Genomic DNA, 43,473 nt, shown 5'->3' with positions numbered 1-43,473 from the left:
GGTCGATGAGAGCCAGCTCAACCAGGACACCGACTATATCGCCATCGGCCGCCAGGAAGGCGCCAAGCTTGCCTTCGGCGGCGAGCTTCTGAAGCGCGACACGCCCGGCTTCTACCTGCAGCCGGCGCTGTTTACCGAAGCGACGAACGCGATGCGCATTTCTCGGGAAGAGATCTTCGGGCCGGTCGCATCCGTCATCCGGGTCAAGGACTACGATGAGGCGCTCACGGTCGCCAACGACACGCCCTTCGGTCTGTCCTCGGGCATCGCCACCACCAGCCTGAAGCACGCGACCCATTTCAAGCGCAATGCCGAGGCCGGCATGGTGATGGTCAACCTGCCGACGGCGGGCGTCGATTTCCACGTGCCCTTCGGCGGCCGCAAGGGCTCGTCCCACGGCTCGCGCGAGCAGGGGCGCTACGCCGCCGAGTTCTACACCACCGTCAAGACGGCCTACACGCTCGCCTGAAGCACGCCGTCATCGGGCCCGCGTGAACGGTGCGGGCCGCATAAGGAAGGAAGAGATGAAGAAGAAAGCTGAATGGCCGCGCAAGCTGCGTTCGCAGGATTGGTTCGGCGGTACCGGCAAGAATGCCATCATGCACCGCTCCTGGATGAAGAACCAGGGCCTGCCCGCCGACACCTTCGATGGCCGGCCGATCATCGGCATCTGTAACACCTGGTCGGAGCTGACGCCGTGCAACGCGCATCTGCGTGATCTCGCAGAGCGGGTGAAGCGCGGCGTCTACGAGGCCGGTGGCTTTCCGGTCGAATTCCCGGTGTTTTCCGTTGGCGAAAGCACGCTGCGGCCCACGGCGATGATGTTCCGCAATCTCGCGGCCATGGACGTCGAAGAGGCGATCCGCGGCAATCCGGTCGATGGCGTCGTGCTGCTCGGCGGTTGCGACAAGACCACGCCGAGCCTGCTGATGGGGGCTGCCAGCGTTGACATCCCGGTCATCCTCGTTTCTGGCGGCCCGATGCTGAACGGCAAGTGGCGCGGCAAGGATGTCGGCTCGGGCACGGCGATCTGGCAGTTTTCGGAAATGGTGAAGTCCGGCGAGATGTCGCTCGCCGAATTCATGGATGCGGAGCAGGGCATGGCCCGCTCGGCCGGCAGCTGCATGACCATGGGCACGGCCTCGACCATGGCCTCGATGGCCGAAGCGCTCGGCATGACCCTGCCCGGCAATGCGGCGATCCCTGCCGTCGATGCCCGCCGACGGGTGATCTCCCAGCTCTCCGGCCGCCGCATCGTCGACATGGTCAAGGAGGATCTGAAGCCTTCGGATATCCTGACGAAGCAGGCCTTCGAGAACGCCATTCGCGTCAACGGCGCTGTCGGCGGCTCGACCAACGCCGTGCTGCACCTCTTGGCGCTTGCCGGCCGTGTCGGTGTCGACCTCAGTCTCGACGATTGGGATCGCCTCGGCCGCGACGTGCCGACGATCGTCAATCTGCAGCCGTCGGGCAAGTACCTGATGGAGGAGTTCTATTATGCCGGCGGCCTGCCGGTCGTGATCAAGGCCGTGGGCGAAATGGGCCTCCTTCACAAGGATGCTGTGACCGTCACCGGTGACACGATCTGGAACGACGTCAAGGATGTCGTTAACTACAATGACGACGTCATCGTGCCGCGCGACAAAGCGCTGACCAAGTCCGGCGGCATCGCGGTGCTGCGCGGCAATCTTGCGCCCAAGGGCTGCGTGCTGAAGCCGTCCGCCGCATCGCCGCACCTGATGCAGCACAAGGGCCGGGCGGTCGTGTTCGAGAGCATCGAGGACTACCACGCCCGCATCAATCGCGATGATCTCGACATCGACGAGACCTGCGTGATGGTGCTGAAATATTGCGGCCCGAAGGGTTACCCGGGCATGGCCGAGGTCGGCAACATGGGCCTGCCCCCGAAGGTGCTGAAAAAGGGCATTACCGACATGATCCGCATCTCCGATGCGCGCATGTCCGGCACGGCCTACGGTACGGTCATCCTGCACACGGCGCCGGAAGCGGCCGATGGCGGCCCGCTGGCACTGGTTCAAAACGGCGACATGATCGCCGTCGACGTGCCGGCCCGCACCATCCATCTCGATGTCTCCGACGAAGAACTGGCCCGTCGTCGCGCTGCCTGGGTGTCGCCGGTGATGCCGCTCAAGGGTGGTTATGCCGGCCTCTACGTCAAGAGCGTGATGCAGGCCGACACGGGCGCGGATCTCGACTTCCTCGTCGGTCCGCGCGGCGCGGAAATTCCGATGAACCGCGACAGCCACTGACGCTGTCGGCGCGAGAGCGGACAGTTCGCTCTTGTCTTTGGCGCTCAACGCAGCTTGCGTCGTAACAGACGCGCAAAGGCCGCCGTCGCACCGTAATTGCGGTGCGACGGTCCCAGGTGCCAGCGTCGAGGAGGCCGCTGCGAGCTGAGCAGGCTTGGCGCACCCGCAAGCATCGTCGCGGGACGGGACCTGTAACTTTTATGCTCGCACTGACCCGCGACCGTCTTCATCGCTGCAATCAGCCCTAGTCGGCGGGCCTGTTCATCTTCCCTTACCTCTGGGTAACCACTGACCGCGCGGTGCGTATTGGCGTCGCAGCGTCGACGTCATACTTTTCCCCCGCGACGTTGCGTGCCTGCAGGTGGGCGGCCGCGGCAGTGCTCCATTGATCGGAGACGATCGAAGGATAAATGCAGCAGCCGAACAGCCGTCAGCTATCTTGCGGCGAGAAGGAGCATGCGCCTCGGCTTGGCCGTCGGAGCGTGTCGGAACCTATGATCTACGGGAGTGAAGAAGCGTGCCGTTAACAGATCTTATCGATTCGTATTGCGCTGCCTGGTCGTCGGAGGACGCCGAGCATAGGCGGGCGTTGCTGGTGCCGATCTGGGCCGATGGCGCAACGTACACGGACCCGACGGTTCATGCCGCCGGTGCAGAAGAACTGCTCGCGCACATTGCAGGTATTCAGGCTGGGCACCCGGGCGCGCGTATTACTCGGACAAGCGAGGTGGACGTTCATCATGGGATCGCACGCTTCGCCTGGCGATTTGTGATGCCCGACGGATCATCTTTCCCCGAGGGTCTGGACATCGCATTCCTCGATCCCAACGCGACGCGCATTACGCGCATCATCGGTTTTTTCGGGCCATTGGCCAGCCTTCCAGCGTCATCAGACGTCCTTTGATCGGCTAAGAGCCTCAGAGCGATCACCGCACCACTTTCGGTGCGGCGATCCTGTTTGGGTGCCAAGGCCATCGTTTCGAAAAGACACGCCTTCGGCCGCATCTTCGCCCTGTGTTATCCACACCGGGCAAAACCCTCGCTTTTCGGCTGATCCGCTGCAACCGGCAGCAACCCTGCGACGTATCCCCATTGTCGGGGCCATTCCGACCCTGACCTTGTTAGGAGGACGATCATGCGGAGGAATGTATTTGCGTTGTCGCTCGGTCTTCTTGCGACGGTGGCGCTGTCCCAGCCGGCATTTTCACAGAGTGCGAACGGTCTTGGCGTCGGCGTGTCCGTCGGTGGCCCGAGCGGGCTGAACGCCAATGTCGGACTTGGTGGCTCGAACGGCCTTAAGGCCGATGTCGACGCATCGCTCGGCGGCGCAAACGGCGTCAATGCCAACGCAAACGCCTCGATCGGCGGTGCGCAAGGCGTCAACGCCGATGTGCAGGCGAGCGCCGGCGGCGCCAATGGCATCAACGCGGATGCCGATGTCGGCCTTGGCGGCGGAAAAGGGCTCAACACTTCGGTCAATGCCACGGTCGGTGGACGGAATGGCCTGACTGCTGGTCTCAAGGCCAATGCAGGCGGCGGCAACGGCGTCGGGCTTGGGCTCGGCGTGGGAGTTGGAACGGGATCCGGCGGCGGGAGCTCCGGGGGTGGCGGCAGCGTTGGCGGTGGCACCGGAGGCGGTTCGGGAGGCTCGGTTTCACCAGGCGCTTCGATGGCCGCGTTCAATGCACTGCCCGCCGGCGAGCGGGTCAAGCTGATCAAACGCTGTCGCGATGTCGTTGGCGGCGGTTATGACAGCGGGCTGGTTTCGCTCTGCCGCATCCTGCAGGCGAGCGCCTCGCGGTAGTCGGAACATCCGGTAGCTTCGACGGGGCGTCGCCGCCGCCCCGTCTCCGACCTACTGACTCTGATTTTGGCTCTGGCCCCGGGCCTGGCTTTGATTCTGGCTTTGGCTTTGGCTTTGCTGCTGCTGTTCGACCGTGACCGACACCTTCAGCGTCTCCTTCGCCTCGCCGTGGATCAGCCCGGAGATGGGGGCGGCGTCGCGGTAGCAGAGGCCGGAGGCGATGCGGACATAGCGATCATCTGGGCAGATCTTGTTGGCTGCATCGAAGCCGACCCAGCCGAGCCCGTTGAGATGCACCTCGGCCCAGGCATGGCTGGCCGTCTGTTCGGGGTGCCCCTCCATCATCAGGTAGCCCGAGATGTAGCGCGCCGGTAGATCGAGCGAGCGGGCCGCTGCGATCAGGATATGGGCATGGTCCTGGCAGACGCCTTGGCCGCTTTCCAGCGCATCCTCGGCCGTCGTTTCCGCATGAGTCTCGCCGGGTTTGTACGTCACCGCCTCGTGGATCGTCTCCATCAGCGCATGCATGCGGGCGAGGGCGGTGTCACCTTCGGCGGATTTTGCGAGCTCGCGGATGAGCTTTCCGGCCTTGGTAAGCGGTGTTTCGCGTGCAAAGAGCCACAGCGGCACATAAGACTGGTGCGGGCCGAAGACGCCGGCGCGGTCCTCCGTGTGGACCTCGCCGGAGGCCGTGATATGGATCGTTTCGCGGTCGCCGTCGATGCTGACGAGGTGAACACGGTTGCCGAAGTGGTCGTCGTAGTTCACTTCGATCGCAGCGCCATCGACGAGGGTCTCCCAGCCGAGCACGGTCTGGCCCACCTGGGTGAGCGGCGTCAGCCGCAAGCGCTGAAGGGCATACTGCACGGGCTCGTCATAGTGATATTCGGTCGTGTGGCTGATCTTCAGGTGCATGCCATCCTCCGATCTAGAACGCTTCCGGTCAACGGAGTTGTGAAAGCGCTCTATCTCCTTGTTTTTACGCATTCCAAACGCGAAACGGCGTCACACTTTCGCTGGAACTGCTCTAGTAGAATCGGTAGCCGTCGGAGATTTCCTGTCCCAGGCGGTTGTTGTGGCTGATGAACTCTTCGAGATACTCATGCAGCCCCTGATCCATGATGTCCTTGATCGACTGGCTGCGCAGCGACGCAAGCGTCCGGTCGGCCGTCTCGTGGGCGGCATGGCGTTCGCCATACTCCCGCTCGAGATAGCCGAGGTTGCTGGCGATCTTCTCGTAGCAATAGGCAAGCGAGCGCGGCATGCGGCCGTTGGAAATCAGGAAGTCGGCGATGTTGGCGGGGCGAAGTTCGGCGTCATAGACCCAGCCATAGGCGCGATGCGCCGAGACCGAGCGCAGAATCGATTCCCACTGCACATTGTCCATCGACGAGCCGACGGCGGCGACCGCCGGCAGAAGCACGTAGTACTTCACGTCAAGGATGCGGGCGGTGTTGTCGGCCCGTTCGATGAAGGTGCCGATGCGCGAGAAATTGAAGATCTCGTTTCGAAGCATGGTGCCGTGGAAGGCGCCACGGATGAGGCCGGCGCGGCGCTTGATCATGTCGATGATCTCCGGCATGTCCGTCGGGCGCGCCTTCTTCGACAGCATTGCCCTCATCTCGAGATAGCACTCGTTGGTGGCTTCCCAGGTTTCGCGCGTCAGCGCCGTGCGCACCATGCGGGCATTGTGGCGCCCCGCCTCGATGCAGGACATCACGCTTGAGGGATTGGCCCGGTCGCGCAGCAGGAAGTCGATCGCGTCGATGCTCGTCAGCGTTTCGTGCACCTCGTCATAAAGTTCGCGCACGCCCGCACTTTGCAGCACACCGTCCCAGTCGCCCTCCGTTGCCTCGCTGCGGGTCAGCGCCATGCGCAGGCCGGCATCGATCAGCCGGGCGCTGTTTTCGGCGCGTTCGATATAGCGGAACATCCAGTAGAGGCCGTTTGCAGTTCTTCCCAGCATCTCTCAGTCCTCCAGCACCCAGGTGTCCTTGGTCCCGCCACCCTGGCTGGAGTTCACGACGAGCGAACCGGCTTTCAGCGCCACGCGCGTCAGGCCGCCGGGGATGATCTGGACCTTGTCGGAGACGAGGACATAGGGGCGAAGGTCGACGTGCCGGGGCGCGATGCCCTTGTTGACGAGGATCGGCACGGTGGAAAGGGAAAGCGTCGGCTGGGCGATGTAATTGGTCGGGCGGGCTTTCAGCTTCTCGGCGAAGACGGCGCGTTCCTTCCTGGTCGCCGTCGGGCCTACCAGCATGCCGTAGCCGCCGGAGCCGTGGACCTCCTTGACCACCAGCTCTTCCAGATGCTCGAGCACGTATTTGAGGCTCTGCGGCTCGGAACAGCGCCAGGTCGGGACGTTTTCCAAGAGCGGCTTGCGGCCGGTATAGAACTCGACGATCTCGGGCATGTAGGAATAGATCGCCTTGTCGTCGGAAATTCCGGTGCCGGGCGCGTTGGCAATCGTGATGTTGCCGGCGCGGTACACGTCCATGATGCCGGGAATACCGAGGGCGGAATCCGGTCGGAAGGTGAGTGGGTCGAGGAAGTCGTCATCGACGCGGCGGTAGAGCACGTCGATCGCCTCGTAGCCGCGGGTGGTGCGCATCTTCACCTTGCCGTCGATCACCCGCAGGTCCGATCCTTCGACGAGCTCGACGCCCATCTGGTCGGCGAGGAACGCGTGTTCGTAGTAGGCCGAATTGTAGATGCCGGGCGTCAGCACCGCGACGCGCGGCTTGCCGCTGCAGCCGGGAGGTGCGAGCGACGAAAGGCTCTGCCTTAGCAGGTAGGGGTAGTTCTCGACCGGGCGCACGCGGTTTTGATGGAAGAGTTCCGGGAACATCTGCATCATCGTTTCGCGGTTTTCCAGCATGTAGCTGACGCCGGATGGGGTACGCGCGTTATCTTCGAGAACGTAGAACTGGTCTTCGCCGGTTCTGACGATGTCGGTGCCGACGATGTGGGTATAGACGCCGCCCGGCGGGCGGAAACCGATCATCTGCGGCAGGAAGGCTTCGTTCTTCTCGATCAGTTCGCGCGGGATGCGGCCGGCGCGGATGATTTCCTGCTTGTGGTAGATGTCGTCGAGAAAGGCGTTGAGAGCGATGACCCGCTGTTCGATGCCCTGGGCGAGCTTGCGCCATTCGCGGCCGGAGATGATGCGGGGGATGAGATCGAAGGGGATGAGCTTTTCGGAACTGTCTGCGTGTCCGTAGACCGCGAAGGTGATGCCGGTTTTCCGGAAGATGTTCTCGGCGTCCTTGGATTTCGCTATGAGCCGATTTCTGTCCTGGCTGGCATACCAATCATGATAGGTCGAATATGGCTGGCGCGGACTGCTGTCCGCATTCATCATTTCGTCAAATGCCAAAGGCGTGGTCCCCTTATTTTTGACCATTTGAGTACAAGGCTGGTTGCAATGCAAGAAGCGTGCTCAGTCGCCTGAAAAGAAAGTTGGCCACGCCAGAAGCGCCCGTTCGCGGGGAAATCTGCCCAACGACAGGGCAGCCGCATCCGGTCGCAGAAAGTGGTTGCGACCGGGTGGGCAAGAAATATGCACTTGCTCTAAATTTGGACGCGGGCGCCGAAGCTAGCCGAGACCCAGGCAGACGATCGCGAGGACCGCGAGGAGACAGAGCACCAGCAGCGACAATGTGGCGGCAGCACTTGCACGCGGCCCGCAATGGGCGAGCGCGCGGATGTCGACCTCAAGGCCGAGGGCGGCCATCGCGATGACCGTCAGCCAGGTGGAGACCGTCACGGCGTCGGTCGCGAGTGTGTCGGAGATTGCGCCGCTGTTGCGGGCGATCGCAACGGCGAGGAAACCCAGAATGAACCAGGGAACGAAATGGAGGATCGTGGCGAGGCGCGACTTCCGTTGTCCGGGCGCTTTGCATTCCGGCTCGGTATCGCGGCTGCCAATTAGCGAGAAGCAGAAGACGACGGGGCCGAGCATCAGCACGCGCACGAGCTTGACCAGCGTGCCCACCTGGACCGAGAGCGGGCTGAAGGGGCTGGCCGCGGCCAGGACCTGGGGTACGGCATAGACGGTCATGCCGGCAAAGACGCCGTAGCCCTGGGGCGTCATGCCGAGCCAACCGCCGACGAAGGGCAGCGACAGGACGACGGCGATGCCGAGGATGGCGGTAAAAGAAATTGCAGCTGCGACCTCCTCGCCGCGGGCACCGATGGCCGGTGCGACGGCGGCGATCGCCGAGTTGCCGCAGATGGCGTTGCCGCAGGCAATCAAGGTCGCCAGGCGTTTCGGCAGCCCGAGCATGCGCGCAATCAGGTAGCCGGTGGAAATCGACAGAAGAACCATGGCGACGATGGTGACGAGCAGGGTCGGCCCGCTCGCTGCGATCGCGTCGAAGCTCAGCATCGCGCCGATCAGCACGATCGCTGTCTCCAGCAGGACTTTCGCCGAGAAGTGGATGCCGGAGAGGAAGCGGGGGCCGGGTGTCCAGAGGCTGCGGACGATAGCGCCGAGAAGGATCGCGAGAACGAGCGCTTCCAGCCAGGCGCGGCCGGTCCAGCGCCGCTCGATCCATTCCAGACCGATGGCCGCAAGTGCGACGAGACAGCAGAGAAAAAGGCCCGGAAGAATGCACGTCAGGCGGGAGGCGACTGAGGAAAATTGGGAGCGAAATGGGGAATGCGATCTGGACATGGGCGCAAGCTACGCTCATCCATGAATCAGTCTAACGGATTATTCTTGTCATTCTGATCGATTTTTGCGATTGATCTTCCATGACACTCGATCAGCTTAAAATCTTCGTCGCGGTCGCCGAGCGGCTGCACATGACCAAAGCCGCCGAGGCGATGAACGTCACGCAGTCGGCCGCAAGTGCGGCCATCGCGGCGCTCGAAACCCAGCACGACATCAGATTGTTCGATCGCGTCGGCCGCGGCCTGACGCTGACCGATGCCGGCAAGATCTTCCTGCCGGAGGCAAAGGCGGTGCTCGCCCGGGCGCTCGCCGCCACTGCCTGCCTGCGCGATCTCTCGGAGCTTCGCCGCGGCGAACTGTCGATCGCCGCCAGCCAGACGGTCGCGAGCTATTGGCTGCCGTCGCGCCTTGCCCGCTTCACCCACGACTATCCCCAGGTCGATGTGAAGCTCACCGTGCGCAACACGGCCGTCGTCGCCGAGGCGGTGGAAGAGGGCACGGCGCAGCTCGGCTTCGTCGAGGGGCGCGTGGATGGCGCCAAGCTCGACCATCGCCGCGTCGCCGTCGATCGCATCGCCGTCTATGCCGCGCCCTCGCACGCGTTCGTTGGGGCTGCCGTCAATCCGGAAATGCTGCTTTCTGCGCGCTGGGTGCTGCGCGAGGAAGGCTCCGGCACGCGGGCAATGTTCCTGCAATCGATGAATGATCATGGAGCAGACGTCGATCGGCTCAGGATCGAGCTTGAGCTGCCCTCGAACGAGGCGGTGCTGACGGCGGTCGAAAGTGGTCCTTTCGTCACGGCCGTTTCCCGGCTCGCAGCACAACCTTTCGTCGATAGCGGCCGGCTGGTGGAACTGCCGTTCGAACTGGCTGAGCGCAGCTTCGAGCTTTTGACCCACCGCGAGAGGCAGTTCAGCCACGCGGCGCGGGCCTTCGTGGAACTGCTTTGAGGCAAATTCCGTTTTGCTCCAGGGCTTGCCATGCGGGAGACCCCTGGCAATCGCTGCAGGATCTCTTTTTTAAGAGGTGACCATGGTGTTCGAAATCGTCGAGAGACCCGCACAGCGCATTTCCGGATCGTTCTGGGAGGGCACCTTCGGCGAGGCGGCCGATGGTGCCGTTCGCCGGCTGATCGCCGAAATGCAGGGGCATCACCAGCATCTGCATCCAGGCGATCATGCAGCATTGGTCGGCATCTCGTGGAACGATCGCCCGGATGGATTCCGCTATCTCGTCGGCTATGTTTCCGACAAGGCAGAGACGACCGTGCACCCAGGCTTTGTCGACCTGCCGGCCATGCGCTTTGTCACGGCCCTGCATCACCCTGATAGTGGCGACGTCTTTGCCCATTACCAGAGAATGTTCGACTGGATCGCGGCCGAAGGCCACGCGGTCGATACCGCCTTGCTGCACTATCGCGAGGAGTACGATCCCGGTTTCGTCTCGCTGTCGCTATCCTCGCTCAGGCTGATGGTTCCGATTGGCTGATGCTTCCCATCAGAAAAATTGCTTTGACGATCAATACCGGCGCGGATACTTGCATGAGTGCTTAAATCGGAGGGATTTGAGCGCGAAATCAGCGGCAGATCAAAGCGTTACAACGGCCCGACGCGCTTCAGCGAAGGCGGTTCATTGCTTCCACCTGCCGCCGTCATTCCGATAGGCTCACCATGCTCGCCCGTCTGGCTCCCGCCATCTTCGTTCTGCTCTGGTCCACCGGCTGGGTGGTGGCGAAATATGCTGCGGTCTACGCAGATCCGCTGACCTTTCTCGTGTTGCGCTACACGCTGGCGATCGCGCTCTTCATCCTGTTCTGCGTCGTCACCGGCGCACGATGGCCGAAGTCCTGGAAAATGGCCGGTCATGCGATCGTGTCCGGCATGTTCCTGCACGGGCTCTATCTCGGGTCGGTCTGGTGGGCGATCGGCGAGGGCGTGCCGGCCGGCATTTCCGGCATCATCGCCGGCCTGCAGCCGCTGATGACCGCGGTTGCCGCGGCCTTCGTCATCGACGAGAGGCTGAGCACGCAGCAGAAGCTCGGGCTGGTGCTCGGCTTCTTCGGCATTGCGCTTGCCGTCCTGCCGAAGGTGCTGGCGATCGACACGGGGGCGACGCCGATCCACTTTCTGCCTGTGATCATCAACGTGCTCGGCATGGGCGCCGTCACCTATGGCACGCTCTACCAGAAGCGCCATCTGCAGAGCGGTGACATCCGCACCATCGCAGCGCTGCAATATCTCGGCGCGCTGATCGTGACGATCCCGCTGGCGCTGATGCTCGAAGACCTGCACGTCACCTGGAACCTCCAGGTGGTTCTGGCACTTGCCTGGTCGGTTCTCGGGCTCTCGATGGGCGCGATCGCGCTGCTGCTTTATCTGATCCGTCGAGGGCAGGTGTCGCGCGCAGCGTCGCTGATCTATCTCGTGCCGCCGCTTGCCGCCGTGCAGGCGTGGCTCTTCTTCGGCGAAGCGCTGACGCTGCCGATGGTCATCGGCACCATCATTGCCGTTGCTGGCGTCTATCTCACCAACCGCAAGCAGGCGTGAAGCACGACGCGCGAGAGTGTGAAGCGGTTTTGCAATAGCGGCATGCGCTTGGCCCAAAACTAAAACGGCGGGCCGAAGCGACCCGCCGTTCACATTTCAAAGTTCTACGCTGGCTTTTGCGCGCCCGGTTGACGCGCAGCGCCTCGGTCAGCCCTGGTGGCCGCGATTGCCGCCATTGCCCCGACGCTGGCCCTGGCCGCCTTCGCGACGCTCGCCACCGCCGCGGTTTTCGTTGCGGCCGCCATGGTTGCGGTCACGACGGTCGCCTTGCTTCTGGCCGGGACGTCCGTGGTGCTTCTTGCCTTCGTGGTTGCGGTTGCCTTCGCCACGGCCGTCGGTCTGCGGATGGCCGTGATCACGGCGCTCCTGGCGCTGCGGGCGACGCTCGTCGCGCAATAGGTCGTCACCGGTGAAGCCGCTGGTCGCAGCAACCGGTTCGCCGGCCGGACGCTCACGGCGCGGCGGACGGCCGCCGTTCTGGTGGTGACCGCCGCCATTGCCCTTGCGGTGGCCGGCGCCGTTGTTGCCACGGCCGCCGCGGCCCTTGGCCGGACGCGCCTGGTCGGCGGGAGCCTCGCCGCTGGCAACGGCAATGTTGATGCCCATCAGCTTCTCGATGTCGCGCAGCAGGCGGATTTCGTCCGGCGCGCAGAAGGCGATGGCGATGCCGTCGCGGCCGGCGCGCGCGGTGCGGCCGATGCGGTGAACATAGGCATCCGGCACTTCCGGCAGGTCGTAGTTGTAGACGTGAGTAACGCCGGGGATGTCGATGCCGCGGGCGGCGACGTCGGTCGCGACCAGCACGCGGATCTCGCCGTCACGGAAGGCCTTGAGCGCGCGCTCGCGCTGGCCCTGGCTCTTGTTGCCGTGGATCGAGGCGGCCTTGAAGCCGACGTGGTCGAGATGCTTCATCAGCTTCTCGGCGCCATGCTTGGTGCGGCTGAAGATCAGCGACAGGCCGTCCGGGTTCTCTGTCAGCGTCTTCTTCAGGATGGTCGTCTTCAGGTCCTTGCCGGGAACGAAGTGAACATACTGTTCGACCTTGTCGGCAGCCTTGCCCGGAGGCGTGACTTCGACCTTGACCGGGTTGGTCAGGTACTCGCCAGCAAGCTCGGCGATCTGCTTCGGCATGGTGGCCGAGAAGAGCAGCGTCTGGCGGTTCTTCGGCACCAGCTTGGAGATCTTGCGCAGGTCGTGGATGAAGCCGAGGTCGAGCATCTGGTCGGCTTCGTCGAGCACCAGGTAGCGGCCCTGCGTCAGCGTCACCGCCTTGCGGGCGACGAGGTCGAGCAGGCGGCCGGGGGTTGCGACCAGGATGTCGACACCGCGGGCGAGCTGTTCGGTCTGCTTGTTGATCGAGACGCCGCCGACGACAACGCCGATCTTCAGCGGTGACTTCTTGACGAACAGCTTGAGGTTGGCGGCGATCTGGTTGACCAGTTCGCGGGTCGGCGCCAGAACCAGGGCGCGAATGTTGCGCGGATCGGGGCGCTTGCCTTCGGCAACGAGCTTCTCGATCATCGGCAGGCCGAAGGCGGCCGTCTTGCCGGTGCCGGTCTGGGCGAGACCGATGAGATCGTTGCCCTTCAGCACCAGCGGGATCGCCTGAGCCTGGATCGGGGTCGGCTTTTCGAAGCCGTTGGCAGTCAGGGTTTCCAGAATGTGCTCGGAGAGGCCGAGATCTTTAAAGGTGGACAAATGCATATACCTTTTGGGGGCGCCAAACCCATTCGCCGGAACCGCATTGTTGCTGTTCCGGTGTCGTTCGGCGTCAAGAACCCCGCGTGAATTGGGAACTTGTGGGTTGAATTAAGTCGTCAAGCGCCTGTGCTGTACCGCCTATCGCGGTGATATGTGCGCTATCCTTCTTCACGGCTTTCGATGTCTGCCGAGGGCGCGCTCACGCGGCGGCCGGAAGGTGACGCTGGGCACCATGTCGTTGGTTTGGACGAAAAAGTCAAGGTCCATCTTTTCGCAGGTGCGAAATGAGATCTACTCAAGCGCGAGATCGAAGCCCGCTTCTGCCGCTTCCTGGCCGTTGACCAGGATGACGATGCGATGCGCGCCCGGATAATAGCGACGGGTCGTAATGGGCCGGATCGCATGGCGTTTCTCGATCTCGATCGAGGCGCCGGGGACAAGCGTCGCGGATGTCCACTTGAAGACTTTCGGCGAGGTCGCACCGTTTGCCTTGCGATGGTGCACGGCGTAGTCGATCATCACCTTCTGGCTCGTCTCGGCGTCATGGCTTACGGCGAGGCGCAGGCCGAGGCTTTCGCCAAGCACGATGTCCGAACGATCGAGCGAAAGGCGCGCATTGATGCCGGCCGGGGGAGCGAAACCGAAATTGCCGAGCGCGTCCGCGTGCCCCTGCTTCAGCAGCGTGCGCGAGGCGTGGCGCAGAAGCTGGCGGCGCTCCGGCGATGCGTCGCCGATCTGTTCGGCGACGAAAGCAGCCACCAGATCCGAATGGTCCTTGGCGATGTCGTTGAGGCTGTTGGCAACCGAGCGGCGCACATACTCCTCGGGGTCGTCGAGAAGCGCGGTCAGGATCGGCAGGATCGGCTGCGGATCGCGGATGAGCTGCGGCAGTCGCATCGCCCAGGGCAGGCGCGGGCGGGTGCCTTCGCTCGCCAGTCGCCGGACGTGATGGTTGGGATCCTTCGTCCAGTCCCGGATCGTCGCGAGGGCGCGCTCCTGGTCGCGATCGATGAAGACGCGGATGCCGAACTCGGCTGTGAAATGCGGCGTCAGCGCCCGCAACAGCGACAGCGAAAGGTCGAAGTCGTCGAGGCCGCGCAAGGCGACGTACTGGCTGAAGGGCAGCAGCGACCAGCCGCTGATACCGTCCGCGCCGTCGCGAGGAAGGCAGGCGTGGAGGTTGGCGGCCGCCTCCGGAAACGCCTGCGGCAGCGTCTCGACCAGCGCGTCGCGGATCTGCAGCGAGCGCTGCATCAGCTCCAGCGCCTCCAGCCCCTCACCCGCAAGCGCCACGAACCTCTTGCGGTCGAAACCGGCGGCGTTGCGTTCGAGCGCATCGGCGATGGCGATGACGATACCGGGGTGCAGCAGATTCTTCAGTGGTTCGGCCATCGCTCAGGCAGTCCTTTGCTCGTACAATTCCGGGTCGGTCAGATCCTCTGGCCGCCGCTAAAATGCTGCACGAGCATTACCGCGCTGATCGTCGCTGCGTAAGGTGCGAACTCCGGATCGACCCGGACGCGCTCTCCGGCCGATTGCGCAGCCTCCAGTGTCTCCCATTCGACCAGGTCTGCGAACATGCCCGAGGTCTCGCAGGAATCGACCGCGCGCCAGGAGACGAAGCCCGGATAGCGGGAAACGGCCTGCATCGCTCGCTGGCGCGTGGCTGTGGCCGCCGGCCTGTCGGTGACGATGCAGACGGCAAGTTCAAGGATGTGATCGCTGGTCATGATGAGGCTCCCTGTGAGTTGTCGCTTGATTTAACACAGGGCAACTGACAGCCTTATGGCCATTATCGACGGTGCCGTGCTTGTGGACACGCGAGGCGCGCGGTAGCCCTTTTGAACGAAGTCTTGCCGCGGGAGGCCAGGCATGAGACCCGCCGACCGGCTGTTTCGCATCATCCAGCTCCTGCGCGCGAGCGGCCGGGTGATGACGGCGCGCGAGATCGCCGAGAAGATGGAGGTCGCCCAGCGCACCATCTATCGCGACATGGAGCACCTGATCGCCTCCGGCGCGCCGATCGACGGCGAACGCGGTGTCGGCTATCTCCTGCGCGGTGCGTTCGATGCGCCGCCGCTTGCCTTTACCTTCGAGCAGCTCGAAGCGCTCGCTTTCGGCGCCCGCGCCGTGCAGATGCTCGGCGACGGCAGGCTCGCCCAGGCGGCGCGCGAGGCTATGGAGAAGATCGCCCATGGTCTGCCGCCCGACCATCGGCAGCGGCTGACAGCCGCGCCGCTTCGCGCCTTCCGCTCTTCGCTCCAGCCGGAACCGCCGGCGCTGCTCGGCGAGATCCGCCTGGCGATCGCCGGTCGCCGCAAGCTTCGCCTGGCCTATGACAGCCTCAAGGACGAACATTCCGAGCGCACCATCTGGCCGCTCGGCCTCAGCGTCTTCGGCCACTTCTGGCTGCTGACGGGCTGGTGCGAACTGAGGTCGGATTTCCGCGATTTCCGGGTCGACAGGATCAGCACGCTTCATGTCCAGCGCGAGCGTTACGAGGTGACGCCGGAACGCAGCTTCGAAGCCTATATCGCGCGGATGTGACCGGCGCATCCGGCCAAATAATCAGCATCATCGCCACCTTCCGATGGAACCGGATCGCCGCTCGCTCGTTTCCTTTACAGGGTCTTCATGACCCTTCGCGATCCACACCTTTCACTGGGAGACAATCGTGCAGAACCGGACTTGGATACTGGCCGCGGATGGCAACACCGCGCGCATCGTCAAGGGCGTGAACCTGTTGAAGGAAGAGCGCCAGCGGCCGGAGGAGGAGACCTTTCACACCGAACCGAAGCGCGTTCAGGACATCATGGCCGACAAGCCGGGCCGGTCGCATTCGTCCGTCGGACACGGCCGCTCGGCCATGGAATACAAGAGCGATCCCGTTCGCGAGGAGCAGCAGCGCTTTGTTGCGGACGTGGCCGGAAGGCTGGAGAGCTACGCCGCCAACCATGCCTTCGACAGCCTGGTGATTTGCGCAGCACCCCGGACGCTTGGCGATCTCCGCAAGCAGCTTTCCGCCCATGTCCGCGAGCGGACAGTCGCCGAGATCGACCGCAACTGCGTGGCTGCAACCACCGAGCAACTGATCGCAACGGCACGGGCCGCGGTGTTCCCTTAAGGCTCGGCCGCAGCCGGACTTCGTAACGCTTTCCGGTTTACCCAAGGCGTCCCGTCAGAAGTCGGTGGGGACGCCGCCCTCGGCCTTGCGCTTGGCGACAAAGGCATCGAGTTCCTCCTCGATCGCCGGATCGAGGGGCGGGCGCTCGTATTCGTTCAGCTTCTGTTTGAAGATCCGGTTGGCGTGATCGTATGTCGTCGGCCGCCCGGCTTCGGTCCAGGTCTCGAAGTTGCGCCAGTCCGACAGGATCGGTGAATAGAAGGCGGTCTCGTAGCGCTGCAGCGTGTGCAGCGTGCCGAAGTAATGGCCGCCTGGGCCGACGTCGCGCACGGCATCGAGGCCCAGCGCATCTTCGCTGACATCAAGCGGGGTCAGGTATTCCGCCACCATCTGCAACATGTCGACGTCGAGAATGAACTTCTCGAAGGAGGCCGTAAGCCCACCTTCGGTCCAGCCGGCGGCATGCATGACGAAATTGCCGCCCCCTTGCGTCAGCGCCCAGAGCGACATGGCGGATTCGTAGGCCGCTTGAGCGTCCAGCGTATTGGCGGCGTTGGTGTTTGAGGTGCGGTAGGGGATGTTGTAGCGGCGGGCGAGCTGGCCCCCGGCGACCACCGCCTTCATGTATTCCGGCGTGCCGAAGGCGGGCGCTCCGGTCTTCATGTCGACGTTGGAGGTGAAGCCGCCATACATCACAGGTGCGCCGCGCCTGACCATCTGGGTGAAGGCGATGCCGCAGAGCGCTTCGGCGTTCTGCTGGACGAGCGCACCGGCGATCGTCACCGGCGCCATGGCGCCGGCGAGCGTGAAGGGCGTGACCACCACCACCTGGTTGCGCGAGGACATCTCGATGATGCCCTGCAGCATCGGCCCGTCGAGCCGGAGAGGCGAAGAGGTGTTGATGATGGTGAAGAGCGACGGCTCGCGCTCCATCTGCTCCATCGTGATGCCACGGCCGATGCGGGCGATCTCGATGCCGTCGGTGTTGCGCTGCTTGCCCAGCGAATAGACGTGGAACACCTTGTCGGTAAGCTTCACCATGTCGGAGAGGCAATCGAGGTGGCGCACCGAGGCATGGATGTCGACCGGCTCGACCGGATAGCCGCCGGTCGTGTGGACGATGTCATAGGACTGCGCGAGCTTCACCAGCTTTCGGTAGTCTTCCTGGTTGCCGGTGCGGCGGCCGCCGTCCCGGTCTGCGACGAACGGCGCGCTGGCGATCTGGGCGAAGACGAGATTGTTGCCGCCGATCGCGACATTGCGGGCCGGGTTGCGGGCGTGCATGGTGAAGGCCGGAGGAACAGAGGCGATCATGTCCATGATCAGGCCGCGGTCGAAGCGCACCCGGTCGGTGCCGGGCGTCACGTCGGCGCCAGCCGCCTTCATCCGCTCGCGCGCCTCCGGCAGGATAACGTCCATGCCGATCTCTTCGAGGATCGTCAGCGATGCCTCATGCACCGATTCAAGCGCATCATCCGAAAGTACGGTGGATTTCGCCAGCATATTGACAAGATTGAGATATTTCCCGCCGGGAGACTTGCGCACACGCTCGGCGCTGCGCCCGCCCGGGCGGCGTCGGCGCTCCAGCGGCGTCGAGGTTGCGTCGCCGGTTGCTGCATCGGGAAACTGATCGTCGTTCATGAAAGACCCACCGTGTTGCCGATGGGAGTGTGTCGCAGATTCGAGACGGCGATGGCCCGCCATTTGCGACAGTTCAGTTCTCTTGTGGAGTAAAACGCTTGCGCTGACGCATTTCTGCAGTCGGGTGGCGCAACCGTTCAAGACAGGCCGCAATCGCGACGAGCGCTAGGCTCGGTCGCCCCGCAACATCTCGCGTTTGCCGGCAAAACCCTTGCGCTTCTCGACGGCAAAGCCTGCGGCCTGCAAATTGCGTCGGACGAAGCCGGCGGCGGCATAGGTGGCGAAGCTGCCGCCGGGCGTGGTCTTTTCGAAGACCAGCCGCATCAGGTCCTCCGACCACATGTCTGGATTGCGCGACGGCGCGAAGCCGTCGAGATACCAGGCTTCGAACGGGTCTTCCGCGCGGGCGACGCCGCCGAGTGCCGCGCCGCAGACGACCGTGAGGCTGACGCCGTCACCAAAGTCGATCTGGACATCACCATCAGGCTCGGCCGGCCAGCGCGAGGCCAGCGCCTGGCGCTCCGTGTCGATCTCCGGCCAATGGCTGAGGGCGCGCGAAATCTCGTCGGCCGCCATCGGAAAGCGTTCGAAGGACACGAACTGCAGCTGGTCGCCAGCGGCCGCGGTCATCTTCCACTGGCGCCACGTCTCGCAGAAATTGAGCCCGGTACCGAAGCCGAGTTCGCCGATGCGGAAGGTGCCCGCACCGACCCAACGATCGGGCAGGCCGTTGCCCGACAGGAAGACGTGGCCGCACTCCAGCCGCCCGTCGGTGCGGCAATAAAAGTGATCGCCAAACTCCCGGGAATAGGGCATATCGCCCTCGTGCCAATCAAGGTTCTGGTGCGCCGGGGGCTCGATCGGGTCTGCGGATCCTGTCATGGCCAAGGCGATAATCCGCCGGCCGGAGAAGGTCAATCGATGAGCGAGCTTTTGGTCGTCGGCGGCGGCATCATGGGGCTGTGGGCCGCCATTTGCGCCACGCGCAGGGGCATGACCGTACGGGTCGTCGAGCAACAAGCGATCGGCGCAGGCGCCAGCGGTGGCCTTTTGGGCGCGCTCATGCCGCATATGCCGGATCGCTGGAACGATAAGAAACAGTTCCAATTCGACGCGCTTGTGACGCTCGAGGAAGAGATAGCGGCGCTCGAGGCGGAGACAGGGCTTTCGACCGGCTATCGGCGGACGGGTCGTTTGATCCCGCTTGCCAAGCCTCACCTGCGCGATATCGCCCTCCGGCACGAGCAGGATGCACGGAGCCATTGGCGCGCGGCCGACAGGCAGTTCCACTGGCACGTGAAGGACGACGGGCCTGAGGGCTGGCCGGGTGCTGCCGCGGCGGCGCATGGCATGGTCTTCGACACGCTCGCCGCACGGGTTTCGCCGCGTCGCATGCTTGCTGCGCTCCGCACAGCGCTCCTGCAGGCACCGAACGCCTATTTAGACGAGGGCAGGGGCGTGCGCCGGATCGAGCCGGAACGCGGCCGGGCCGAACTCGACGATGGCACCCGGATCGATTTCGAGCATTGCATCATCGCGGCCGGCGTCGGCAGTTTTCAACTGATCGACGACGTGTCGGTGCCGCTGGCGGAAACGAGCGGCACGGCTGTCAAGGGGCAGGCGGCACTGCTGCGGGCGGAGATCGATCCGGCGCTTCCGGTGATCTTTGCCGACGGCGTCTACATTATTGCCCATGACGACGGCCATGTGGCGGTCGGCAGCACCAGCGAAAACAGTTTTGCCGATCCCCTGTCGACGGACCAGCAGCTGGATGAGCTGCTTCGGCGCGCCGTAGCGCTCGCGCCGCGCCTGGCGGGTGCCGAGGTGGTGGAGCGATGGGCAGGGTTGCGCCCGAAAGCGACGGGGCGCGAGCCGATGGCAGGCCGGCATCCGGACCATCCGAACGTCTCGGTCCTGACCGGCGGGTTCAAGGTGAGCTTCGGCATCGCACACCGCCTGGCGCGTTTCGTCGTCGAAGAGATCGCCGGTTCTCCGGCGATCGATATTCCCGATTCTTTCTTCTGCCGGAATCACATAGCCGCACTTCGCGAGAAACATCTTTAGGGCCGGACATGCGAAGGGCCCCGCCCGCGGCGGGACCCGAAAGATCGAAAGTCAGGCATTACATCCAGTAGGGCGGCACGCCGTAGTAGTCGTAGACACGGCGTCCGTTTTCCGCGTTCCAGTCGTATTCTTCGGTGCCGTGATATTTCGGCGCGTTTTCGACCTGATCGCGAGTCACATCAGTGCGATAGCCGCCGAGCTTCTCGTCATAGGTCAGCTTTGCCCAAGGCAATGGATAGTGGTCTTCGCCGAGGCCGAGAAAACCGCCGAAGCCGAGCACCGCATAGGCGACGCGCCCGCTGCGCTTCTCGATGATCACGCGCTCGATCGAGCCGATGTGTTTGTCGTCGGGGCCATAGACCCTCGTGCCTTCAACCTTGTCGCTTGCGATCAGGTCGTGGGTCTCCTTGATCCGGGCGTCCTGAAGGTTCGCATTGTGATAGGTCACGCTTCTTCTCCATCCTTGTTTTCCTACCTTTTAGGAACGGGCGATGGGCCGGATGGTTCCGAAAAACGAGGGGTGACGTTCGCACCGCTGCCGCGCTCATCCCCGGCCGACTTCGTCAATCTGTCACGCAAATCACCTAAGACGCGGCCATTGGACAAGTCGGGGTGAGGGCGGAAAACCGCAGCTATTGCTCATCCTGCGCTGACGGATACCCGGAGCCAGCCGATGCGCTATGCCATTTGTTTTACGCCGCCGATGGCCGACCCGCTTTCCGCGACCGCTGCAAGCTGGCTGGGGCGCAATGTCTATTCCGGGGACCCTGCCGAGTTGCCGTCGGTCGCGGGCTTGAGCGCCGCGGATGTCGCCTATCACACGGCGGTTCCGCGACGCTTCGGCTTTCATGCAGTGATGATGTCGCCGTTCCGCCTGCATCCGGACATGACGGAACCGAAGCTTCTGAAGGCGCTGATGCATTTTGCCGGCGCCCAGACTCCGTTCGAAATCGATCGCCTGGAGGTCGCCCGCATCGGCCGATGCTTCGGGCTGATGCCGCAGGTGCCGAGCACGGCCATGCATCTGCTTGCCGCCAACGTCGTCCAGGAGTTCGACGCCTTCCGCGCGCCGCTCAGCGAAGACGAGATCGAGCGCTCCGATCCGGACAGGCTGACCGCCCCACAGTTCTCCAACTTGCACCGTTGGGGCGATCCGCATGTGATGGACGAATACCGTTTCCACATGATGCTGACCGGTCCGCTTGCGCCAGACGCGATGCGGCGGGTCGAGGCGCCGCTCCGTGACCTGTTCGAGTCCTGCCTATCAAAACCGCTTTCGATCGGCAGCCTTGCGCTGTTTGTCGAGCAGGAGACGGGCGCACCCATGCGGGTGCATTCGCAGCACCCGCTCGGCAAGATCTCGACGAACACGCGCGCAGAGCGGGCGAAGCGGGCCGCCGCCGACCCGTCGCTGGCGCCGCAAGGCGCGGTCCAGCCGCTGCCGCTGATCGTCGCTGCGCTGATGGCGCAGCGCTAATCGGAAACGGACGCGGGCGAAGCTGCAAAGAGCAGCGCTTTCGGATAGGGCAGGCCGAGGTCCGGCATGTCCGCCGGCGCGAAGTAGCACAGCGACTTCGTTTCGCCATCGGTGATCGGCTGCTGGAACCGACGATCCGGCATCGATAGAGGGTAACCACATATTCGACGTGGTCGCCGTTCGGGTAGGTGTAGCGAAACGCTTCTCCGCCGAAGACGCCCAGTATCCGCTCGACCGAGACCGGATAGCCGGTTTCCTCCATGACCTCGCGGATGACCGCATCGACAGGCGTCTCGCCCGGCTCGATCGCGCCGGCAGGCAGGCTCCAGCCTTCGCCACTTGCTTTCTCCTGCAAGAGGACCCGGCCATCGGAATCGACAATGACGGCCGCCACTGACGGGCAGAGAAGCAGGCCGGAACCGACTTTTTCGCGGAGCGCTTGAATGTAGGATTTCATCTCGATGAGGGCCGTTGTCCTTGCCGATCCATTCAACGCTGTTTCGAAAAATCTCTCAACCTCGGGCTCAGCCGAATTTTTCTGGTAATTTCCGTCAGGGCCGTGGCGCTGCCGCTGCCCTGCCTCACGTCATTTCGGTATCGACAATCCGGTCGGCGGTGATACCGTTCCTAAAAATTCGAAGGGTGATTTGATGTCTGAGACTAAGTATCCGCGCGACCTCGTTGGCTACGGCCGCAATCCGCCGAAGGCAAACTGGCCGGGCGATGCGCGCATCGCCGTGCAGTTCGTGCTGAACTACGAAGAGGGCGGCGAAAGCTGCATTCTCGATGGCGACCCAGCGTCCGAGTGCCTGCTGTCGGAAATTGTCGGCGCGCAGCCCTGGGCTGGCCAGCGTAACCTCAACATGGAATCGATCTACGAATACGGTGCCCGTTCCGGCTTCTGGCGGCTGTGGCGCATGTTCACCAGCCGCAACGTCCCGCTGACCGTCTATGGCGTGACGCAGGCCATGGCGCGCAATCCGGAAGCGGTCGCTGCCATGAAGGAAGCCGGCTGGGAAATCGCCAGCCACGGTCTGCGCTGGCTGGAATACAAGGACGTGCCGGAAGAGGTCGAACGCGAGCATATCCGCGAAGTCGTCCGCCTGCACACGGAGCTCACCGGCGAGCGGCCGCTCGGCATCTACCAGGGCAAGCCTTCGGCCAATACGCTGAAGCTGGTGCTGGAGGAGGGCGGGTTCCTTTACTCCTGCGACAGCTACGCCGACGAACTGCCCTACTGGGTGCCGGGTCTTTCGGCCGACAAGCCGCACCTGATCATTCCCTATACGCTTGATGCCAACGATATGCGCTTTGCGACGCCGCAGGGCTTCAACAGCGGCGACCAGTTCTTCAGCTACCTCAAGGACACATTTGACGTGCTCTACGAGGAAGGTCGCCAGGGCGACGCCAAGATGATGAATATCGGCCTTCACTGCCGTCTCGTCGGCCGCCCGGGCCGCGCTGCTGCGCTCGCTCGCTTCATCGACTACGTCATGTCGCACGACAAGGTCTGGGTGCCGCGTCGCATCGACATCGCCAACCATTGGTACCAGCACCACAAGCCGGAAGGGGCGCTCTGATGACCGACCGTGATGCCTTCGTTGCCCGTTTCGGTGGCGTGTTCGAGCACTCGCCCTGGGTTGCCGAACGCGCCTACGACCGAGCCGCGGCGACCGGGCTGACGGCGGGCACGGTGCATTCGGCGCTCTGCCAGGCCTTTCGCACGGCGCTGCCGCGCGAGAAGATGCAGGTGCTGCGCGCGCACCCCGATCTTGCCGGCAAGCTGGCGATCGCCGGTAAGCTGACGGCGGACTCGACGGCGGAGCAGGCGTCTGCCGGCCTCGACCGGCTGACACCAGAGGAGCATGAGCGCTTCACCGCGCTCAACGACGCCTACACGAAAAAATTCGGCTTCCCCTTCATCATCGCGGTGAAGGGGCTGACCAAGGGGCAAATTCTTGCCTCCTTCCAAAGCCGCATTGACAATTCGCCCGAAGAGGAATTTGAAACCGCTTGCGCACAGGTCGAGAAAATCGCCCGCCTGCGCCTGCAGTCGATGATTCCTGGAGACGAAAATGCCTGACAAAACCGTTCGATGCCTGTCCCCGCTCATGAGGAGGGCCCTCGAACTGGATCGGACATCCGCAAGCGCAAAATCGTCTTGCGAGGTCTCCGCATAATGTCGCGCCTGCTCAAAATCGAACCGCTGACACGCGAGGCCTTCGCTCCCTTCGGCACCATCATCGAAGCCGATCCGGCAACGATGCGCCACATCAACGGCGGCAACACGGAACGTTTCCACGGTCTTGCGCGTGCCGATGTCGTCGGCGACGGCGCCAATGTCATCATCAACATCTTCCGCGGCCAGCCGCGGTCTTTCCCCTATTCGGTGACGATGATGGAGCGCCACCCGCTCGGCAGCCAGAGCTTTTCGCCGCTCGACGACCGCCCATGGCTCGTCGTGGTGGCGGACGACGAGGACGGGCGCCCGGGCACGCCGCGCGTTTTCCAGGCGAACGGCCGGCAGGGCGTCAACTACGGCCGCAATATCTGGCACCACCCGCTGATGTCCGTCGGCGCCGTCAGCGATTTCCTCATCGTCGACCGCGAAGGGCCGGGCAACAATCTCGAGGAGTTCTTCTATGACGAGCCTTTCGTCATAGACAGCGCTATCTAGCAGGACGTGCGCGCGGCTTCTGACAGCATCCCGCGCCAATGTGTGAGAAGAGAGAAGCCATGAGCAGTACCGGCCGCCTGACCACCCATGTTCTCGATACCGCTCTCGGCAAACCGGCCGAGGGTCTGCGCATCGACCTCTACTGGCTGGAGGGGGAAGAGCGGCAGCTGATCCGCACCGTACATACCAACAGCGACGGCCGCGTAGACGGTCCGATGGTCGAAGGCATCGGCTTCATGGCCGGCAACTACGAGCTGGTGTTCCATGCCGGCGACTATCTGCGCCGGTCCGGCGTTACACTGCCGGAGCCGGCCTTCCTCGACCGCATCCCCTTGCGCTTCGGCATCGCCGATCCGGCCAGCCATTATCACGTGCCGCTGCTTCTCTCGCCCTACGGCTATTCGACCTACCGGGGTAGTTGAGGCTTAGGAGGCTTGCGCTCGCTTCGCGTTTTGCCGGAAGGGTCACTCCAAGCTCCCTCATCCTCGCCCTTGTGGCGGGGATCCAGCGGCCCGACGTCCGTCGGGTCAAAAGACCTTTCAGCCCAAGGACTTGTGCTGGTCCCGCAGTTCCAACGGAACTGCTAGAGATTCCTGTGACAAGCACAGGAATGAGGGCGGGAGTGGCTGGTGCCGCGGCCTATTCCGCCAGAATGCTACGATCCACGTCGTTGATATCGCGCTTGCCGCAGAGGGCCATGGTGATATCCATCTCCTTGCGGATGATTTCCAGCGTCTTGGTGACGCCCTCCTTGCCCATGGCGCCGAGGCCGTAGAGGAAGGGGCGGCCGATATAGGTGCCCTTGGCGCCCATGGCGACGGCCTTCAGCACGTCCTGGCCGGAGCGGATACCGCCATCGATATGCACCTCGATCTGGTGGCCGACCGCATCGACGATGCGCGGCAGCATGCTGATCGAGGAATGGGCGCCGTCGAGCTGGCGGCCGCCGTGGTTGGAGACGATGATCGCGTCGGCACCGGTCGCCGCTGCCATCTTGGCGTCCTCGGGGTCGAGAATGCCCTTGAGGATCAGCGGTCCGCCCCAGCGTTCCTTGATCCAGGCGACATCCTTCCACGAGAGCTGCGGGTCGAACTGTTCCGCCGTCCAGGCGCCGAGCGACGAGAGGTCGGTGACGCTTTTCGCGTGGCCGACGATGTTGCGGAAGGTGCGGCGCTTAGTGCCGAGCATCTTCATGCACCAGCCGGGGCGCGTCGCCATCTGCCAGAGGTGCTTCGGCGTCATCTTCGGCGGTGCCGAGAGGCCGTTGCGAAGATCCTTGTGACGCTGGCCGAGGATCTGCAGGTCGAGCGTCAGCACCAGCGCCGAGCACTTCGCCGCCTTGGCCCGGTCGATCAGGTTCAGCACGAATTCGCGTTCGCGCATGACGTAGAGCTGGAACCAGAAGGGCTTGGTGGTGACCGAGGCGACGTCCTCGATCGAGCAGATGCTCATCGTCGAGAGCGTGAAGGGCACGCCGAAGGCTTCCGCCGCCTGGGCTGCCAGCATTTCGCCGTCGGCGTGCTGCATGCCGGTGAGGCCGGTCGGGGCGAGTGCCACCGGCATCGACACCTTCTGGCCGATCATCGTCGTTTCCAGCGACCGGTCGGTCATATCCACCAGCACGCGCTGGCGCAGCTTCACCTTGGCGAAATCCTCCTCGTTGGCGCGATAGGTGCCTTCGGTCCAGGCGCCGCTGTCGGCGTAATCGAAGAAGAGTTTCGGCACCCGGCGCTTGGCGAGCGCCTTGAGATCGCTGATTTCGAGGATTTGCGTCATGGATAAGGCCTTCGTCCAACGGAGATTGAACGAGCCATTACCATGTTTGGCAGAGGCTTGTTAATAGCCAGAACGCAGAGAGGTCAATTTTCTTGACCTCTCTGGTTTTGGTCGGTCATGCGGCGGCAAGCGCCGATTTTGCCGGCTTGCCGGCGACATAAGTTTCGACGATCGACCGGTCGTCGCCCATGGTCTGCAGCAGGAAGAGTTCGTCTGCCAGAGAGTTGACCACTTCGGCCCGAAGCGCCATCGCCGGCGTCGCCGCCATGTCGAGCACGATGAAGTCGGCGTCGGTGCCGGCTTCCAAGGTTCCGATCTTGTCGACCAGCGATAGCGCCTCGGCATTGCCGCGGGTCGTCATGAAGAAGCTGTCGAACGGGTTCAGCCGCTCGCCCTGCAGCTGCAGGATCTTGTAGGCCTCGTCGAGCGTCTTCAGCATGGAGTAGCTGGTACCGCCGCCGATGTCGGAGGCGATCGACGTGCGCACCGGCTTTTCGCGGCGGCTGAGCGCGCGCAGCGGGAAGAGGCCAGAACCGAGAAAGAGATTGGAGGTCGGGCAGAAAACGGCGACCGAGCCGGTCTCGCTCATGACATCCGCCTCGCGCTCAGACAGATGGATGCAGTGGCCGAACAGGCTCTTGGGTCCGAGCAGGCCGTAGCGGGCGTAGACGTCTGTGTAGTCCTTGGCTTCCGGATAGAGTTCGCAGGTAAAGGCGATCTCGTCGCGGTTTTCCGAAAGGTGCGTCTGGACGTGCAGGTCGGGGAATTCGTGCACCAGCGACTTCGCGACGTCCATCTGCTCCGGCGTTGAGGTGATGGCGAAGCGCGGGGTGATCGCCACATGATTGCGGCCCTTGCCGTGCCATTCGCGGATGACCGCGCGGGTTTCGTCGTAGCCCATCTGCGGCGTGTCGAGCAGGCCTTGCGGGGCGTTGCGGTCCATCATCACCTTGCCGGCGACCATGCGCATGTCGCGGCGCAGCGCCTCGGCGAAGAAGGCATCGGCCGACGCCTTGTGAACCGAGCAATAGGCGGTTGCTGTTGTCGTGCCATAGCGCACCATCTCATCGAAGAAGCGCGTCGCGATGCGCTCCGCATGGGCGGTCTCGACGAAGCGGCACTCCTCGGGGAAGGTGTAGGTGTTCAGCCATTCAAGCAAGTTGGCGGCATAGGAGGCCATGACCTGCATCTGCGGGAAATGCAGATGCGTGTCGATGAAGCCGGGCACGATCAGGTGCGGGCGATGGTCCACTTCCGCGACGCCGTCAGGCGCGCTTGCCTTGACCGCAGCATAGGAGCCGCTCGCGGTGATCTGTCCACCCTCAATCAGAAGCGCACCGTCGCTCTCGTAGCTGTAGGCGGCGCTGTCGTCGATCGACGTTGGCGCGCGGTTGAAGCTCAGCAATCGGCCGCGGATGAGGGTGGTCGTCATTGTGTCTTGCCTTCCTCGACGGCGCTTTCGAACCAGGCTGTCAGAAGCTGGCGCTCGTCCGTCGTCATGTCTGTCACGTTGCCGGGCGGCATCGCATGGCTGCGCCCGGCCTGGATATAGATTTCGCGGGCATGGGCGGCAATCTCCGCGTCGCTTTCGAGCATCACGCCCTTCGGCGCCTGGGTGATACCCTCATAAACCGGTTCTGCCGCATGGCACATGGAACAGCGTGTCGCGACCGTGTCCTTGACTGCAGGGAAGTGGGCATTGGCGGCGAAGCGGCTGAAGGCGGGCGCAACCTCGGCCTTTTCGCCGCCGGTCAGCACCTTCGGCACGGTCGAAAGCCACATGATCAGGATGAAGAGGAGGGCGGTGACGAGCCAGGTCCAGGTCGGTCGGCCCTTGCGGGCGTGGGTGGTATTGAACCAGTGGCGGATGGTGACGCCCATCAGGAAAACGAGTGCGGCGATGATCCAGTTGAACGCGGTGGCAAACGCAAGCGGATAGTGGTTCGACAGCATGAAGAAGATGACGGGCAGCGTCAGGTAGTTGTTGTGCAGCGAGCGCTGTTTGGCCTGCGCGCCGAGTTTCGGATCCGGCGTGCGGCCGGCGATCAGGTCGGCGACGACGACCTTCTGGTTGGGGATGATGATGAAGAACACATTGGCCGACATGATCGTCGCGGTGAAAGCGCCGAGATGCAGGAAGGCGGCGCGGCCGGTGAAGGCCTGCGTATAGCCCCAGGCCATGACGACCAGCGCCACATAGAGCAGTGCCATCAGCCCCCAGGTGTTCCTGCCGATCGGCGACTTGCAGAGCAGATCGTAAAACAACCAGCCGATGCCGAGCGAGGCGAGCGAAATCAGGATCGCCGTGGTCGCCGAGATGTCGAGCACGTGGCGGTCGATCAGGAACAGATCGGCGCCGCCATAGTAGACGACACAGAGCATGGCGAAGCCAGAAAGCCACGTCACGTAGGATTCCCATTTGAACCAGGTGAGATGCTCGGGCATCGAGGCCGGTGCGACCAGGTATTTCTGGATGTGATAGAAACCGCCGCCATGCACCTGCCATTCTTCGCCATAGGCGCCGACGGGCAGGTGATCGCGCTTCACGAGACCCAGGTCGAGCGCGATGAAATAGAAGGATGAGCCGATCCAGGCGATGGCGGTGATGACGTGCAACCAGCGCACGGCAAAGGCCAGCCATTCCCAGGCGATGGCGAACTCGTACATTCAGATCCCCTTTGTCTCCGTTGCCTCACTTTGCGCATAAACCGCGGAGGGGAAAAGGGGCTTGCGCGCTCCTCAAGCGCTATTTGCTTGCAGGAAGTTCGGCGCGCAAAGTTCGCCGAGGATCCAGTCGCGGAAAATCCTGATCTTGGGTGTGTTGCGGCGGGCGTGCGGATAGGCGAGCCAATAATCGCAGCCGTCGCTGCAGCGCAGCTCGAAGGGCTGGTAGAGCCGACCGAGCGCCACGTCATCGGGGTAGAATTCCGGCGTCAGGATCGCCACGCCCTGGCCGGCGATGGCGGCGCGCGCCTCGAAGGATTGCGCGCCGAGGCGGCTGTGCGGCCGTCCTTCGAGATCGGGATCCTTGACGCCAGCGGCCTTGAACCACATCGGCCACCAGGGGTCACCGGGATCGATGATGCGTAGCTTCAGCAGGTCGCGCGGCTCGTGCACGCCGCCAATGGTCTCGGCAAGCGCCGGGCTCAGCATCGGGCTGAATTCCACCCGCATCAGCGGATGCGTGTCGAGGCCGGGCCAGACGCCGGCACCCGAGCGGATGGCAAGGTCGGCCGGCTCGCGGGTAAAATCGGTGAGCGAGTCGCTGGTGGTCAGCCGAACGGCGATGTTCGGATGGGCGAGCTGGAAGCTGCCGATGTTGCGGGCAAGCCATTGCGAGGCGAAGGTCGGCGTCGAGCTGATCAGGAGCGCGCTGTCGATATCGCCACGGGCATTCGAAACCGCTTCCTGCAGCATCTCGAAGGCTTCGGTGACGCGCGGCGCCATGCGCTGGCCGACTTCCGTCAGCGAGATCTGGCGCGGGCGCCGCAGGAACAGCGGCTCGCCGACATTCTCCTCGATCAACTTGACCTGGTAGCTGACGGCCGTCTGGGTCATGCCCAACTCTTCACCGGCCTTGGTGAAGCTGCCGAGCCTTGCGACCGCCTCGAAGACCCGCAGCGCATTCAGCGGAAACTGCTTCGACATCTTCATGGATAAGTTCTCTTGATGCATCCAGACGGATGTTCGATTGGATTTCGATCCTCCTCCACGGCATCCTTCAAGTCAACTTCCCAAGACGAAACAGGTGCTGAAATGACTTGCGACACTTACGAACGTACTGAAAGAAAAGCATTTCTTTCATTCGAGCCGGTCGCCCGGCTCACAGCCGCCCTGTTCGGCGGCCTTGTTGCCCCCAAGCCGATGCTCGATGTCAACGCGCTCTCCGATCATATCAAGAGAGACATGGGTTTCATGGATGTCCATAGCCCACACCGCGACGACGAGGAGGCGATGGCCAACGCTCGCCGCCTGTTCAGCATCAATGAACTGCCGCGGATCTGAGGCAAATCGTGATGGCCGTCAGCGATTGCGCAGACGCTCGACGGCCATCAGCACACGCTCCGGTGTTGCCGGAGCATCGAGCCGCGGGCACTCGCGGTAGTCGGCGACACTCGCCACCGCCATCGACAGGGCTTCCAGAACCGAGATCGGCAGCATGAAGGGCGGCTCTCCCACCGCCTTGGAGCGGCCAATGGTCTTCTCGGCGTTGCTCGACCATTCGGCAAGCTTGACGTTGAAGATCTTCGGCCGGTCGGAGGCAAGCGGGATCTTGTAGGTGGAGGGGGCGTGCGTGCGAAGCCGTCCCTTGTCGTCCCACCAGAGCTCTTCCGTCGTCAGCCAGCCCATCCCTTGCACGAAGCCGCCCTCGATCTGACCGAGGTCGATCGCCGGATTGAGCGAACGGCCGACGTCGTGCAGCACGTCGACCCGGTCGACCATGTATTCGCCGGTCAGCGTGTCGATCGAAACCTCCGAAACCGCAGCGCCATAGGCGAAGTAATAGAAGGGTGTGCCGCGGCCGCTGGCGCGATCCCAGTGGATCTTCGGCGTCTTGTAGTAGCCGGCGGCCGAAAGCTGGATACGGCCCATATAGGCCTGCTTGATGAATTCAGGGAAGGGGATCAGCTCCTCGCCGATCTTCACGTGGTTGGCGACGAAGCTGACATTCTCGGGCGTCGTCTGCCAGCGCTCGCAGGCGAAACCGACGAGACGGTCCTTGATCTGGCGCGCGGCGTCGAAGGCGGCCATGCCGTTCAAGTCAGAGCCCGAAGAGGCGGCGGTCGCCGACGTGTTCGGCACCTTGCCGGTCGTCGTCGCCGTGATGCGAACGCGGTCGAGGTCGACCTGGAAGCTGTCGGCGATCACCTGCGCGACCTTGATGTAGAGGCCCTGGCCCATCTCGGTGCCACCGTGGTTGAGGTGGATCGAGCCGTCCTGGTAAATATGCACAAGCGCGCCCGCCTGGTTGAAGGCGGTCATGGTGAAGGAGATGCCGAACTTCACCGGCGTCAGCGCGATGCCCTTGCGGATGACGCGGCTTTCCCGATTGAACGCGAGGATCGCCTGACGGCGCGCCTGATAGTCGGCGCTTTCTTCCAGCTCCGCGACGATCTGCGCGATGATGTTGTCTTCGACCTGCTGATGGTAGGGCGTGACATCGCGGCCGGAGCCCTTGTCGCCATAGAAATTCAGCTTGCGGATTTCGAGCGGATCCTTGCCGAGCTGGTAGGCGATTTCCTCGATGATGCGCTCGCCGCCGACCATGCCTTGCGGGCCGCCGAAGCCACGATAAGCGGTGTTGGAGACGGTGTTGGTCTTCAGCGGCTGTGAGGTGAGCTTCACATGCGGATAGAAATAGGAGCTGTCCGCATGGAACAGCGCGCGGTCTGTGACCGGGCCGGAGAGGTCCGACGAGTAGCCGCAGCGCGCCGCGTAGTTGGCATGGACCGCATGGATGCGACCCTCGTCGTCGAAGCCGACGTCGTAATCGACCAGGAAGTCGTGGCGCTTGCCGGTTGCCGTCATGTCCTCGTCGCGATCCGGGCGGAACTTGACGGCGCGGTTGAGCTTCTTCGCCGCGACCGCGGCAAGGGCTGCGAACTGGTTTCCTTGCGTTTCCTTGCCGCCGAAGCCACCACCCATGCGGCGCACGTTCACGGTCACCGCATTGGAGGGCACGCCGAGCACGTGCGAGACCATGTGCTGGATCTCGCTCGGATGCTGGGTCGAGGACCAGACGGTGACCTCGTCGTCCTCGCCGGGAACGGCAAGGGCGATATGGCCTTCGAGGTAGAAATGCTCCTGTCCGCCGATGCGCATGCTGCCTTTGAGCCGCCGTGGCGCCTTTTCCAGCTCCGCCTCGGCATCGCCGCGCTGCAGGGTGAGCGGCTGGGTGACCAACTGCCCGCCATGGGCGACGGCATCGAGAATGTCGGTGAAATGCGGCAGGTCGCGATAGGTGATCTTGGCGAACCTTGCCGCCCGACGGGCGATGTCACGGGTTTCTGCAATCACGGCGAAGGCCGGCTGGCCATGAAACTGCACGAGGCCATCGGCAAGCACCGGCTCGTCATGCAGGTGGCTCGGGCTGATGTCGTTGGAATGCGGCATGTCCTTGGCGGTCAGCACCAGCATGACACCGGGCACGGCGGCGACGGCCGAAAGGTCCATGGCGGTGATATCCGCATGCGCCCGGTCGGTCATGCCAAGCGCGCCATGCAGCGTGCCCGCCGGCTCGGGCATGTCGTCGATGTAGTCGGCGGTGCCGGAGACATGCTTGTGGGCGCTGTCGTGACGCTGGGAAACATGCATCTCGCCGCGGATCGTCTTGCGTTCCTCGAAGGTGGATTTGTCCATGATTATCGGCCTCCCGCAGCAAAGCGAACCAGTTGCGCCGGCTCGCCGCCGCTTTCCAGGAAGAAACGCATCAGAAGGTTCTTCGCCGCAAGCATGCGGTAGTCGCTCGTTGCCCGCCAGTCGGTGAGCGGCTGGTAGTCGGTCTCGAAGGCGGCTTGCGCGGCGCGGACCGTTTCCTCGGTCCATGGCTTGCCGATCAGCGCCGCCTCGACGTTGCTGGCGCGCTTGGGCGTCGCGGCCATGCCGCCGAAGGCGATGCGGGCGGAGCGGACGATGCCGCCATCCACCGATAGACGGAACGCGCCAAGCAGCGCGGAGATATCTTCGTCGCGGCGCTTGGAGATCTTGTAGGCGGCAAAGAGATCGCCCGCCGGCAGGCGCGGCACGAAGATGCTTTCGACGAATTCGCCGGGTTGGCGATCCTGCTTGCCATAAGCGATGAAGAAGGATTCGAGCGGCAACGTCCGCCGACCGGCGGTCGAGCGCAGGGTCACCGTCGCGCCAAGCACGATCAGGGGCGGCGGACTGTCGCCGATCGGTGAGCCGTTAGCGATATTGCCGCCGATCGTGCCCATGTTGCGCACCTGTTCGCCGCCGATGCGGTTGATCAGCGGACCGAGCCCGAGAAACGTCTTGGCGAGGGCGGCATAGGCCATGGTGTAGCTGACGCCGGCGCCGATAATCAGACCGTCCGCGGTTTCCTCGATCTGCTGCAATTCGGTGATTCCGTTGATGAAGATCACCGGGTTGATCGTCCGCATCTGCTTCGTCACCCAGAGGCCGACATCGGTGGAGCCGGCAACGACCGTCCCCCCGGGATGGTCGGCGAGCGCTTCCGCCAGGCCACTGCCGTCGGCCGGCACGATCAGACAATTTTCGCCCTGGCGGAGTGTGATCGTTTCCGTCGGTGCCAGCGCCTTCAGCCTGATGGTGATCGTTTCCCGCTCCCTGGTGATCGGATCGAAGATGTTGGAGGGGCGCGCCTCTGCCGCCGCTTCGGCCGCGCGCACGATCGTCTCATAACCGGTGCAGCGACAGAGATTGCCCTGCAGCGCCTTTTCGATATCGGCGCGGCTGGGGCTGTCGTTGCCAAGCCACAGGCCATAGAGCGACATGACGAAGCCGGGCGTGCAGAAGCCGCATTGCGAGCCGTGAAAATCGACCATCGCCTGCTGCACCGGATGCAGCGTGCCATCCTGACCGGCGAGATGCTCGACGGTGACGACATGGGTTGCCTGCAGCGAGCCGAGGAAACGGATGCAGGCGTTGACGCTTTCATAGACGAGCCGGTCGCTGACCAGCCGCCCGACCAGCACGGTGCAGGCGCCGCAGTCGCCCTCCGCACAACCTTCCTTGGTGCCGGTCAGCCGGCGTTCCAGCCGCAGATAGTCGAGCAGCGTCGTTGTCGGTGCGATGTCGGAAAGAGCGACCTCGCGGTCGTTGAGGATGAAGCTGATTGAACCGGTCGGTTGGGGCATGCCATTCATTCCCTGCTGCTGCATACGTCCTGAAATCACTTTGATCTTAGGTGGTTATGCAGAAAAGCAAAGGGCTGGGCGGACTTTTGCACGCCATGCGGGCAGCGCGGGGGCATCCGGTCCGCGCTGCCGACCACTTGACGGATGTCGGCCGTTACTGCGCCGTCCAACCGCCGTCCATCGACACATGGGTGCCGGTGATCTGTGCCGCGTCGTCGCCGGCGAGATAGACGGCAAGGGCTGCGACCTGTTCGACGGTGATGAACTTCTTCGTCGGCTGCCCCTTCAGCATCACGTCGTTGATCACCTGCTGCTCGGTGATGCCGCGGGTGCGGGCTTGATCGGGGATCTGCTTTTCGACGAGTGGCGTCAGCACGTAGCCCGGGCAGATCGAGTTCGCGGTGATTCCGCTTTCGGCCACTTCGAGCGCCACGGTCTTCGTCAGGCCGAGCACGCCGTGCTTCGCCGCCACATAGGCCGCCTTAAAGGGCGAGGCGACGAGGCCATGGGCCGAGGCGATGTTGATGATGCGGCCCCAGCCTTTCGCCTTCATGCCGGGAATAGCGGCGCGGATCGTGTGGAAGGAGGAGGAGAGGTTGATCGCGATGATGCGGTCCCATTGCTCGATCGGGAAATCCTCGACCTTCTCGACATATTGGATACCGGCATTGTTGACGAGGATATCGACGCCGCCGAAGCGGGTCGTCGCCGTGGCGATCAGATCGGCGATCTCGGCTGGCTTCGTCATGTCGGCAGCATGATAGACGACCGTTCCTGTCGTCAGCGCGCTGACCTCGTCCGTCGCCTTCTTGATTTCGTCCGGGCTACCGAAGCCGTTCAGCACGATATTGGCGCCACCCTTGGCGAAGGCCTTGGCGATCGCAAGCCCGATGCCGCTCGTCGAACCGGTGATGACCGCTGTTTTCGTCATTGCTGCTCTCTCCCTTTGTGGCGCCGCGCACTGCTTTGTTGCGGCGCAACAGCGCCAGCCTACGCGGAAAACGCCGGCGCTGACAATTGTGTTTTTGGGTTGCGGACCGCAGAGTTGAGGAGGGGAATGGCGAAGTCGACGGTTGCGTTTTGTTTTCGTTTGACATTCGTTTTGCCATCGTATTGAAGTTTTCGAAATGAGATCCCGCCTTCAAGGCCGGGTGAACAAACATGCGTGTGGCCGGGGAGGGGCATATGGGCGGATATATTCTCGCGATCGATCAGGGTACGACCTCGAGCCGGGCGATCATCTTCGACGGTCAGCAGCAGATCGCCGGGGCCAGCCACAAGGAATTCAAGCAGTATTTTCCGAAATCCGGGTGGGTCGAACACGATCCCGAGGAAATCTGGCAGACGGTGCTTTCGACGGTTGAGGACGCTATCGCCAAGGCCGGCATCAAGGCCGGCGACCTTTCGGCGATCGGCATCACCAACCAGCGCGAGACAGTCGTCGTCTGGGATCGCGAGACCGGCAATCCCATTCACAACGCCATCGTCTGGCAGGACCGTCGCACCGCCTCCTATTGTGATCGGCTGAAGAAGCAGGGGCTGGAAAAGACCTTCACCCGGAAGACGGGCCTGCTGCTCGATCCCTATTTCTCCGGCACCAAGCTCAACTGGCTGCTGACCAACATCGACAGGGCGCAGGCCCGCGCCGCCAAGGGCGAACTCTGCTTCGGCACCATCGATACCTTCCTCATCTGGCGGCTGACCGGCGGCAAATCCTTCGTGACCGACGCGACCAACGCCTCGCGCACGCTGCTCTATAACATCGCCGAAAATGCCTGGGACGATGAGCTTCTGAAGATCCTCAAGGTGCCGCGCGCCATGCTGCCCGAGGTCAAGGATTGCGCCGCCGATTTCGGCGTTACCGATACCGCACTTTTCGGTGCGGCGATCCCGATCCTCGGCGTTGCCGGCGACCAGCAGGCGGCGACCATCGGCCAGGCCTGCTTCAAGCCGGGCATGTTGAAATCCACCTATGGCACCGGCTGCTTCGCACTGCTCAACACCGGCAAGGACATGGTGCGTTCGAAGAACCGGTTGCTCACCACCATTGCCTACAAGCTTGATGGCGAAACCACCTATGCGCTCGAAGGCTCAATCTTCGTCGCGGGTGCTGCGGTGCAATGGCTGCGCGACGGGCTGAAGGTGATCAAGGCTGCGCCCGATACCGGGACGCTTGCCGCAAGCGCCGATCCGACGCAGGACGTCTATCTCGTGCCGGCCTTCACCGGGCTCGGCGCGCCGCATTGGGATCCGGACGCGCGCGGCGCGATCTTCGGCATGACCCGCAACACCGGTCCGGCGGAGTTTGCCCGCGCGGCACTCGAAGCCGTCTGTTACCAGACGCGCGACTTGCTTGAGGCGATGCACAAGGACTGGCGCAACAACGGCAAGGAGACGGTTCTGCGCGTCGACGGCGGCATGGTTGCCTCCGACTGGACGATGCAGCGGCTTTCCGACCTGCTCGACGCGCCGGTCGATCGGCCCGTCATCCTGGAAACGACCGCGCTCGGCGTCGCCTGGCTTGCCGGCAGCCGCGCCGGCGTCTGGCCGAAGCAGGAAGACTTTGCCAAGTCCTGGGCACGCGACCGCCGCTTCGAGCCCGCCATGGACGAAAAGACGCGTAAGGCCAAGTTCAAGGGTTGGCGCAACGCGGTCAAAAGGACGCTGAGCTAAGAGCCGGGCGAGCAGCGATTTTCGCCGCGCGTCCGTTTCTCCCGACCATACTCTGCCTTCCGGGCCGCCGTCAGTCGATGACAGCGACCGCTTCCACCTCGAACAGCATGCCGTCGACCGCCAGCTTGGGCACGGGTACCAGTGTCTGCGCCGGCAGCGTCGCGCCGAACATTTCCTTGACGCTGCCGGTCAGGACCTCGAGCTTGGACATGTCGTGGTCGACCACGAAGATGGTGAGCTTGGCGACCTGGTCCGGCCTTGCGCCGAGCCCCTTGAGCGCTGCGCCCAGATTGGCATAGGCCTGCTTGACCTGAACCGCGAAGTCGGGAGACAGGCCGCCGGTGCTATCCTGGCCGCCCTGTCCTGAAATGTAGGCCACCCGTGCCCCGGCAGGCACGATCACCGCGGTGCTGTAGCCATGCGGCGTCGGGTCGTAGAGGTTCTTGGGGTTGACGACCGTCAGCTTGGCCGCCTGCTCGCTCGCTGTGGCCGCCGTGGAAACGCCCGTAGTCATGATGATGAGTCCTCCGATCATGAGATGTCTGATTGCGCGTGACATGGTGTTCTCTCGTCTCCGAGGTCTGCGCGCGATGCCGCTTGCAGGCCTGCAGGTTTGACCTTTCGCCGTCGCTCTTGCTATTGACTCGTACGGCGTACGATTCATTTACATCGTACGCCGTACGAGTCAATCGTTCAGGATCGACATGCGGCGCGTTGTCGGCGTAAATCGACACTCCAATCAGCAAGGAAGACGCATGGCGGCGAAAGTGAACGGCGGGCAGGGCAAACGCTCCCAGCGGGTAGAGTCGGCAGCCCAGGCCGGGAAGAAGCCGGGCGGCGAGCCGTCCCTGTCTCTGGAGCGCATCGTGGCGACCGCGGTCGAATTGCTGGACGCCGAGGGTATCGACGGCTTGAAGATGCGCCGTCTCGCCGACCGTCTCGGTGCGGGCGTCATGAGCCTCTATTGGCATGTCGCCAACAAGGAGGAGGTCTTCGACCTGGCGCTCGATGCGGTGTTTGCCTATCGCGCCCCCCCGCAAAGGATCGAGCCCGAGGACTGGCGCAGGGATGTGGTTCACATGCTCGAAGACTGGCGCGCAATCATGCTGCGCCATCCCTGGTCGGCGTCGCTGCTGCCGCGCCGGGCGCTCGGCGCGAATGTACTCGGCCGTCTGGAAACCATGAGCGAGGTGCTGTCGAGAGCCGGCGTTGCCGACGCGGACATGAATGTCGCGATCTGGTCGCTCTGGAACTACGTGCTCGGCGCCACCGTCACCCGGGCGAGCTTCGCGCTTTCGCACGCCGACCAGGCTGCCGGACAGAAGCGCCTCTCGGCGCTCAGCGAACGCTATCCGACGATCGAGCGCACGCGCCTGCTCCTGGACAGCGATTGGGATGGCACGTTCCGGAAGGGCCTCGATGTCCTGCTTGACGGTCTACCCAGAGGGTAAGGTCTCGTTCGTATGCATCCGGGAAACACAGCGTTTCCCGGATGCGCATTTGCTGCTCATGTGTGCGCCAACTATCTGTTGTGCAAACAGAAAAAGGACAGACCTCATGGAACTCGGGCTTTACACATTTGCGGATGTCGATCCGAACGCGGATCACAAGGGCAGGGAGGGCCAGCGTCGCCTCAAGAACCTTCTCGAGGAAATCGAGCTTGCAGATCAGGTTGGCCTCGATGTTTTCGGGCTCGGCGAACACCATCGGCCTGACTACGCGGCCTCCGCGCCGGCGGTCATCCTCGCGGCCGCAGCGGCAAAAACGAAGAATATCCGGCTGACCAGTGCCGTCACGGTGTTGAGCTCGGACGATCCCGTACGCGTCTTCCAGCAATTCTCGACCCTTGATCTGATCTCGGGCGGCCGCGCCGAGATCATGGCCGGTCGCGGGTCGTTCATCGAATCCTTCCCGCTCTTCGGCCAGTCGCTCGATGACTACGACCAGCTCTTTGCCGAAAAGCTCGACCTCCTGATGGCGCTGCGCGAAAGCGAAAAGGTCTCGTGGGCCGGCGAGATGCGGCCGGCGATCCATGATCGCGGCGTCTATCCGCGGCCGCTGCAGGAGGTGCTGCCGCTCTGGATCGCCGTTGGCGGCACGCCGCAATCGGTAGCGCGCGCCGGCGCGCTCGGCCTGCCGGTGGCGCTTGCGATCATCGGCGGCGAGCCGCGCCGGTTTGCGCCGCTCTTCGACCTCTACCGCGAGGCCGCGCGCCGCGCCGGTCAGGATCCGGCAAAGCTGAAAACCAGCATCAACGTGCACGGTTTCATCGCCGATACGACCGATCTTGCCGCCGACCAGTTCTACGGGCCGCAGGCGGAAGTGATGAACCGCATCGGCCGCGAGCGCGGCTGGGGACCGACGAACCGGGCGCATTTCGACCAGGCGCGCAGCCCCTCCGGCAACCTCTTCCTCGGTGATCCGGAAACGGTGGCCGAGAAGATCGTCGAGAACTGGAAGCTGTTCCGTAACGATCGCTTCCTGCTGCAGATGGCGATCGGTCCGATGCCGCACGACCAGATCATGCGCGGCATCGAACTCTACGGCACCAGGGTGGCGCCGCTCGTGCGCCAGGCGTTGGCCGAGGAAAGGGCAGCAGCGGCGGCCTCCGTCTGACCATTCGACGACCGGGGCTGGGGCCCGGCTCCGGTCGTCCCGCTCTACGCTGGCATAACGCGTTGCGACACGCTACATGTGAGCGCGAAAGCGAGACACGGATGACCCTCAACAACGAAGAAGATCTGCTGCGGCTGAAGGAAATCGGCCGCATCTGCGCCAATGCCCTGCAGACGATGGGCGAGGCGCTCGAGCCCGGCATTACCACTGCGGAACTCGATGCGATCGGCCGCAAGGTACTGGAAGAGGCCGGCGCACGCTCGGCGCCGGAGCTTTGCTACCAGTTTCCTGGTGCCACATGCATCAGCGTCAACGAGGAAATCGCCCACGGCATTCCCGGCAACCGCGTGATCAAGGCCGGCGATCTCGTCAACATCGACGTCTCGGCCGAAAAGGACGGCATCTTTGCCGATACCGGCGCCTCGTTCCCGGTACCGCCGGTCACCGCCGCGATCGACCGGCTTTGCCGCGATGGCAAGCGGGCGATGTGGGTCGGTCTGAAGCAGGTGCGTCCGGACCAGCCGCTGGCTGCCATCGGCAATGCGATCGGCGACTTCGCCCGCAAGAACCGCTATTCGCTTGTCACCAATCTCGCCAGCCACGGCATCGGCCGCTCGCTGCACGAGGAGCCGACCGAGATCGCCACCTGGCCGGATCCGCGCGAACGTCGCCGGATGACCGACGGCATGGTCTTCACCGTCGAACCCTTCCTGTCGATGGGCGCGCAATGGGCCGAGGGCGGCAACGACGACTGGACGCTCTACAGCGACCCGCGCGCGCCGACGGTGCAGTATGAGCACACAGTTGTCGTCACCCGCGGCGGGCCGCTGGTGGTGACACTACCGGGCTGAACCGGGAATACGGCGGCGGCCTGCAGCCTCCGTCGTCCTCCAGACGATTTTTTGCTCCATCGCCGCGATGCATGATCTGCCGCCGTGATGTGGTGCATCTCACCTTTCCGGTGATTGGTCTAAGCCATTGAAATCGGCGATCGTTCGATTTCTTCAATAGATCCTTCAATTATTGTCGTTTGTCGTGCGTCGTGTTGCGGCGCAATAAAATGATATGACCACGCTCGACCGACCGCTGCAGACCAACATCTCCGCCACGGCAACCGCCGGTGCCATCGCCATGGCTGTTGCCATGGGCTTCGGACGCTTCTCCTATACGCCGATCCTGCCGGCGATGATGGTGGATCTCGGCCTGTCGCCGGGTGATGCCGGGCTCATCGCCTCGGCCAATTTCGTCGGCTATCTCGCCGGCGCCATTCTTGCGGCCTATGGCTGGGCCCATGGGCACGAGCGGCGGATCGGGCTTTTCTCGCTCGTCGCCACGACGGCTCTGCTGGCGGCCATGGGCCTCTCGTCCTCCGTCGTCGTGCTGGCGCTGATCCGTTTCCTCGCCGGCCTTGCCAGCGCCTTTGCGATGATCTTCATCTCCGGCATCGTGCTCGGCCATGGCGTGCTTGCGCGCTCGGAACACGTGCCGGCCGTCCACTTTGGCGGCGTCGGCCTCGGCATCGCGTTTTCATCGCTTTGCGTCTGGGCGAACCCGATCGCGGGTCACGCCGGCCTGACGACCTCCATGGGCGACTGGTTTACCGGCGCGCTGGTCGGATTGGTCGGGACGATCGTGGTTGCCGCACTTCTTCCCGGCGTTCCTTCGTCCGGTTCTGGTCCGGTGCGCGAAAGGCCGCTGCGCTGGACGCGGCCGCTGACCGTAGTGACGTTCACCTATGCGCTCTTCGGGTTCGGCTACGTGATCACCGCAACCTTCCTCGTCACCATGGCGCGTGATCCGAGCGGCGGCCACAGCATCGAATTTCTCGCCTGGCTGCTGACGGGGCTTGCCGCAGCGCTCTCCGTCTATCTCTGGCGCTTTGCCGTGCCGCGCTTCGGTCTTGCCGGTGTCTACGCGATCGGCCTTCTGGTCGAGGCGGTCGGGCTGGTGCTGACGGTCAGCCTGCCTTTGCCCTACGCGCCGCTTGCCGGCGGCCTGATGCTCGGCGCAACCTTCATGATGATCACTGCCTATGGCCTGCAGATCGGCCGGAAGCTGGCGCCCGAGAGCCCGCGCAAGGCGCTTGCTTTGATGACGGCTGCTTTCGGTATTGGGCAAATCGTCGGTCCGCTGGTCGCCGGCTGGCTTGCGGAGCACACCGGCAGCTTCGCCGCACCAACCTTGATCGCGGCTGCCGTACTTTTCCTGTGCGGTGGGGTCATTGTCGTCGAGTTGAAGCGGATTTCACAGGCTTTGAGGACCTGAGCGGCGGCGAAAAAAGACCCTCCGGCACCGGCGCTCGCCTGGATGAAATAACAGTAACGTTTACATTACCCGATTGTTGACGACGGCGCTTTGCCCTAGTTTCGGCGCTTCGGGAGGCGAGTTGTTCGTCTCCACCGAAACGAGAGTGCCGCACTTGTTCCTATCCTTCTTTCCGAAGCCGAAGCTCTTCTTCATTTCCTTTGTCGTCTGGTCGCTGGTTGCCATCGCCTTCTGGTATGGGGAAGGCGAGCAACTGGGCGCAGTCTTCGGCATGCCGCCTTTGCCGTCCGACGCGCCGCCGATCGTCGGCATTTCCGCCTTCTGGTCTCCGGCCTTCCTCTGGTTCTACATCTATTTCGCGCTGGTCACGGGGATATTTGCGGCGTTCTGGTACGTCTACTCACCGCATCGCTGGCAGAATTGGTCGATCCTCGGATCCGCCCTCATTCTGTTCGTCACCTATTTTCAGGTGCAGGTCAGCGTCGCCATCAACAACTGGTATGGGCCGTTCTGGGACCTGATCCAGGCGGCGGTTTCCAAGTCAAAGGTCGTCACAGCGGAAGAGTTCTACGGCGAAATCGCCACCTTCCTCGCGATCGCGCTCGTCGCCGTGGCCGTGGCCGTCATGACGCGCTTCTTCGTTAGCCACTATATCTTCCGGTGGCGCACCGCGATGAACGAGTACTACATGGCCCATTGGGGCAAGCTGCGCCATATCGAAGGCGCCTCGCAGCGTGTGCAGGAAGACACGATGCGCTTTTCCACGACCGTGGAAGGTCTCGGCGTCAGCCTGATTGACAGCGTGATGACGCTGATCGCGTTTACGCCGGTGTTGATCCGGCTGTCCGCAAACGTCACCGAACTGCCGATCGTCGGCGCCATTCCCTATCCGCTGGTCACCGCCGCGGTGCTCTGGTCGCTGTTCGGCACCGTGTTCCTGGCTGTCGTCGGTATCAAATTGCCGGGGCTTGAGTTCCGCAACCAGCGCGTCGAGGCGGCCTACCGCAAGGAACTGGTCTATGGCGAAGATCACGCCGATCGCGCCCAGCCGCCGACCGTTGCCGACCTTTTCGAGAACGTGCGCCGCAACTATTTCCGGCTGTACTTCCACTATCTCTATTTCAACATCGCCCGCATCTTCTACCTGCAGATCAACAACATCTTTTCGCTGCTGATCCTGGCGCCGTCGATTATCGCCGGTAAGATCACGCTTGGCGCGCTGAACCAAATCTCCGGCGCCTTCGGCCAGGTCACCTCGTCGTTCCAGTATCTGGTTTCTTCCTGGCCGACGATCGTCGAGCTCCTGTCGATCTACAAGCGCCTGCGCGCGTTCGAGGCGACGATCGACGAAGAGCCGCTGCCGCATATCGATCAGAAGTTCATCGAGGTCGGTGGTGAAGAGGAACTGGCCTGAGCTTGGCCGAACGCATAGCAATCAGAAGGCGGTTCGACCCGCCTTCTTTTTTGCCTGCTCGATCAGCGGCAGCGCCTGGGCGTAGCTGACGCAGGCGACGTCCGCCTTGCCGCAGACTTCGCTCAGCAGGCGGTCAAGCGCGCGCCAATAGGCGCCGCCGTTCATTTCGACGAAATGGAAGCCGAGCTGCAGGGGGATGCGGTCGCCCGCATATTCGCGGTCGAAGGCTTTTTTGTAGGCCTCGTACGTGCGCTCCTCGAAACGGGCGCTGTCCTTCTTGTTCTCGACGCCCATCGAATGGCGGACGAAGAGATTGTAGTCCATGCCGATGACGGGGCGCTGCGATGGTCCTTCGGGGATCAGCGGCAGGCCGAAGCGGGGCATCCCGTCCTTTTCCGTCGGCCAGCCCGGGCCCTTGGTCACCAGGCTTGCGTCATAGGTGAAGTTGTCCGCCTTGAGTGCCGGCAGCAGGCCGTCGCTCAAGGACAGATAGGGGGCGCGGAATCCCTTGATCCCGGTCGCGGCGAATTCGGCCCAGCCTGCCGGCTCGGCCTCGGGCTTGTCCGCCTTCTTCCAGGCGTCCTTGAGCGCCGCGTTGAAGGTCGAAAACTCGCTTTGCCAGTCGGCTTTGCTCCAGCCCTTGCCGTCGAAGTGGCCGCAGGCGTGGCTGGCGATGTCGTGGCCGTCGAGATGGGCCTGCCAGATGTGGCCGGCGCGGGCCGCGATCTCTTCACGGCTCTGCGCGAATCCGACATTCGAGCGGCCTGCCTTCTGGCCTGGCGGCTTGTAGAGCGTCTTGCCGTCCGCCCGGGTCATCAGAAAGGTGCAGGAGAGGAAATAGGTGAAATGCGCACCGGTGCGCTTGGCCATCGCCAGGCTTTTTTCCCAAAGCGCGTTGTCATGCGCGCC

Annotated in this window: 42 protein-coding genes and 1 pseudogene; 22 read left to right on the top strand and 21 right to left on the bottom strand. The window is 63.6% G+C overall.

What is annotated here, in order from left to right; genetic code table 11:
* The 4 genes from ASE71_RS37000 to ASE71_RS18660 form a co-directional block, all read left to right on the top strand.
* Window positions 1-469 (top strand): aldehyde dehydrogenase family protein (locus tag ASE71_RS37000; RefSeq protein WP_244497375.1); only part of this gene is annotated, 469 nt, incomplete at its 5' end.
* 55 nt (window positions 470-524) lie between these two features.
* A complete protein-coding gene (araD, locus tag ASE71_RS18670; protein ID WP_034803454.1) occupies window positions 525-2,270 on the top strand; it encodes an L-arabinonate dehydratase in 1,746 nt (581 codons plus the stop codon).
* 517 nt (window positions 2,271-2,787) lie between these two features.
* Window positions 2,788-3,174 (top strand): hypothetical protein, encoded by a 387-nt coding sequence (locus tag ASE71_RS18665; protein WP_060518842.1) that lies wholly within the window; start codon window positions 2,788-2,790, stop codon window positions 3,172-3,174.
* 231 nt (window positions 3,175-3,405) lie between these two features.
* The gene (locus ASE71_RS18660) at window positions 3,406-4,074 is read left to right on the top strand and encodes a hypothetical protein (protein WP_060518841.1); all 669 of its coding nucleotides are present in this window, start codon (window positions 3,406-3,408) and stop codon (window positions 4,072-4,074) included.
* A gap of 51 nt (window positions 4,075-4,125) precedes the next feature.
* Here ASE71_RS18660 and ASE71_RS18655 read toward each other — a convergent pair whose 3' ends face one another.
* The 4 genes from ASE71_RS18655 to ASE71_RS18640 form a co-directional block, all read right to left on the bottom strand.
* Window positions 4,126-4,989 carry a transglutaminase family protein gene (locus ASE71_RS18655; protein WP_060518839.1) on the bottom strand — a complete coding sequence of 288 codons (864 nt, stop codon included), beginning with the start codon at window positions 4,987-4,989 and terminating at the stop codon, window positions 4,126-4,128.
* Between the two features lie 112 nt (window positions 4,990-5,101).
* Complete coding sequence (locus ASE71_RS18650; protein WP_034803460.1) at window positions 5,102-6,040, bottom strand: alpha-E domain-containing protein; 939 nt, start codon at window positions 6,038-6,040, stop codon at window positions 5,102-5,104.
* 3 nt (window positions 6,041-6,043) lie between these two features.
* The gene (locus tag ASE71_RS18645; RefSeq protein ID WP_034803477.1) at window positions 6,044-7,438 is read right to left on the bottom strand and encodes a circularly permuted type 2 ATP-grasp protein; all 1,395 of its coding nucleotides are present in this window, start codon (window positions 7,436-7,438) and stop codon (window positions 6,044-6,046) included.
* 234 nt (window positions 7,439-7,672) lie between these two features.
* Window positions 7,673-8,752, bottom strand: coding sequence for a YeiH family protein (locus ASE71_RS18640; RefSeq protein WP_082566322.1), 1,080 nt, complete (start codon window positions 8,750-8,752; stop codon window positions 7,673-7,675).
* Between the two features lie 80 nt (window positions 8,753-8,832).
* Here ASE71_RS18640 and ASE71_RS18635 point away from each other — a divergent pair, with 80 nt between their 5' ends.
* The 3 genes from ASE71_RS18635 (at window position 8,833) to ASE71_RS18625 (ending at window position 11,298) form a co-directional block, all read left to right on the top strand.
* Window positions 8,833-9,702 (top strand): LysR family transcriptional regulator, encoded by an 870-nt coding sequence (locus tag ASE71_RS18635; RefSeq protein ID WP_060518833.1) that lies wholly within the window; start codon window positions 8,833-8,835, stop codon window positions 9,700-9,702.
* Window positions 9,703-9,784: 82 nt separating this feature from the next.
* A complete protein-coding gene (locus tag ASE71_RS18630) occupies window positions 9,785-10,240 on the top strand; it encodes a GyrI-like domain-containing protein (protein ID WP_034803463.1) in 456 nt (151 codons plus the stop codon).
* Window positions 10,241-10,422: 182 nt separating this feature from the next.
* Window positions 10,423-11,298, top strand: coding sequence for a DMT family transporter (locus tag ASE71_RS18625; protein ID WP_034803471.1), 876 nt, complete (start codon window positions 10,423-10,425; stop codon window positions 11,296-11,298).
* Between the two features lie 147 nt (window positions 11,299-11,445).
* Here the strand turns inward: ASE71_RS18625 and ASE71_RS18620 are convergent, their stop codons facing one another.
* The 3 genes from ASE71_RS18620 to ASE71_RS18610 form a co-directional block, all read right to left on the bottom strand.
* Window positions 11,446-12,996, bottom strand: a complete 1,551-nt coding sequence (locus ASE71_RS18620; RefSeq protein WP_060518966.1) for a DEAD/DEAH box helicase — start codon at window positions 12,994-12,996, stop codon at window positions 11,446-11,448.
* Between the two features lie 294 nt (window positions 12,997-13,290).
* Window positions 13,291-14,391 (bottom strand): DNA alkylation repair protein, encoded by a 1,101-nt coding sequence (locus ASE71_RS18615; RefSeq protein ID WP_060518831.1) that lies wholly within the window; start codon window positions 14,389-14,391, stop codon window positions 13,291-13,293.
* Between the two features lie 38 nt (window positions 14,392-14,429).
* Window positions 14,430-14,729, bottom strand: coding sequence for a hypothetical protein (locus ASE71_RS18610; RefSeq protein WP_034789021.1), 300 nt, complete (start codon window positions 14,727-14,729; stop codon window positions 14,430-14,432).
* A 142-nt stretch (window positions 14,730-14,871) separates the two neighbouring features.
* Here ASE71_RS18610 and ASE71_RS18605 point away from each other — a divergent pair, with 142 nt between their 5' ends.
* A complete protein-coding gene (locus tag ASE71_RS18605) occupies window positions 14,872-15,546 on the top strand; it encodes a helix-turn-helix transcriptional regulator (RefSeq protein ID WP_060518829.1) in 675 nt (224 codons plus the stop codon).
* Between the two features lie 127 nt (window positions 15,547-15,673).
* Window positions 15,674-16,123: a host attachment protein gene (locus tag ASE71_RS18600; protein ID WP_034789016.1), complete on the top strand. Its 450-nt coding sequence runs from the start codon at window positions 15,674-15,676 to the stop codon at window positions 16,121-16,123.
* A gap of 54 nt (window positions 16,124-16,177) precedes the next feature.
* Here the strand turns inward: ASE71_RS18600 and ASE71_RS18595 are convergent, their stop codons facing one another.
* Entirely contained in the window at window positions 16,178-17,764 is a 1,587-nt protein-coding gene (locus tag ASE71_RS18595) for a trimethylamine methyltransferase family protein (RefSeq protein WP_060518827.1), read from the bottom strand.
* Window positions 17,765-17,929: 165 nt separating this feature from the next.
* Window positions 17,930-18,646: a tRNA (5-methylaminomethyl-2-thiouridine)(34)-methyltransferase MnmD gene (gene mnmD / locus ASE71_RS18590; protein WP_060518964.1), complete on the bottom strand. Its 717-nt coding sequence runs from the start codon at window positions 18,644-18,646 to the stop codon at window positions 17,930-17,932.
* A gap of 39 nt (window positions 18,647-18,685) precedes the next feature.
* Here mnmD and ASE71_RS18585 point away from each other — a divergent pair, with 39 nt between their 5' ends.
* On the top strand, window positions 18,686-19,828 hold the full coding sequence (locus ASE71_RS18585; protein ID WP_060518825.1) for an NAD(P)/FAD-dependent oxidoreductase: 1,143 nt from the start codon (window positions 18,686-18,688) through the stop codon (window positions 19,826-19,828).
* 58 nt (window positions 19,829-19,886) lie between these two features.
* On the opposite strand, the gene ASE71_RS18580 is transcribed toward ASE71_RS18585, so the two are convergent.
* Window positions 19,887-20,276 carry a PRC-barrel domain-containing protein gene (locus tag ASE71_RS18580; RefSeq protein ID WP_034789006.1) on the bottom strand — a complete coding sequence of 130 codons (390 nt, stop codon included), beginning with the start codon at window positions 20,274-20,276 and terminating at the stop codon, window positions 19,887-19,889.
* Between the two features lie 225 nt (window positions 20,277-20,501).
* On the opposite strand from ASE71_RS18580, the gene ASE71_RS18575 reads away from it, so the two are divergent.
* On the top strand, window positions 20,502-21,305 hold the full coding sequence (locus ASE71_RS18575) for a DUF1045 domain-containing protein (RefSeq protein ID WP_060518823.1): 804 nt from the start codon (window positions 20,502-20,504) through the stop codon (window positions 21,303-21,305).
* Here the strand turns inward: ASE71_RS18575 and ASE71_RS36995 are convergent.
* Both ASE71_RS36995 and ASE71_RS36990 read right to left on the bottom strand, forming a co-directional pair.
* A complete protein-coding gene (locus ASE71_RS36995) occupies window positions 21,302-21,448 on the bottom strand; it encodes a hypothetical protein (protein ID WP_244496850.1) in 147 nt (48 codons plus the stop codon). The two genes, ASE71_RS18575 and ASE71_RS36995, sit on opposite strands and share 4 nt — an antisense overlap.
* Before the next feature lie 68 nt (window positions 21,449-21,516).
* Window positions 21,517-21,762, bottom strand: a pseudogene (locus ASE71_RS36990) (NUDIX domain-containing protein); the annotation flags it as partial.
* Between the two features lie 193 nt (window positions 21,763-21,955).
* Between ASE71_RS36990 and puuE the strand changes: the two are divergent.
* The 4 genes from puuE (at window position 21,956) to uraH (ending at window position 24,404) form a co-directional block, all read left to right on the top strand.
* Window positions 21,956-22,885 (top strand): allantoinase PuuE, encoded by a 930-nt coding sequence (gene puuE / locus ASE71_RS18565; RefSeq protein ID WP_034789000.1) that lies wholly within the window; start codon window positions 21,956-21,958, stop codon window positions 22,883-22,885.
* On the top strand, window positions 22,885-23,388 hold the full coding sequence (gene uraD / locus ASE71_RS18560) for a 2-oxo-4-hydroxy-4-carboxy-5-ureidoimidazoline decarboxylase (protein WP_060518819.1): 504 nt from the start codon (window positions 22,885-22,887) through the stop codon (window positions 23,386-23,388). Before puuE ends, uraD begins: the two co-directional genes overlap by 1 nt.
* Before the next feature lie 96 nt (window positions 23,389-23,484).
* A complete protein-coding gene (locus ASE71_RS18555; protein ID WP_060518816.1) occupies window positions 23,485-23,982 on the top strand; it encodes an ureidoglycolate lyase in 498 nt (165 codons plus the stop codon).
* Window positions 23,983-24,041: 59 nt separating this feature from the next.
* Complete coding sequence (gene uraH / locus ASE71_RS18550; protein WP_043623670.1) at window positions 24,042-24,404, top strand: hydroxyisourate hydrolase; 363 nt, start codon at window positions 24,042-24,044, stop codon at window positions 24,402-24,404.
* A 217-nt stretch (window positions 24,405-24,621) separates the two neighbouring features.
* Here the strand turns inward: uraH and ASE71_RS18545 are convergent, their stop codons facing one another.
* The 4 genes from ASE71_RS18545 to ASE71_RS18530 all read right to left on the bottom strand — a co-directional run bounded on the left by ASE71_RS18545 (window position 24,622) and on the right by ASE71_RS18530 (window position 29,412).
* Window positions 24,622-25,758, bottom strand: coding sequence for an alpha-hydroxy acid oxidase (locus ASE71_RS18545; protein ID WP_060518813.1), 1,137 nt, complete (start codon window positions 25,756-25,758; stop codon window positions 24,622-24,624).
* Between the two features lie 115 nt (window positions 25,759-25,873).
* Entirely contained in the window at window positions 25,874-27,190 is a 1,317-nt protein-coding gene (guaD, locus tag ASE71_RS18540; protein WP_060518811.1) for a guanine deaminase, read from the bottom strand.
* Window positions 27,187-28,425: a urate hydroxylase PuuD gene (puuD, locus tag ASE71_RS18535; protein ID WP_060518809.1), complete on the bottom strand. Its 1,239-nt coding sequence runs from the start codon at window positions 28,423-28,425 to the stop codon at window positions 27,187-27,189. Before puuD ends, guaD begins: the two co-directional genes overlap by 4 nt.
* Window positions 28,426-28,497: 72 nt before the next feature.
* Window positions 28,498-29,412, bottom strand: coding sequence for a LysR substrate-binding domain-containing protein (locus ASE71_RS18530; RefSeq protein WP_034788978.1), 915 nt, complete (start codon window positions 29,410-29,412; stop codon window positions 28,498-28,500).
* Window positions 29,413-29,514: 102 nt separating this feature from the next.
* On the opposite strand from ASE71_RS18530, the gene ASE71_RS18525 reads away from it, so the two are divergent.
* Window positions 29,515-29,763, top strand: coding sequence for a hypothetical protein (locus ASE71_RS18525; protein ID WP_060518807.1), 249 nt, complete (start codon window positions 29,515-29,517; stop codon window positions 29,761-29,763).
* Between the two features lie 18 nt (window positions 29,764-29,781).
* Here ASE71_RS18525 and xdhB read toward each other — a convergent pair whose 3' ends face one another.
* The 3 genes from xdhB to ASE71_RS18510 form a co-directional block, all read right to left on the bottom strand.
* Entirely contained in the window at window positions 29,782-32,118 is a 2,337-nt protein-coding gene (gene xdhB, locus ASE71_RS18520) for a xanthine dehydrogenase molybdopterin binding subunit (RefSeq protein WP_060518805.1), read from the bottom strand.
* A 2-nt stretch (window positions 32,119-32,120) separates the two neighbouring features.
* Window positions 32,121-33,596, bottom strand: coding sequence for a xanthine dehydrogenase small subunit (gene xdhA, locus ASE71_RS18515; protein ID WP_060518962.1), 1,476 nt, complete (start codon window positions 33,594-33,596; stop codon window positions 32,121-32,123).
* A 154-nt stretch (window positions 33,597-33,750) separates the two neighbouring features.
* Window positions 33,751-34,527 (bottom strand): 3-hydroxybutyrate dehydrogenase, encoded by a 777-nt coding sequence (locus ASE71_RS18510; RefSeq protein WP_060518803.1) that lies wholly within the window; start codon window positions 34,525-34,527, stop codon window positions 33,751-33,753.
* Between the two features lie 254 nt (window positions 34,528-34,781).
* On the opposite strand from ASE71_RS18510, the gene glpK reads away from it, so the two are divergent.
* Window positions 34,782-36,269 (top strand): glycerol kinase GlpK, encoded by a 1,488-nt coding sequence (gene glpK, locus ASE71_RS18505; RefSeq protein ID WP_060518801.1) that lies wholly within the window; start codon window positions 34,782-34,784, stop codon window positions 36,267-36,269.
* Window positions 36,270-36,339: 70 nt separating this feature from the next.
* On the opposite strand, the gene ASE71_RS18500 is transcribed toward glpK, so the two are convergent.
* Window positions 36,340-36,828: a RidA family protein gene (locus ASE71_RS18500; RefSeq protein ID WP_060518799.1), complete on the bottom strand. Its 489-nt coding sequence runs from the start codon at window positions 36,826-36,828 to the stop codon at window positions 36,340-36,342.
* A gap of 196 nt (window positions 36,829-37,024) precedes the next feature.
* On the opposite strand from ASE71_RS18500, the gene ASE71_RS18495 reads away from it, so the two are divergent.
* The 5 genes from ASE71_RS18495 to sbmA all read left to right on the top strand — a co-directional run bounded on the left by ASE71_RS18495 (window position 37,025) and on the right by sbmA (window position 42,564).
* Window positions 37,025-37,720: a TetR/AcrR family transcriptional regulator C-terminal domain-containing protein gene (locus ASE71_RS18495; protein WP_060518797.1), complete on the top strand. Its 696-nt coding sequence runs from the start codon at window positions 37,025-37,027 to the stop codon at window positions 37,718-37,720.
* Between the two features lie 106 nt (window positions 37,721-37,826).
* On the top strand, window positions 37,827-38,885 hold the full coding sequence (locus tag ASE71_RS18490) for an LLM class flavin-dependent oxidoreductase (protein WP_060518795.1): 1,059 nt from the start codon (window positions 37,827-37,829) through the stop codon (window positions 38,883-38,885).
* A gap of 101 nt (window positions 38,886-38,986) precedes the next feature.
* A complete protein-coding gene (gene map, locus ASE71_RS18485; RefSeq protein WP_034788960.1) occupies window positions 38,987-39,736 on the top strand; it encodes a type I methionyl aminopeptidase in 750 nt (249 codons plus the stop codon).
* A gap of 214 nt (window positions 39,737-39,950) precedes the next feature.
* A complete protein-coding gene (locus tag ASE71_RS18480) occupies window positions 39,951-41,150 on the top strand; it encodes an MFS transporter (protein ID WP_164475054.1) in 1,200 nt (399 codons plus the stop codon).
* Window positions 41,151-41,304: 154 nt separating this feature from the next.
* Window positions 41,305-42,564: a peptide antibiotic transporter SbmA gene (sbmA, locus tag ASE71_RS18475; protein WP_060518958.1), complete on the top strand. Its 1,260-nt coding sequence runs from the start codon at window positions 41,305-41,307 to the stop codon at window positions 42,562-42,564.
* 21 nt (window positions 42,565-42,585) lie between these two features.
* On the opposite strand, the gene ASE71_RS18470 is transcribed toward sbmA, so the two are convergent.
* Window positions 42,586-43,473, bottom strand: an 888-nt coding sequence (locus ASE71_RS18470; RefSeq protein ID WP_244497374.1) for a polysaccharide deacetylase, incomplete at its 5' end; no start/stop codon positions are given.

This window comes from Ensifer sp. Root954 (assembly GCF_001429005.1).
Classification (GTDB): domain Bacteria; phylum Pseudomonadota; class Alphaproteobacteria; order Rhizobiales; family Rhizobiaceae; genus Ensifer; species Ensifer adhaerens.
The sequence above is the reverse complement of the archived record's forward strand: the minus strand, read 5'-3'. Positions and strand labels throughout refer to the sequence as shown.

Excerpts from the sequence above, each read along its gene's own strand:
- ASE71_RS18555 (WP_060518816.1), top strand. The coding sequence starts at position 23,485 with ATGTCGCGCCTGCTCAAAATCGAACCGCTGACACGCGAGGCCTTCGCT.
- puuE (WP_034789000.1), top strand. The coding sequence starts at position 21,956 with ATGTCTGAGACTAAGTATCCGCGCGACCTCGTTGGCTACGGCCGCAAT.
- ASE71_RS18545 (WP_060518813.1), bottom strand. The coding sequence starts at position 25,758 with ATGACGCAAATCCTCGAAATCAGCGATCTCAAGGCGCTCGCCAAGCGC.
- ASE71_RS18635 (WP_060518833.1), top strand. The coding sequence starts at position 8,833 with ATGACACTCGATCAGCTTAAAATCTTCGTCGCGGTCGCCGAGCGGCTG.
- ASE71_RS18610 (WP_034789021.1), bottom strand. The coding sequence starts at position 14,729 with ATGACCAGCGATCACATCCTTGAACTTGCCGTCTGCATCGTCACCGAC.
- uraH (WP_043623670.1), top strand. The coding sequence starts at position 24,042 with ATGAGCAGTACCGGCCGCCTGACCACCCATGTTCTCGATACCGCTCTC.
- ASE71_RS18575 (WP_060518823.1), top strand. The coding sequence starts at position 20,502 with ATGCGCTATGCCATTTGTTTTACGCCGCCGATGGCCGACCCGCTTTCC.
- ASE71_RS18490 (WP_060518795.1), top strand. The coding sequence starts at position 37,827 with ATGGAACTCGGGCTTTACACATTTGCGGATGTCGATCCGAACGCGGAT.
- glpK (WP_060518801.1), top strand. The coding sequence starts at position 34,782 with ATGGGCGGATATATTCTCGCGATCGATCAGGGTACGACCTCGAGCCGG.
- ASE71_RS18615 (WP_060518831.1), bottom strand. The coding sequence starts at position 14,391 with ATGGCCGAACCACTGAAGAATCTGCTGCACCCCGGTATCGTCATCGCC.
- uraD (WP_060518819.1), top strand. The coding sequence starts at position 22,885 with ATGACCGACCGTGATGCCTTCGTTGCCCGTTTCGGTGGCGTGTTCGAG.
- xdhB (WP_060518805.1), bottom strand. The coding sequence starts at position 32,118 with ATGGACAAATCCACCTTCGAGGAACGCAAGACGATCCGCGGCGAGATG.
- ASE71_RS18495 (WP_060518797.1), top strand. The coding sequence starts at position 37,025 with ATGGCGGCGAAAGTGAACGGCGGGCAGGGCAAACGCTCCCAGCGGGTA.
- ASE71_RS18660 (WP_060518841.1), top strand. The coding sequence starts at position 3,406 with ATGCGGAGGAATGTATTTGCGTTGTCGCTCGGTCTTCTTGCGACGGTG.
- xdhA (WP_060518962.1), bottom strand. The coding sequence starts at position 33,596 with ATGCCCCAACCGACCGGTTCAATCAGCTTCATCCTCAACGACCGCGAG.
- ASE71_RS18500 (WP_060518799.1), bottom strand. The coding sequence starts at position 36,828 with ATGTCACGCGCAATCAGACATCTCATGATCGGAGGACTCATCATCATG.
- ASE71_RS18640 (WP_082566322.1), bottom strand. The coding sequence starts at position 8,752 with ATGTCCAGATCGCATTCCCCATTTCGCTCCCAATTTTCCTCAGTCGCC.
- ASE71_RS36995 (WP_244496850.1), bottom strand. The coding sequence starts at position 21,448 with ATGCCGGATCGTCGGTTCCAGCAGCCGATCACCGATGGCGAAACGAAG.
- mnmD (WP_060518964.1), bottom strand. The coding sequence starts at position 18,646 with ATGACAGGATCCGCAGACCCGATCGAGCCCCCGGCGCACCAGAACCTT.
- ASE71_RS18595 (WP_060518827.1), bottom strand. The coding sequence starts at position 17,764 with ATGAACGACGATCAGTTTCCCGATGCAGCAACCGGCGACGCAACCTCG.
- guaD (WP_060518811.1), bottom strand. The coding sequence starts at position 27,190 with ATGACGACCACCCTCATCCGCGGCCGATTGCTGAGCTTCAACCGCGCG.
- ASE71_RS18630 (WP_034803463.1), top strand. The coding sequence starts at position 9,785 with ATGGTGTTCGAAATCGTCGAGAGACCCGCACAGCGCATTTCCGGATCG.
- ASE71_RS18480 (WP_164475054.1), top strand. The coding sequence starts at position 39,951 with ATGACCACGCTCGACCGACCGCTGCAGACCAACATCTCCGCCACGGCA.
- ASE71_RS18625 (WP_034803471.1), top strand. The coding sequence starts at position 10,423 with ATGCTCGCCCGTCTGGCTCCCGCCATCTTCGTTCTGCTCTGGTCCACC.
- araD (WP_034803454.1), top strand. The coding sequence starts at position 525 with ATGAAGAAGAAAGCTGAATGGCCGCGCAAGCTGCGTTCGCAGGATTGG.
- map (WP_034788960.1), top strand. The coding sequence starts at position 38,987 with ATGACCCTCAACAACGAAGAAGATCTGCTGCGGCTGAAGGAAATCGGC.
- ASE71_RS18530 (WP_034788978.1), bottom strand. The coding sequence starts at position 29,412 with ATGAAGATGTCGAAGCAGTTTCCGCTGAATGCGCTGCGGGTCTTCGAG.
- ASE71_RS18525 (WP_060518807.1), top strand. The coding sequence starts at position 29,515 with ATGACTTGCGACACTTACGAACGTACTGAAAGAAAAGCATTTCTTTCA.
- ASE71_RS18650 (WP_034803460.1), bottom strand. The coding sequence starts at position 6,040 with ATGCTGGGAAGAACTGCAAACGGCCTCTACTGGATGTTCCGCTATATC.
- ASE71_RS18510 (WP_060518803.1), bottom strand. The coding sequence starts at position 34,527 with ATGACGAAAACAGCGGTCATCACCGGTTCGACGAGCGGCATCGGGCTT.
- puuD (WP_060518809.1), bottom strand. The coding sequence starts at position 28,425 with ATGTACGAGTTCGCCATCGCCTGGGAATGGCTGGCCTTTGCCGTGCGC.
- ASE71_RS18645 (WP_034803477.1), bottom strand. The coding sequence starts at position 7,438 with ATGATGAATGCGGACAGCAGTCCGCGCCAGCCATATTCGACCTATCAT.
- ASE71_RS18585 (WP_060518825.1), top strand. The coding sequence starts at position 18,686 with ATGAGCGAGCTTTTGGTCGTCGGCGGCGGCATCATGGGGCTGTGGGCC.
- ASE71_RS18605 (WP_060518829.1), top strand. The coding sequence starts at position 14,872 with ATGAGACCCGCCGACCGGCTGTTTCGCATCATCCAGCTCCTGCGCGCG.
- ASE71_RS18655 (WP_060518839.1), bottom strand. The coding sequence starts at position 4,989 with ATGCACCTGAAGATCAGCCACACGACCGAATATCACTATGACGAGCCC.